Here is a 57,471-nt window from a genome sequence, read left to right as displayed (position 1 = left end):
TCGAGTCTACACCGTGTTGCAGTGCTGCCAGGATCAGCTCACCGGTACCAAAGCTGGTGGTCACTAACGGATCGCGTTCGTCACCCGCCACCAGATGCAGCCCGGACGCGGCCGCCATTTCGATAACTGCGGTTTTCCCTTCCCCGAGCAGACCATAAAATGCTGCGGTAGGTTTGCCCTGCGGCCCGCTCACCTGCACATTGACGATTTCCCCACCGGTGGCGGCCACCATCGCATCGACGGTGCCCTCGCCTCCGTCCGCCATGGGCAGCAACACATAGTGCGCCTGCGGATAGATTTGCCGGAAACCACGCTCGATAGCCTCTGCGACACCCTGAGCACTCAGGCTCTCTTTAAAGGAGTCGGGGGCAATTACCACTTTCTGTAGGGTGTTCATCGACAGTGCCTTAATCTTCAGAGGATGCCACTGCATCGGTTAGTGAATACCATACCTTGCCGACAACGGAAATTCTTTAGCGATAGACACAAACAAAATGGTAAAAAAGAACGTTATTTTGTGCATTCACACAATTCAATCCTGCATCAACATACCGATATACAGTTGCAAGACGTCCGCCAATTGATTGATCTTCAGGCCAGTCGTTTTTTCTACGCGCTGTAGGCGGTAACGCAGGGTGTTAACGTGAATATGCAGCTGTGCCGCAGTCTTGGTTTGGTCACAATTCTGATTGAAATAGTGGCGCAGCGTGTTTCTCAGCATCCCTTTTTCATCCTGGGCGCTCAATTGCCGCCAGGGCCGTGAAAGCTCCTGGGCTCGCCAATCCTCCCCTAAATCGCACAGCAGCGAGGGTAGAGGATAGTCATCATAAAACAGCGTATGCTGGACCAGTTTGAGACGGTGCGCCATGGTTTGCACTGCTCTTGCGGTCTGGATAGAGCGGTAGACGCCTTCCTCACCACTGTAAAAGCCCCCGACGATCAACCGCAGGCCAAAGCGTTGCTGGATCTCATGCTGGAGCTGCTGGGCCAGCTTGCGCTCCTGCTGCACGTCCCACACGCCCTGTTTCATACAGGCCGGACGCAAGAGCACCAGTTCATTAAAGCTGGTCATGGTGATAAGCGCCTCACGCTGAGTGATCTCCAGCTCTGCCAGCAAGCCTCTCAGTACCTGCGGCTGCGGTTCATACAGCTCAAGCAGCCAAACAATGCGTGGCTGTTGCAGATCCAGCTCTAAATAGGCCGCCATCGCCTCGCGCGAACCGGGTTCACTGTGCCCTTGCAGCAGTTGGTTGGCCAGCTCTTCCCGGTAACGCTTTTCCCACTGATGTTGATCGAGCATCGCAGCCTGTTCCACCATCAGCTCCGCCGCCATTTTTACCAGTTCGCCATAGGCTCGCACCTGGGCCGGATCGCCGGAAACCCCAATCGCGCCCACCAGTTGATTACGAAAGCTGAACGGCAGATTGATGCCGGGCTGCACGCCCTTCAGATGTTGTGCCGTGGCCTCATCTATCTCCACCACCCGGTTTTCGGTCAGGGCCAATACCGCCCCTTCGTGGCGCTGATACAGGCGCGAGGCGTTGCCGGAAGCAATGATGACACCGTTGCTGTCCATCACGTTGACCGAATGGTGAATGATGCTCATCGCACGTTGCACGATCTGGCGCGCGGTCGCTTCTTGCAAAAAATTTGTCTGCCTGGGCATGCGGCTCTTCCTGTCGAACGAAACGGTGGCACCTGTAAGCTATCATGAAGCGGCAAAAAAAAACGCCGGGCAGCAACAGCAAGCCCAGCGTTTTCTACAGCCTTGACACCGATTAGCCCAGAATGGCCGCCAGCTCAGCGCTCACTTCCGTCACCTTACGGGTGCCATCGATCTTGTGGTAAGACGTATTACCCGCCTCAGCTTCTTTATGATAGTAAGACACCAGCGGCGCGGTCATCTGATGGTATTCCACCAGGCGCTTACGCACGGTCTCTTCCTGATCGTCTTTACGGGTGGTCAGCTCTTCGCCGGTGGCGTCGTCTTTCCCTTCCACCTTCGGCGGATTGAATTTGATGTGGTACACGCGGCCAGATGGCGCATGCACGCGGCGGCCAACGATACGATCGACGATCAGTTCGTCCGGCACGTCGAACTCCAGCACGTAATCCACTTTAATGCCGGCTTCTTTCATCGCATCGGCCTGTGGAATGGTGCGTGGGAAACCGTCCAGCAGGAAACCGTTACGGCAGTCTTCCTGGGTAATACGCTCTTTGACCAGCGCAATAACCAGCTCATCGGTCACCAGCTTGCCGGCGTCCATGATTTCTTTCGCCTTTTTGCCCAGCTCAGAACCGGCCTTAACGGCTGCGCGCAACATATCGCCCGTGGAGATTTGCGGAATGCCGTATTTCTCCATGATGAATTGAGCCTGAGTGCCTTTACCAGCGCCTGGAGCGCCCAGCAGAATGATACGCATTGCGTAAATCCCCTTGCTATGTATTTCCCTTCATTCTTCGGGCCGCGGCCGGAAGTCTATCGGGTTTGAGTTTTTATTAAATTTCGAAAACACTCAACCTTACCATTTCTGAGGGGGGTGGCTCAAGGTAGCGAGAGGAAATCGGTTGCGGAAAGATCGGGCTGAAACGAGGCAAGCAGGAGAAAAATTTGACGGGAATAGAAGAGATTACGCCCCAAACCCTAGGGTCTGGGGCGTATTTTGCTGATTAAGCGGACAACAGTTTATTCATGCGGCGGATAAACTGGTTTGGATCTTCCAGCGTCCCACGCTCTGCCAGCAGGGCCTGATCCAACAGCAGATCGATCCATTCGGCAAATTGTTCGTTATCGCCCACATCGGATGCGCGTTTGACCAACGCATGCTCTGGGTTCAGCTCGAAGATATACTTCACTTCCGGCGCAGCCTGCCCCGCAGCGGCAAACAGTTTGGCCATCTGGGTGCTCATCTCGTCGGCATCGGTGGTGACGATGGCCGGGGTATCCGTCAGGCGGTGCGTCAGACGCACGTCCTTCACGCGCTCACCCAACAGCGTCTTGACCCGCTCGATAAACGGCTCCAACTGCTTCTCGGCTTCTTTCTGCTCTTCGGTTTCATCCGCCAGTTTATCCAGCGCTTCATCCGCTTTGCTGACCGACTGGAACACCTTACCGTCAAACTCAGTCAGGTAGCTCATCATCCACTCGTCGATACGGTCAGACAGCAGCAGGACTTCGATGCCTTTCTTGCGGAACAGCTCCAGGTGCGGGCTGCTCTTGGCGGCGGCATAACTGTCGGCGGTGATGTAGTAAATCTTGTCCTGGCCTTCGGTCATGCGGCCAACGTACTCTTCCAGCGAGACGGTTTGCGCCGAGCTGTCATTGTGCGTAGAAGCAAAGCGCAGCAGTTTGGCGATGGCCTCTTTGTTGCCGCCGTCCTCCGCTGGGCCTTCTTTCAGTACCATACCGAATTGCTGCCAGAACTTCTGGTAGGCTTCCGCATCGTCTTTGGCCAGCTTGTCCAGCATCTGCAACACACGTTTGGTCAGCGCGCCACGCAGGTTCTGGGTAACACGGCTGTCCTGCAGAATTTCGCGCGAAACGTTCAGTGGCAGATCGTTGGAATCGATCAGGCCGCGAACAAAGCGCAGGTAGTTCGGCATGAACTGCTCGGCGTCATCCATGATAAACACGCGCTGAACGTATAGCTTCAGGCCATGTTTGTGATCGCGATTCCACATATCCCACGGCGCCTGCGCCGGGATGTACAGCAGGCTGGTGTACTCCTGCTTACCTTCCACGCGGTTGTGGCTCCAGCTCAGCGGATCGGTAAAGTCATGGGCAATGTGCTTGTAGAACTCTTTGTACTCTTCTTCGGTCACGTCAGCTTTGCTGCGAGTCCACAACGCTTGCGCCTTGTTGATTTTCTCCCAGGTGACGGTGCCGTCTTCTTCATTCTTGGTTTCGATCTCTACCGGCAGCGCAATGTGATCGGAATATTTGCCAATCACCGAGCGCAGACGCCAGCCGTCGAGGTATTCGTCTTCGCCTTCACGCAGGTGCAGGGTAATTTCGCTGCCGCGATCGGCCTTGCTGATATCGGCGATGGTGTAATCACCTTCACCGGCAGACTCCCAGTACACCCCTTGATCTTCCGCAGCACCTGCCGCGCGGGTACGTACGGTGACTTTGTCCGCCACGATGAACGCCGAGTAGAAGCCCACGCCGAACTGACCGATCAGTTGGCTGTCTTTCGCCTGATCGGAGCCGATAGACTCCAGGAAGGCCTTGGTACCAGACTTGGCAATCGTCCCCAGGTTTTCGATCACTTCTTCGCGGCTCATACCGATGCCGTTATCGGCAATCGTCAGAGTACGCTTCTCTTTGTCGAAAGACAGACGCACGCGCAGCTCACCATCACCTTCATACAGTTCCGGCTTGGAAAGCGCGCGGAAACGCAGCTTGTCCGCCGCATCGGAGGCGTTGGAGATCAGCTCACGCAGGAAGATTTCTTTATTGGAGTACAGCGAATGGATCATCAAATGAAGCAGTTGTTTGACTTCAGACTGGAACCCACGGGTTTCTTGACCTTTCATACTCATTGATTACCTCAAAGACAGTAATGACCAAATCATGCAATGAGGATCAGATGGGGTTAACTCTGTGGTTTTTCAAGCGGCTGGCGGAGAATTTTTTGTCAACTGAATGACGGGGCAGAGGGCTGCCCCGTACAGAATCATCAGAATTTGATCGCGTGGCGTCCGGCCAGGGAGTGTGACAGCGTGGTGCCGTCGACCATTTCCAGTTCACCACCTACCGGAACTCCGTGGGCAATGCGGCTGGCAAGCACGCCATACTGGCCACACATCTCGGCGATGTAGTTGGCCGTGGCGTCTCCTTCCACCGTCGGGTTGGTGGCCAGGATCACTTCGGTGATGGTTTCCTTCTCCAGCCGTTGCTCCAGCCGATCCAGGCCGATATCGCCAGGGCCGATGCCGTCTAACGGTGACAGATGGCCCATCAGCACAAAGTAGCGCCCGGCAAACTGGCCGGTCTGCTCGATGGCGTGAATATCCGCCGGGCTCTCCACTACGCAAATCTGGCCGTTTTGCTGACGGCGCACATTATTGCAGATGGTGCAGGTATCCTGCTCGGTGAAGGTACGGCAATCGGCACAATGGCCGATCTCCGACATGGCACGGGTCAGCGCCTGTGCCAGCCGCATCCCACCGCTGCGATCGCGCTGCAGCAGTTGGAACGCCATACGCTGCGCCGACTTCGGGCCAACGCCCGGCAGGCAGCGCAGTGCCTCCATCAATGATTCAAGGAGCGGGCTGGTTTGCATCAGAACGGCATCTTAAAGCCTGGCGGCAACTGCATCCCGCTGGAAACCGACGCCATCTTCTCTTTCTGGGTTTCTTCGATGCGACGTGCTGCGTCATTGAAAGCGGCAGCGATCAGATCTTCCAGCATCTCTTTGTCGTCTTCCATCAGGCTTGGATCGATTTCGACCCGGCGGCAGTTATGCGCACCGTTGATGGTCACTTTCACCAGGCCTGCGCCGGATTCACCAGTCACTTCCAATTTGGCAATTTCTTCCTGCATCTGCTGCATCTTTTCTTGCATTTGCTGGGCTTGCTTCATCAGGTTACCCATACCGCCTTTACCAAACATAGTCGTCTCTCATAGCATTGGCCGCGCACTGTGCGCCGCGTTAAATAGGGCGAATACTCTCTTCATCCAGATCTGCATCGAAGAACCGACGCAGGGTCTGGATATTGGTATCCGCAACGATGGACTGGCGAGCCTGTGCCAGTTTTTCTTCATAAATGGCTTGCCGCCACTCCAGCGGAGTCCGCTCCGCCGGATTATCGTCTTCCACCACGCTGAGTTCAACCGTGCGGCCATGTAACTCACTGAGTGCCTGCGCCAGCGTCTTCTGCGCCGAAGGCGAATTCAGATGACGCTGCGAAGACCGCAGGTGGAGACAAATGCTGTCCGGTGCCAGCTGCTGCTTAAAGGCGTTTAACGCCAGTTGCTGCACCAGTTTCGGTATTTTTAGCTGGTCGATCTCTGCCGCCCAAGGATCGCGCTCGATGGACTCAACCACCAGTTTAGCCGACAGCTCAGGCGTTTTTTCATGTTCGAGCGCCGTACGCAACGCTTTTGGCGTAGCCAGCGGTTCCGGCGCGGCTTCAGGTTCGGTAAGCGCGCGCCAGCGATAGGCCTCCGGCTTGGCCGGTTTCTCCGTCACGATCTTTTCGGCCTGACGCTTCTGGCTGCGTTCGGTTACCGAGGCTAAACGCTCTAGTGCCGAGTTAGCCGGCCGCGCTATTCCTGGCGCCGCCGGCTCATTCTTTTTTGCGGTGGATGCCCCCTGTTGCCGCAGCAACTGGGTTCGCGCTTTAAGTAATTGCGCGGTAGCATCCGGTAAATTGGTTGGTTGAGTATTCTGCGGCGGCGCAGCCTGCCCTAAGGGAGGCGGGGCATCCGGATAGGGTGAAGGTGGCGCAACGGCCATATTCCCCTGTGGCTGTGCGGGCGCGATCTGCACCATGGCCACCGGCTCCGGGATCACCGCTTTTGGGTGAAACGCCAGCGCGCGCAGCAGGGTCATCTCAACGCCCATACGGCGATCCGGCGCATAGGCCAGCTCTTTGCGGCCAACCAGCAAGGTTTGGTAGTAAAGCTGTACGTCCGTTGGCGGCAGGGTGCGCGCCAGCCCACGTAAGCGTTGCTCAATGGCAGCGTAATGGTTATCCAGCACCGCGGGTAGCAGTTGTACCATCGCAATGCGGTGCAGCAACGCCAGCGTTTCCACCAGCAGGTTTTCCCAATCCACGCCGCGTGACGCCGCCTGGGCGACCTGCGCCATCACTTTTTCGCCGTCGGCACTCACCAGGGCTTCCAGGATGGCCAGCGGCTGCTCATCATCCAACGTCCCCAGCATCTGGCTGACGGTGTCGGTCGTCACCTGCCCTTGCCCCATGGCAATCGCCTGGTCGGTCAGGCTGAGGGCATCACGCATACTGCCATCTGCGGCGCGCGCCAGCAGTTGCAACGCGCGGGCATCGCTGGTGATGTGCTCTGCCAACAAGACGGTTTCCAACTGGGTGCGGATTTGTTCCACGTCCATTGCTTTAAGATGGAATTGCAGGCAGCGGGAAAGAATAGTGACCGGCAGCTTCTGCGGATCGGTGGTCGCCAGCAGGAACTTGACGTGTGCAGGCGGCTCTTCCAGCGTTTTCAGCAACGCATTGAAGCTGTGGCGCGAGAGCATGTGGACTTCATCGATCAGGTAAACCTTGAAACGGCCACGCGCCGGGGCGTATTGCACGTTATCGAGCAGATCGCGAGTATCTTCCACTTTGGTTCTGGAGGCGGCATCGATCTCGATCAGATCGACAAAGCGCCCCTGCTCAATCTCACGGCAGTTATCACATTGGCCACAGGGCGTCGCGGTGATGCCTGTTTCGCAGTTCAAACCTTTGGCCAGCAGCCGCGCAATGGTGGTTTTACCCACGCCGCGTGTGCCGGAGAACAGATAGGCGTGATGGATCCGCCCCAGAGAGAGGCCATTAGCCAGCGCCGTCAGGACATGCTCTTGTCCGACAACCTCTGCAAACGTTTGGGGGCGCCACTTACGGGCAAGAACCTGATAGCTCATTAAGACTTCATCACTGATTTATGGAGTAATTTCAACCCAAGTAGTACATCACAACGTCAAGGACATCGCCATGTGAGCAGCCTGCTGGGTACCGAGGTTGAACCGATACCCTTTATCGTCCGATGGCCACTCACACTTTAGTGTAACAGTACGCCCGCCGTCATTCCTATAACTTTGCATCATGCCTGCCAGGTGCAAACCTGTTAGCCCGTCAACATAGGGAGCGCTTTGGCGTTTTTAGCAAGGACTGATGGGGGCGAAACAGAAAATGTCAGAAAACAGCGGAGAATACGAAGAAGTCGTGGTTATACGTCAACCCCGCAGCGAACCGCGGGGTTGTCTATCGAAGGTATCAATGCCCGGCGAAGTCGAGCAGGCAGTAGCAATTAATACCCAGATTATTCAGGCGCGTTTCGCCCCCGAGGTCCGGCAGATTGATAATAAATGCCGCGTCTGTCACTTCACCACCCAAACGGCGGATCAGCGTGGCGGTGGCTTCGATCGTGCCACCGGTGGCCAGCAGATCGTCAACGACCAGGACTTTGTCGCCAGCAACAATAGCGTCGGTGTGAATTTCCAGCTTGTCGGTGCCGTATTCCAGCTCATAGCTTTCGCTCAGCGTCGCACGCGGCAATTTGCCCGGTTTGCGTACCGGCACAAAGCCAACGCCCAGCGCCAACGCCACCGGTGCGCCGAACAGGAAACCACGCGCTTCAGTACCCACCACCTTGGTGACGCCCGTATCGCGGTAACGTTCGACCAGCAGTTCAATACTGGAAGCATACGCCAGCGGGTTTTCCAACAGGCTGGTCACATCACGGAACAGAATACCCGGCTTCGGATAGTCGGGAATGGTTTTGATACTGTCTCTAATATACTGAAGCTGTTGCGCAGTCGCGGTCATAGTTATTGCCTGATAAAACTACCTGATAACTTCCACACAGGCCTTCAACCACCACGCTTTGAACAAAAAAACGGCGGGAGGAAACCTGCGCACGAAAACGCCCAAATCTATGCAAAAAGGCGGATAAATGCAACTGACGCCGCACGATCAGCGCTGTTTTTGTTGCGGCAGGTCAATAACTGGCAGCCGGAGCATAAAGGTCAGCAAAATAACCAGGATCGCCAGCAGTACACCTCGCACCCACCAAAGGTTCACCAACCAGAGGGAAGCGGCAAACGTCACCACAATAACCAGCACCGCTTTCCACTTGGCTCCGGGCGGTAACGCCTTATGCTGTTGCCAATGGCGCAAATAAGAACCGAACCAGGAGCGATACAGCAACCAATGATGAAAACGCGGTGAAGAACGTGCAAAGCACCAGGCAGCCAGCAACAGAAATGGGGTCGTTGGCAGCAGTGGCAGCACCACGCCCAACGTTGCCAGCACCACGGCTAACCAACCCAGTATAATCAACAACCAACGAGTCATGCTGTCTCTTCTTCACCGCTATTTGGTGGCACCCTAGCGCTTGGCGGCCAACTGCAAAAATCACCAAGAGCGCATTACTGATAATGAATTTCACCGAAGTAGTCTGATAAGACACTATAACGGCAATATTCAAAAGGTTCATTCTCATCGCGGAGGAACGTCTGACGTGCGACCGATAACAGCGGCATATCAGCACTAATCTGCAAACGTTCACATAATTCAGGCGAAGGCATAACGGCGTCAATCTTCTCCACCGCAGAACCGATGGTGATCTGATAGCGGTTTTCCAGCAACTGATATAACGATTGCTGTGCCAAATCCTCTGGCACCAGCTGCAAACCGGGGAAAAACGACAGGTTAATGTAAATCTTTTCGTGGTTGAACGGCTTGCCTTTGGCATAGCGAACGCGGGAGATAAACAGATACTTGTTCTTGGCTGGCAGATTCAGACCATCCAGCAATGCCTCTTTGGCACTGCGTGGTGCCACCATCAGGATCTGGTTTTCTATGCGTATCTGGGAAAAGCTCAGGTCAGAGGTGATACCGCGAAACGTGTGGCCATAGCTTACCCCTTCCGGTAATGCGTTCACCACCGAACCCGTGCCGCGCTGCGAGACAATGATCCCGCTGTCTACCAAATCATTCCAGGCCTGTTTGACAACAATGAGCGAAACATCAAACTGACGCGCAATTTCCTTTTGCGTTGGTAAGCGATCGCCGAGGCTATAAGTGCCATCAAGGATCTGATGGCAGATGATCGAATACAACTGCTTATACAGCGGCGTATAGCTCGCCTTGTCTACCACCACCTGATGACCTCATCTTGTTTACTGGGGAAAGAGCCTGCCCCTTCCCCTATCTGGCTTTTATTGCGTGATTGAACCCGCTAACGCCTCCAGAGAAAAGTGGTTCATACGATCCAGGATACTCAGGTAGTCTGCGGGCAATGCTGCTGCACCGTGGAATGCGCCTGAGATGGCACCCACCATGGTAGCAACCGTATCCGTATCATTGCCGATATTAACTGCGGAAACAATAGCATCAACCGGATTGGCGGCGCTGCAGGCGAACAGGCCAAAGGCAGCCGGTACCGCTTCACTGACATGCAACCCGGTGCCGATGATATCGTTAAGTTCGACAATTGCCGTTTCCCAATGCAAGTGGCGTTTGCCAATGGCGACGGCCAACTCGATTCGCCGCCCCACGGATGGCCCGGCTATCGCTGCTGCTCCCTGCTCGGCAGCCAGTACCAGCCCCTTATCGGCACCGTAAATGCCGGCAGCAATAATCGAATCGCGGCTGGCCGAAGTGGATAAGGCCTCGCTGATCGCCGCTGCCATGGCTGCAGCCCCCGACATCGCCAGCACGTTGTTATGGGTAAAGCGGGCAATATCCAGAGCGCATTCGATCGCCCGATCAATCTCTGCCGGGTGTAATACCGCCGCTGGCCAGATTTTCATCGCCGAACCGTTGGTTGCGGCAGCATTGCCTCCGTTGATAATCTGCACCGACTGCTTCTCACCTTCCAGTTCCCCCTGCAAAGAAGTGCGATTATCGTCAAAAATCGCCTTCATCGCCGCACGTGTTGTGGGACCAGTAAAGTTGGCATAAAAAGGATAATCCAGCCAACGTTGGAAGGCTTCCCTCATTGCCTTATCTGAAACCTGACGCCCATGCGCCAGCAGGGCGTCCATAATATATTTCGCCTGAAGGAAGTCATCGGTGCACATCCCAGCCTCGTTACAACGACCAAAGGTATCCGCCGGAGGCTTGAGGAAAGTCGTCACCCAGCCACCAAAAGTGTCCTTGATTTGTTGTTGCGTGCGTACTTCCGTCGCCGCTCCCATCGCATCGGCCGCAGCTGCGCCAATCAGGCAACCCAGTACTTTGTCATAATTTGCGTTCATTCAAGTCTCCTTGGTGTGTCATTTGCAACAGCAGCCTGGCTGGAAGAGGCCGCATGAAACTCCGCCAGTTGTCCAGCAGTAGGTAAAGCAGTCATGGCACCTTTCTGTGTCACCGCCGCAGCGCCGCAATAGTTGGCGGTCAACAGGGCATCGGCCAGTGATTGATGACGCCAGTTCGTTTGTTGTGCCAAGTGGCTCAGCAAACCTCCGACAAAGGCATCCCCGGCTCCCGTGGTATCAATAGCCTGTACCGCAATAGCTGGAGAATAGTGTTCCTGTCCCTGATGGATGACGTAGGCCCCCTCGGCACCGAGAGAGATCACCGTCGTCTTACAGCCCAAATCACGGACATAGTAACGAGCACTTCGCCAGTCCGACTGAGCTGACAGGCGGCACAGCTCGTCGGCAGAAATCTTGCAGATATCGGCCTGCCCGATGGCGCTAGTCACCTGCGGTAGAATCTCCTCAGGCCGATCCCACATCGCCTCTCGCAGATTGACGTCAAACAGCACCGAGCCTCCTGCCCGTTGCATTTGGCGCGTTCCAGCCAGACAGGCGTTACGCGAAGGCTCCCGGATAAGCCCGATGGAGTTGAAATAGAACCACTCATTTGCAGCGAAAACCGGCAGGTCCTGTTCGCAGACAAAGCTATCGGCACTGGGAGTCACCAGATAGCTGAAGGAACGCTCACCGTCATCCTCCAGCGATACGATCAGCACGGCAGTTTTTAATGCGGGATCGAGACGTAGGCTGCTGATATCCACCCCTTCGCGCCGCAGAGTTTGTGCCAGAAAATGGCCGACCGGATCTAGCCCCAAGCGGCCAATAAACCCACACTGCCCTGCCAACCTGGCCACACACACCGCCACATTGGCAGATGCGCCGCCAGGGCATTTCAGATAACGCTGTTGATCATCAGGCACCAGATCAACCGATGCGTCGCCAATCACCCATATCTTGTTGTTACTGCTCATCTCACCCTCGCTTGGCTAAGGCCAGTTTCAACTCAGCATAATAGTGATTATTGATGACATAACGTTTCATCAATAGGCCGATGATTAAATGGAACAACGCCGGAATTATCGTCATCATCATCGCAATACCGGTTAATGCATTGCTGGTCTGCTGAACATCGGGTTGATAGCCGAAATGACTCAGCAGGAATCCTAATAATCCACCAGCGATCCCCATGCCAAATTTTTGGAAGAACAAAATGCCACCAAATGCCAGACCGGAAACTCGTTTGCCGGTTTTATTTTCACCATAATCGACGGCCTCAGCAATGGAGGACCAGAATATCGGCATCTGCATGTCGCAAAAATAGTTAATCAGTAAATAGAATACGAAGGCCAGCCACAGGTTATTTTGTCCCACCAGGAAGAACATGCCCAGGCTTAAAACAAAGGTCATCAGTTGGGTATAACGGAACAGCTTTATTTTATCGTATGCCCGGGTGATATAGGTGGTGGAGATCATGGCCAGTATCGAGGCCACAACCCCTACGGTCAGGAAAGGCGAAATCAGGGCATCGCCACCGTTAAGGTAATACTTGGCATAGTAGGCGGCTACGGAACCGCGGATAACATAGCCGCACATCAGTAACATGATCACTATGCCCAGCAGTAACCACTGATCGTTGCGCAGCAACAGCCTGAACTGCTCGGGCAATCGCATGGTGGGAATTTCTGGGCGGCTGCGTTCACGGGTGGTCATAAAGCAGAAGATGAACAGCACCGCTCCCATCACACCCATCAAGCCCATCGATAGTTGATAACCATGTGCCTTGCTGCCCTGACCAAGCCATACCGCCATTAGCGGCACGACAATGGTCACCAGGAACGCCGCAATTTTGGTCATCACAAACCGGTAACCATTGGCACTCAGCCTCTCCAGCGGGTCGTCGGTAATGACCCCAATCATGGAAATATAGGGAATGGTGATCGCCGTATAGATCACGGTCATTAAAATATAGGTAAAGTAGGCCCACGCCAATTTTGCGGTATAGCCCACATCCGGCGTGATAAACATCAGATAAACGGCAAAACCAAACGGAATGGCGAACCACAATAAGTAGGGACGATAGCGCCCCCAGCGGGTATTGACTTTATCGGTTAATACTCCCATCAGCGGATCGATAATCGCGTCAATCAAGCGCACAACCACAAATAAGACGCCAACGTCAGCGGCATGTAAACCATAAATATCGGTGTAGAAATACGCAAGCAATAACTGCATGGCGATAATAATGATATTAATCGCCATATCACCGGCGCCAAATCCTATCTTTTCGAGGACTGATAATTTCATGTGAGCACCTTTTATTGAGATCTGTTAACGATATCGACTGTTAACAACAGGTCACTTTTTATTGGTCAATGCCAATCGCGAATGCCACATAACGCTTATCCGAACGGCAGTTATCTTCCGCCTTGTTCAACGGTGGATAATTTTCCCTGAAATGTTGGCACAGACTCAGTGTACCCTTAAGGATAAAAACATAAAGGTATACCGTTATGCTTTTTTGATCGACATCACAAAGATTTTCATCCAGAGTATCCGGCTAATGACTTCTGCCCGCTCCCGGTGCGGGTTTGGTAGAAAGACATTTGCCGCTTGTCTGATCGCCCTTTCACGGGCAAGCTTAGGCACTTACTGCCTTATCGAAGGATCTCACGTGACTACGCACCGCTTATTACAGGCGCTTGAACAACAGATCGCCGCCCTGGCCAGCGAAATCCAACCGCGAGGTGATACCCCGATCTCGCAGGCGCGGTTTGACGTTGCCCTGTTCTCCAACCACGGCACGCGGTTACGAGATTATCTGGCCGAGATACAAAAGAACTTTGCCCAGCTACAAACGGCGGTCAAAGACAACCGTACCGCTCACGTCGCCTTTCTGGCAGAAAAGCTGGTGGCACAGCTCACCGCGTTACAGCGCGAAATGGCGACCCAGACAATACGGCGTAAAAATCAGCCAAAGGAAGTGGCGGTGGTCGATTTGTACCATAAGCTCGCCGAACATCAGGATTATGAACGCCGCCTGATCGCCATGATCCAGGACCGTGAAAGTCTGTTAGGGCAACAGACCACCTTCGCCGCGCAGAAGAAATTACAACAGGAACTGGCCGCATTCGAGGGCAGATTAGTGCGTTGTCGGCAAGCGTTGGCGCGCATAGAGCGCAGTATCGAGAGAAAAGAAAACGGTTTTTGAATATTTGTCACATTATTTTAATGATTATTCCCCTCCCCGCGCCAGGTTCACTATACTCAGCCAAAGCACAATCCCGTCTCTCCCGCGTTTAAAACACGGGAAGAACCCTTTACTAACACAAACGTTGGACTTATGTCGCTAGAGAATGCCTCCCCAGAATTACAACTGGCGGTAGACTTGATTTACCTGCTGGAATGCAACGAGATCGATCCGGCAACGGCGCTGGCCGCGCTGGATATCGTCAGAAAAGACTATCAGGAAAAGATGCAGCGTGCGGGCATCACCTCACCATATTTGCCCGCGGGCCAATGATCATGGCCCGCTAGCGTTCTTGTCAGGTTCCTACACCGCGGGTTGATCACCGATGCCTGGAACCTGCGTCCGCTTGACCTCCTGCACTTCGTTGCCCTGCTGATTATGCAGATACACTTCCAACTGGTTGAAGGCGATATTAATGTCGTTCTCACGGCATAGGCGGTCAATCGCCCGGTTCAGTTCATCCACGGTATAGCTACGATCGCGCAGCTCACGCACGTATAACCGCAGCTCATGATCCAGCGTGCTGGCGCCAAAGTTGAGGAAAAAGACCATCGGCTCAGGATCCGTCATCACGCGCGGGTTTTCATGCGCCGCTTGCAACAGCACCGCCTTGACCTTGTCCAGATCGGAGCCATAGGCCACCCCCACTTTAATCAGCACGCGGGTAATGGTGTCTGACAGTGACCAGTTAATCAGCCGCTCGGTGACAAACGCTTTGTTAGGAATGATCACTTCTTTGCGATCAAAGTCCGTAATGGTGGTGGCGCGAATACGGATCTTGCTGACCGTCCCGGAGTACGTGCCGATGGTGATGGTATCGCCGATCCGCACCGGGCGTTCAAACAGAATGATCAGGCCGGAAACAAAGTTGGCAAAAATCTCCTGTAAACCGAAGCCCAAACCTACCGACAGCGCCGCCACCAGCCACTGGAGTTTGTCCCAAGAGACGCCCAGCGATCCTAACGCAGTGATGGTCCCCACCGCCGTAATCAGATAGGTCAGAATGGTGGTGATGGCGTAAGACGCCCCCTGTCGCAGCTGCAGGCGGGATAACACCAGCACTTCCAGCAAACCCGGTAGGTTACGCGTCATGACGTAAGCGACGATCACCGCCAGGACGGCCACCATCATATTGCCCAGCGTTACCGCCTGCGGTATCACACTGCCCGCCACGCTGCTGGAGTAATGCCATAGGGTAACGCTGTCGAGGTAAGAGATCACCGTTACCAGATCCGACCATATCGCATAAAACGCACTGGCGAAGATCAGAAACAACACCATGGTGGTCAAACGCAGCGACTGCTGGTTGATTTGATCCAGCGCCAGAGGGGGTTCCTCTACCGGTTCGTTGCCTTCGGCTCCCTCTTTCTCTTTGGCCTGGTTTTGGCGGCGCGCCAGGGCACGGCGATAGGCCAACCGACGAGCTGCGACGCTCAGGCCACGGATCGCTGCCAGATAAACGATATTCCACAGGAAGTACAGATACAGGCTATCGATCCAACGGCCAGCCAAACGTAACGTGGTATAGAAGTAACCGGCAAACATCAGCCCTAGCAGGATCACCGGTGTGGCAGCCAGCGCGGTGACCATCAGCAACCGCACCTTATGGGAGTCTTTTTCACGCCAATGGTCGCGGCAGATGGGGAACACCAGCACCGCTAGTAGCGCCAATGTCAGGATCACCACCACCTGACCAATGACATCTTCGACCAATCTCAGCGGTGCTTTTTCTCCCAGCACTGACCAGAAGATCAGCGGTAACAGGGCAAGCCCCAACCTTAGGGTCTGGCGGCGATAGTGCGCACAGCGATCGGCCGGGATATTAAAATGCCGCTGCGAAATACCACCCGGAGCCAGCATGCGGAAAGTGAAGCCAAACACCAGCCAGAACAGCGCCAGCTGTTGTGACAAGGCCCAGATAAAGTCGCTGATGCTGAAATCGGCCCGATAGAACCAGAATCCGGCACCGAGCAGCAGTAAAGAACCCGGTAACACCTTTAATAAGGTGAGCAGAATGGCTTTCGGCGTATGCAGTTGGCTATCGCGCTTTAGCTGGCCGACGTCATTGGCCAGCTTTTGCAGATGCCTGTCAATCAGGCGGTAGCGCCAGCGCAGTAGGCCAATCACTACCAGCAATGGGATCAGGAACACCAGGGCATGCAGCCCGCCTAACAGCAACTGCCCGGGTTCGAATTTAAATTCCAGCCCGGCCAGCTGTTCTTTCACCGCGCCAGGCAGCCCCTTGAGCCAAGCGAAATCGATAGGTTTGTTGCTGTTAACCCAGAAAATCTGCTGGGTCAGCGTGTCCTGTACCGAACTATAGACGCTGGTCAGTTGCTGTTGATTAATCTGCAGGTTGATAGCCAACGACAGTTGGTTATTGAGCTGCTTATTCAGTTGATCGAGCAGCTCACGGCGCATATCGACAATTTCATTCAAGGCGTCAAGCACGTCACCGTTGGCCTTTTCCTTACTGTCCGCCACCAGTTTGTTGATGAAGTCATCGCCCTTAAACAACTCATCGCGCTGCTGGTTGATCTCAAACTGCTCCAACCGTAAGTCCGCAATATGGGTACTCATATCCGCTACCAGTGTACCCGGCGGCAGGTTTTGCTGCTGCTGATAAAGAATGCGCGACAGCACCAGACTCCCCTTCAATACCTGGATCTGCTCTTTCAGGTTTTGTTCCGATTGCAGGCCGCGATCGAGCCAGTTTTTCACCTGAATATTTTGCTGGAACAGGGTATTACTCTCTTGCGTGGCGGTGATCAGCCGCTGGCTGATTTGACGGTTGATGTTCAGCTCTTTGCTCACCAGCTTGTCGCTCTGGATATCGCTGGCATCCTCAGGATTCTGCGCCTCTTTCGCCGTTTTTTCCGACAGCGTCAGCCGTTTGCTGTTTACCACATCCTGTAATACCTGCACCCGACGATCCAGGGCGTCGATGTTCATAGTGGTGTAATCGCGCTGCTTCTGGAGCAGATCCTGTAGCGTGGTATTAGCCTCCAACCTTCTTCGTTGCAGGTCTATCTCGTCATTCAGCAACACCTGCTCCGTATTAAGCATGACCTGTTGAGTGTTGCGTAACACCTCTTGCCCCGGCGCGCGATCGCTAAGGAGGTTACGGATTTCCTGCAGGCGCTGGGAGGCGGTGTACATACTACTTTGCACACGTTCGGGCTGGGTCTGTAATGAGATGAGTTGGCTGTTGTAGGTCGAGAGGCTTTCTTGCGTGTCCTGCAGTTCGTCCAACGTTTGGTACAGGCGGCTTTCCAACTGGCGCAGGGACAGCGGCAGCAGTTCGGCTCGCGTTACCGCTTCATCAGCCGGATTCTTCAGCGATTCCAGATCGCGCGTGACCTGCTGTAATTTGGCCGGTGCCTGCTGAACCTGCTGTTTAAGTTGATTGAGTTCTTGCTTGGTGCGTTCGAGGCCGTCCAGCAACTCCATCGTGCGGGTTAAATCCTGCAGGGATAGTTTTTCAACCGGCGTCAGGTTTTTTTGCTTGTTCAGCGCCTCAATCTGGCTCTGAATGTCGCTGCGCGCAGGGAGATCGCCGCTCTGTGCCGCGAACGCGCCCAAAGGCAGAACCAGCGCCGCCAACAACAAAAACCATAGTGTGATATTGCGGAATTGGCCCGCAGCGTAAGACAAGGAAACAGTTTGGACTACGGGGAGAATACGCCTGCGACTCATGATTTAACGTCGGTTTAACAATGAAGCGTCAAGGTTATCACGATCGCAGGTTGGCAATGAATAAGAAAAGCATTGCAGTTAATGAACCACAGGGGATCAGAAAGTCAGCACTTTCTCTGCCGCCAACGTCCACTGGGCCAATTCCACCAGCGTGCCAATTTCTACGCCATCGGCCAGCTTCAGTTGGCTGACGCCACGGGCATCGGCACAGGTTTTACACAGTTTGACCGGCACCTGCTGCGCCGTCAGAATCTCCAGCATCTGCTGCAAATGATAGCCTTCACGCGGCTGCTGCCCGGCAATGCCCGCCACAACCGCATCGGACATCAAAAACAGTTTCAACTGCAGCTCGGGCTGCTGTTCTTTCAGGGTGATCGCCAGACGTAGCGCATTGAATAACGATTCCTGGCCATAAGCCGCACCGTTGGCAATCAGTAACAGAGATGACATTGGGATTCTCCTTATCGAGGTCTACAGGACTGGCGCGTTCACACGTAAAGAAGGGCTAAGCTGCGCCATTTCGAGGAAGCTGTCGACCAAGATACTCGCCTCGGCTTTGAGATCAAAGCTTTCCGGCATAAACAGCCAGTTCTCCATCAGGCCGGTGATGTAAGCACGCAGGATGATTGCGGCCCGGCGGGTATGCAGATCGGCAGGGAGTTGCCCCTGATCCATGCTATTGCGTAAAACGCGTTCGATACGATCATAACCTTCAAGGTAAAGCACCTTGCGAGCGTCATGTAAGGGCATCATTTCACCGATAAATTCGCACTTATGGAACACGATCTCCATCAATGCCCGGCGCCGACAGTCATCTACCGTAGCGGTCAGAATATAAATCAGAATTTCTCTTAAAATACGCAGTGGATTATCGGGATACTTTGCCTGATACTCTAACTCCAGATCGCCTATTTTCGATTCTGAGAGCTCCCAAACTTCATTAAACAGGTCTACCTTGTTCTTGAAGTGCCAGTAAATTGCACCACGCGTAACCCCGGCAGCGGTGGCGATATCAGTCAAAGAGGTTGCCGAAACGCCACGCTCGGAGAATTCCCTCACTGCGGCGTCGAGGATCTGTTGTCGTGTTTCTTGCGCCTGCTGTTTGGTTTTTCGTGCCATGATGTTGTTTTTTAGGGGCGGTGTGATTTACATACATTCGCGAATGTATGTACCATAGCACGCAGATAAAATTAACGCAGCAATGGGTTTTAAAGCTTGTGATCCATTGATCAATTTGAAATCGGACACTTGAGGTTTTTCTATGAACAAAAACAGAGGGTTAACGCCTCTGGCGGCAGTTCTGATGCTTTCAGGCAGCTTAGTGCTTACAGGATGTAATGATAAAGAAACCCAGCAACAGGCCCAACACCAGGCTCCTGCCGTAGGTGTGGTGACGCTGAAAGCTGAACCTCTCAATATTACTACCGATCTTCCTGGTCGTACCGCAGCATACCGCATCGCCGAAGTTCGCCCTCAGGTTAGTGGCATCATCCTGAAACGCAACTTTACTGAAGGCAGCGATATCAAGGCGGGTGTTTCACTGTATCAAATCGATCCAGCGACCTATCAAGCCGCTTATGACAGTGCCAAAGGCGACCTGGCCAAAGCCCAGGCCGCAGCAGAAATCGCGCGTCTGACGGTCAACCGTTACAAGCCTTTACTGGGTACTAGCTACATCAGTAAGCAAGACTTCGATAATGCCAACTCTACCCTGATGCAGGCTAACGCTTCCGTGGTCGCTGCCAAGGCCGCCGTGGAAACCGCCCGTATCAACCTGGCTTACACCAAAGTGACTTCACCAATCTCTGGTCGTATCGGCCTTTCATCGGTAACCGAAGGGGCGCTGGTGACTTCCGGTCAGGCCAATGCGCTGTCTACCGTGCAACAACTGGATCCGATGTATGTCGATGTGACCCAGTCAAGCAACGACTATCTGCGCCTGAAACAGGAATTGGCTAACGGCACCCTGAAACAGGAAAACGGCAAGGCCAAAGTGAAGCTGCTGTTGGAAAACGGCCAGGAATATGCACAAGAAGGTTCGTTGGAATTCTCTGACGTGACCGTGGATGAAACCACCGGTTCCATCACTATTCGTGCCATTTTCCCTAACCCTAACGATGCCTTGCTGCCAGGTATGTTCGTGCGCGCCCGTCTGGACGAAGGCGTACGTAGCGATGCCTTGCTGGTTCCGCAAGAGGGCGTCACCCGTAACCCACGTGGTGAAGCTACCGCAATGGTTGTCGGTGCGGACGATAAAGTGGAAGTACGTACGCTGACCGCCGCGCAGGCGATTGGCAACAAGTGGTTGGTGACGGCTGGTTTGAAACCGGGCGATCGCGTGATTGTCACCGGCCTGCAAAAAATCAGGCCTGGCGTTCAGGTGAAAGCGCAAGAAGCTGATAGCAAGCCACAGACTGCGTCTGAACCCGAGAAGAAGTCATAAAAAGGAGCCGGTAATACATGGCTAAGTTCTTTATAGATCGCCCCATATTTGCATGGGTAATCGCCATCATCATCATGTTGGCGGGCATCTTGTCGATCATGAAGCTGCCTATTGCGCAATATCCGACCATTGCGCCACCAGCAGTCACGATCGCCGCCAACTACCCGGGCGCTGACGCCAAAACGGTGCAGGATACCGTGACTCAGGTTATCGAACAGAATATGAACGGTATCGATAACCTGCTGTACATGTCCTCCAACAGTGATTCGTCCGGTAACGTTCAGATTACGTTGACCTTCAACTCTGGTACCGACCCTGATATCGCTCAGGTGCAGGTGCAGAACAAGCTGCAGTTGGCAATGCCACTGCTGCCGCAAGAAGTGCAACAACAGGGCGTTAGCGTTGAGAAATCAAGCAGCAGCTTCCTGATGGTGGCGGGCTTTATTTCCGAAGACGGTAGCATGACGCAAGAGGATATCGCGGACTATGTAGGTTCCAACATCAAGGATCCTATCAGCCGTACCTCTGGTGTGGGTGACGTTCAACTGTTCGGTTCCCAGTACGCGATGCGTATCTGGCTGGACCCCAACAAACTGAACAACTACCAACTGACACCGGGCGATGTTATCGCTGCGATTAAGGTCCAGAACAACCAGGTTGCTGCAGGCCAGCTCGGTGGGACTCCACCGGTAAAAGGCCAACAGCTGAACGCCTCGATCATCGCGCAAACCCGCCTGACCTCGCCGGAAGAATTCAGCAAGATCCAGCTGAAAGTCAACCCGGACGGCTCGCAGGTGCGTCTGAGAGATGTGGCCAGAGTTGAACTGGGCGGTGAAAGCTACAACGTTATTGCTCGTTTTAACGGTAAGCCTGCTGCTGGTATCGGTATCAAGCTGGCAACCGGTGCCAACGCCCTGAACACGGCGTCAGAAGTCAAGGCAGAACTGGCCAAACTGGAACCGTTCTTCCCTGCAAGTCTGAAAGTTGTTTACCCTTATGACACCACGCCGTTCGTTAAGATTTCCATTAACGAAGTGGTAAAAACCCTGATTGAAGCGATCATCCTGGTGTTCCTGGTGATGTATCTGTTCCTGCAGAACTTCCGCGCTACGCTGATCCCAACGATCGCCGTGCCGGTAGTATTGCTGGGGACGTTCGCCATCCTGGCTGCGTTTGGCTTCTCGATAAACACCCTGACGATGTTCGGCATGGTGTTGGCGATAGGCCTGCTGGTGGATGACGCCATCGTGGTGGTAGAAAACGTTGAGCGTGTCATGGCCGAAGAAGGCCTGCCGCCAAAAGAAGCCACCAAGAAATCGATGGAACAGATCCAGGGTGCATTGGTGGGTATCGCCATGGTGCTGTCAGCGGTATTTATCCCGATGGCCTTCTTCGGTGGGTCAACCGGGGCAATCTATCGCCAGTTCTCGATTACCATCGTTTCCGCCATGGTGCTGTCGGTATTGGTCGCGTTGATCCTGACGCCTGCTCTGTGTGCCACCATGCTCAAACCGATCCCGAAAGGCGATCACGGCATCAAGACCGGCTTCTTTGGCTGGTTCAACCGCCTGTTTGAGAAGAGCACCCATCACTATACCGATAGCGTAGCGAACATTCTGCGTAGCACCGGGCGTTATCTGGTGATCTACCTGCTGATCGTGGTTGGTATGGCAGTACTGTTCATGCGCTTGCCTTCCTCGTTCCTGCCGGACGAAGACCAGGGCATCCTGCTGACCATGGTGCAAATGCCAGCGGGTGCTACTCAGGAACGTACCCAGAAAGTCCTGGACGAAGTTAACCGCTACTACCACGAGAAAGAAGGCGACAACATTAACTCGGTGTTCACCGTTAATGGTTTCGGCTTCAGCGGCCAGGGTCAGAACACCGGTTTGGCGTTTGTCAGCCTGAAAGACTGGTCTGAGCGTAAAGGTGAAGAGAACAAGGTGCCGGCAATTGCTGCCCGTGCAATGGGAGCTTTCTCGCAGATTAAAGACGGCTTGGTATTTGCCTTTAACCTGCCAGCGATTGTGGAACTGGGGACGGCGACCGGCTTCGACTTCCAGCTGATCGATCAGGCTAACCTGGGTCATGAAAAACTGACAGCAGCACGTAACCAGCTGTTGGGCATGGCGGCAGAGCATTCTGATTTGCTGGTCGGCATGCGCCCGAACGGCTTGGAAGACACGCCTCAGTTCAAACTGATCATCGATCAGGAGAAAGCACAGACGCTGGGCGTTTCCCTGAGCGATATTAATACCACCATCGGCACCGCGCTGGGCGGCTCGTATGTGAACGACTTTATCGACCGCGGTCGTGTGAAAAAGGTTTACGTACAGGCTGAAGCCCCGTTCCGTATGCTACCGGAAGATATTAATAACTGGTTTGTTCGTGGTAGCACCGGGCAGATGGTACCGTTCTCCTCCTTCGCCACGGCGAAATGGGAATATGGTTCACCGCGTCTGGAACGTTACAACGGCCTGCCATCGATGGAAATCCTCGGCCAGGCAGCACCGGGTAAGAGTACCGGTGAAGCGATGGATATGATGGAACAGCTGGCGGCGAAACTGCCAAACGGCGTCGGCTATGACTGGACCGGTATGTCCTATCAGGAACGTCTGTCCGGTAACCAGGCTCCGTCACTGTACGCCATTTCTCTGATCGTGGTGTTCTTGTGCCTGGCGGCTCTGTATGAGAGCTGGTCGATTCCGTTCTCCGTTATGTTGGTTGTGCCACTGGGCGTCATCGGTGCCCTGTTGGCCGCGACCATGCGCGGGATGGAGAATGACGTTTACTTCCAGGTAGGCCTGTTGACAACCATTGGGTTGTCGGCGAAGAACGCGATATTAATCGTGGAATTCGCCAAGGACCTGATGGATAAAGAAGGTAAAGGGCTGATCGAATCAACGTTGGAAGCGGTGCGTATGCGTCTGCGTCCAATCCTGATGACATCACTGGCCTTTATCCTCGGGGTTATGCCGCTGGTTATCAGCAGCGGCGCAGGCTCTGGCGCTCAGAACGCGGTAGGTACCGGCGTAATGGGCGGGATGGTGACAGCTACCGTCTTGGCAATCTTCTTTGTACCGGTGTTCTTCGTGGTGGTTCGCCGCCGCTTCAGCAAAAAGACTGAAGATCTGGAACACGCCCATCCGGTTAAGCATCACTGATGCTTTCCTGCTGACAACCAAGGCCGCGCAAGCGGCCTTTTTTATGCCTGCTATTTAGCCAACAGGCTCAACGCTGATTAACGTTATTTGGGGGTTGATCCCGATCCCAGAGAGGTGCATAATAATTGTTATAGTATAACATAACAGTTGAGAGCATCATGAAAACAGGCATCCATCCAGACTACCGTACCGTGGTATTTCACGATCTCAGCGCCGATACCTACTTCAAGGTGGGGTCGACCATCAAAACCGATCGCACTATCGAGCTTGAGGGTAAAAGCTGGCCCTACGTCACCATAGACGTCTCCTCCGCTTCGCATCCTTACTACACCGGCAAGCAGAAAGAGTTCTCAAAAGAAGGCAGTACCGCGCGCTTCCAGCAGCGGTTTGGCCATTTGGTTAACAGCAGAAAATAATCGGGGTTGATGATGCAAGTATTGAGTTCACTGCGTTCGGCGAAGAAACGCCATCCGGATTGCAAGGTTGTGCGCCGCCATGGCCGCATCTTTGTCATTTGTAAGTCCAACCCGCGTTTTAAAGCGGTACAGGGACGTAAGAAGAAACGTTAAGCCAAAGTATCATTAGTAGCCAAAGCCCCGTTGCTGCTCAACGGGGCTTTTTTATTGCCAAATGCCACGGCAAAGAGAAAAACCCACCGCACGCGGTGGGCATAAAATCTACTTCATGCTGCCAACAATGGCCTCGACGTTGTGTTTGAATGCCTGCACATAGCTGGCCGCCGGGCCTTGCGGTTTGGATAGTGCTTCAGGATACAGCTCACCTCCTGCTTTCGCCCCCGTTGCCGCCGCGATCTGCTGCACCAAGCGCGGATCCGTTTGATTCTCAATAAAGTAGGCATGGACTTTTTCCTGCCTGATCTGCTTGATCAACCCGGCGACATCGCTGGCACTGGCTTCAGCCTCGGTAGAAAAACCGACCGGGGCAAGGAAGGTGACGCCGTACTCTTGGCCAAAATAGCCGAAAGCATCATGGCTGGTCAGCACCTTGCGTTTTTGCTGTGGCACCGCCGCGAACTGGGCTTTGGCCCAACTATCAAGCTGCTGAAGCTGTTGAATATATTCACCGCCACGTTGGCGGAAATAGGCGGCGTCTTCAGGATCTGCAGCAATCAGCGCATTCATCACGTTGGTCGCATACTGCACGCCATTGTTCATGCTGTTCCAGGCGTGTGGATCGGTGACCTGTTTGCCCTCTTCTTCCATACTGCGCGAGTCGATCCCTTTGGATGCGGTGATCACCGGCCCCTGATAACCGGAAGCCTTCACCAACCGATCGATCCAACCTTCAAGCCCCAATCCGCTGACAAATACCACATCGGCCTGCGTCAGTTGCTTGCTGTCTTGCGGCGATGGCTCAAAGCTGTGCGGATCGCCATCCGGGCCAACCAGCGTACTGACCTTCACATGTTCGCCCCCCACCTGCTTGACGATATCGCCAAGAATAGAAAAGCTGGCCACGGCCTCAACGGTTTTCGCCTGCGCTAACGGGCTGGCGAGCAGAGCAGCTGCCACCAGCGTTATGGGTAAAGATTTCATGTTTTCTCCTTGCAGATAGCACTTCTCAATGACGCGCACGGCGCAACATCCCGCCACGCGTCCCAAACAAAATCGAAATTAAAAACATCACGCTGGCGCTGAGGACAATCGCCGGGCCTGCGGGCAATGAAGCGTAGTAGGACCACTCCAGACCAACCAGGCTGGCGAGCAACCCAATCCCCATCGCCACGGCCAATGTTTGTGGCAAATCTCGCGCCCAGAACCGGGCGCAGGTCGCCGGTAACATCATCAGCCCCACCGACATCAGGGTGCCAAGGATTTGAAAACCGGCCACCAGGTTGATCACCACCAAGGCGAGAAAAAGCCCGTGGATCCACGCCAGTGAGCCTGGTGCACTGACACGTAAAAAAGTGTTGTCAAAGGATTCAATCACCAGAGCCCGATACAGCACTGCCAGCATCATCAGCGAAATACTGGCGATAATGCCGACCATAACAAGCGCCTGCCCATCCACCGCCAGGATCGAGCCAAACAATACGTGCAGCAGATCAACGCTCGATCCGCGTAAAGAGACCAGTGTGACGCCCAACGCCAGCGACCCCAGATAGAAACCCGCAAAGCTGGCGTCCTCTTTTAACGGGGTTTTGCGGCTCACCAGCCCGGACAGCATGGCTACCGCCAGCCCGGCAATAAATCCCCCTACGCCCATGGCTACCAGCGACATGCCTGAAATCAGATAGCCGATTGCTGCACCGGGTAATACCGCATGAGAAAGCGCATCACCCACCAGGCTCATCCGGCGCAGCAATAAAAACACGCCTAGTGGTGCAGCGCTCAGCGATATTGCCAGGCAGGCAACCAATGCACGGCGCATAAATCCGAAAGAGACAAAAGGATCGAGCAGCAGATGGAATAGCGTCATTACGCGGCCCCCCTCTGATTAGCCGCCGTCGAATAATGCGCTAACACGCGCTCAGCGTTATCCCAATGGCAGCGTTCGGGGGTGAGCAACAGCGCTTCGGGGAAATGGTTGGCTACGGTAGACATATCGTGCAATACGGCAATCACCGTTCTTCCCTGCCGGTGTAACTGCGCAATCACCCGCAACAGCAGCTGAGTGGTTGCCGCATCGATGCCGGTGAAGGGCTCATCCAGTAAAATTAGTGGCGCTTGCTGGACCAACAAACGGGCAAATAGTACGCGTTGCAACTGCCCACCGGATAACTCCCCTACCGCCTCACGCGCCATGGAACTCATGCCCACGGTGTCCAACGCACCGGCAATTTGCTGCATGGAGCGTTTATTCACACCGCCAAACAGGCCGCTTTGCGGCCAGCAACCCATAGCGACCAAATCCTGAACCAGAATAGGAAATTGACGATCCAACTCCACCAGCTGTGGCAAATAGGCCATCGCCGGAGCCTTCCCGCCCGCAAAATGTAGTTTGCCGCCCAGCAGTGGATGCAACCCGGCCAACGACTTCAATAACGTAGATTTGCCGGCGCCGTTAACACCAATCACCGCCGTTAATGAACCGGCGGCAAAACAACCGCATAACGGTGGTAACAAAGGGGTTCGGCCATAACCCACGATGGCATTTTGCAGCGTTATCATGGCAGCACAACCGCCCACGCAATGGCTAGCCATAGTAAGGCCAGCAATACGCTAACGGCTGCGCAGCGCAAAATCGCGGCTGAGGTAAACAGGGTAACGGGAAGGAAAGGCAGCATGGTTATCGCCATAAAGATTACGTAAATGTAATAATATAACATCACATAAACTAGAGATCCTCAAGTCGTTCATGTGCCAATAATGCAACGGAACGTAACATTTTCAGGCTATCGAGCCGGTGCTGCTGGGTGAGTGGCAGAACTATCGAACGGTAAAAATCTCAAAGCTGGGTAAAAAAGCGTTATTCAGTGAAAAGTTTGCCCATCAAGGCTGGAAAAGGAGTAAGATAGAGGCATAGAATGTGATACAACCAGATATCCAAATGCTAGTGACGCTAAGCCGTTGTTCCGAAGTAGACACACTTTCTGTGAAACAATTAAGGAAAGTGGTCGGTAATCAATTATCTGACTTGGTACCGGCGCTCACCAGTGGGCTAAGCTTTTACTCCGAGAATGCACGCTATGTGGAAGGCTCATTAGAAATCATTGAGATTAACTGCATCGGTAATAGCGAGTATTCAATGAGTTACCGCTATCAGTGGTCGATTTTTAACGCATGCCTGGATATCAGTGGTGACGAATACATAAATGATTCTGTCACTTTTACCCTGACGGAAAAGGGTTTGGTGTTTGAGGTTATCGACAACTCACGGCCATCAACCGCTGACGAATTGTAAGTTTCGGTAATAGTAACAAGCTAGATGGCAAAAAATGATTTATATTTAATATGCTGAAAGTTTATTAAGCCTGAGCTAAGCTTTACAGCATATGATGTTAAGTCAATGTACTCACAGAGTGTTATCAACACCGAAATTAAGACTGACGGGGGATGATATGGATGAGTATTCGCCTAAAAGGCACGATATTGCTCAACTCAAATTCTTATGTGAAAATTTGTACGACGAAGGCATCGCTACCTTGGGTGACAGCCACCATGGCTGGGTTAACGATCCAACGTCCGCCGTCAATCTGCAGCTTAATGAGCTGATCGAACATATTGCTTCGTTTGTAATGAGTTTTAAAATTAAATACATGGACGAAGGTGATTTATCGGAACTGGTCGAAGAGTACCTCGACGATACCTATACCCTGTTTAGCAGCTACGGTATTAATGACTCCGATTTGCGTCGCTGGCAAAAAACCAAGGCACGCACATTCAGATTGTTCTCAGGAGAGGGCGTCTGTACCACGATGAAAACTTAGGGGATAATTATCCTCAAATAATTTTATGGTTAATAAGACTAAAGGTTATCATGACAAAAATTGACTATCTGATGCGTTTGCGTAAATGCACCACGATTGAAACCCTTGAGCGAGTGATCGAGAAAAATAAGTACGAACTCTCTGACGATGAGCTAGAGCTGTTCTACTCTGCCGCCGATCATCGCCTGGCCGAACTGACCATGAACAAGCTGTACGATAAAATTCCGGTCGCCGTTTGGAAATTTGTAAGATAATCAAAGTAGCCTTGCGTTGAGCCGATAATATTATCGGCCTCAATGGTCGCGCAGATTAAGCATTATCTTAAAAATTCAAGTTTACTTGCCTCTGAGCTGAAAATCGTGCAGTAGCAACTGGAAACAGTTTTCAATTAAAGGCGAGTGATTTTGTTTTGCGCTGCGCATAAGTGCCACAGTGCGGCTAAGTAATGGCTGTTGCAATTGAATAACGGTTAATTCTTCATCGTTTAAATGCGTCGTATAAAGCTGCGGCAAAATAGCCACCGCTAATTGTGACCGCACCAAACCATACAGCGTTTCCAGAAAATCCACCTGATAACGCGCCGTTAAGTTCAGACGATGGCTTTCCGCCAGTGCCGACACTAATCGACTGCTATTCCCTTTCGAAAATACCGCAATATCTCTGTTAGCCAATTGCCGCCAGGGCAGATGATGTGGATCCGCCAAGGGATCGTCCCGGCGCATCACCGCCACAAACGGATCTTCCTGCAACGGATAAATCTCAAGCCGATCTGGCACCGAGCTGTCCAAAGCCCCTATGCCAAAATCTATCTGCCCATTTTCCAACTGTAGTAGCAGGGAATCATTGGTTTGGTCGTGGAATTCTACGCGTAAACGCGGGAAATGTTGCGCCAGCAATCGCGGTACCGCAGGAAACAGCAGGTTGCTCACCGAAGGCACCAGACCGATACGTAACGTGCCATCCCCTCCGGCCAACATGACACGCTGCATATCATCAAAGGTAGCGTGAGCCACATTCAGCAGCCGTTGCGCATGCGGCAAGATCGCCGTGCCTAGTTCCGTCAGGGTCACCGCAGAGGCCGTTCGATTGACTAACTTCCCGCCAAGCACCGTTTCGACTTGCCGCAGCGCACTGCTTAACGCGGGCTGGCTGATCGCCAGACGGCTGGCGGTATCGGTGAAATGTCGTAACTGCGCCAGGGTCACAAAGTACTGAATTTGCTTGAGGGAAAGCGCGGGTAACCGTCGCCATGGCTCGGACATAGCCTAACCTGCCAGGAAAAGAGGTAAACGTTTGCCACAGCATAAACGTTTCTTATCACGCAATAAATTAAATCATCTGTGCAAAGCTTACGCCCCCGCCTACAGTAACTCCCTTACTCTTATTCCGGGGATTATCATGACCACCTTTTCTGTCAGTAACGGTGAGCGCCAACGTGCCGTACAGGCTGCGCTGGGTAATACGCCGTTTGATCTCTTGCTGACCAATGCCAACCTGATCGACATGGTCACCGGGGAAATCCGCCTGGTTGATATTGGCATTGTCGGCCCGCTGATTTCCAGCGTTCATCCTTGTGGCTCCTTGCCAACGGCACATCGTACACAAGACCTGGAGGGAGCCTACCTCAGCCCAGGTCTGATCGATACCCATGTGCACGTTGAGAGCTCCCACCTGCTGCCAGAACGCTATGCCGAGATCGTCGTCGCGCAAGGTACCACCACTATCTTCTGGGATCCGCATGAATTGGCGAACGTGCTTGGCGTAGCGGGAGTGCGCTACGCGGTGGATGCCAGCCGCAACCTGCCTCTGCGGGTGATCTGTGCGGCCCCCTCCAGCGTGCCTTCGACGCCTGGGCTGGAAATGTCCGGTGCCGACTTTGGCGGCAATGAGATGGATACCATGTTAGCCTGGCCCGAAGTGGGCGGCGTGGCGGAAGTGATGGATATGCACGGCGTGCTGCACGGCAGCGAACGGATGCAGGAGATCCTTAACGCCGGGCTTAACAGCGGTAAATTGATCGAAGGCCATGCGCGTGGTTTGAGCGGCCCGCAGCTGCAAGCCTATCTGGCTGCAGGCGTGACCTCCGATCATGAACTGACCTCTGCTGCCGATGCTCTGGAGAAACTACGCTCCGGGTTGACGCTGGAGATCCGGGGCTCTCATCCTTATCTGCTGCCTGAAATTGTTGCGGCATTAAAATCGCTACCGCATTTCTCCTCCCAAATCACCATCTGCACCGATGATGTGCCACCCGATATGCTGCTGGAGAAAGGCGGCATTATCGCCCTGCTCAATCTGCTGATTGAGCACGGATTACCGGCCACCGATGCGCTACGGATGGCTACGCTCAACGCCGCCATTCGCTTGCAACGTAACGATCTGGGCCTGATTGCCGCAGGAAGGATCGCCGATCTCGTCGTCTTTGACTCCATGGAACACCTCCAGGCCCAGCGGGTTTACGTTGCTGGCCAGTGTCTGGCAGAGCAGGGAAAAATGCTGGCTCCAGTGCAGGCCGCACCTGGCGTATCCGCACCACGTGACACACTCCATCTGCCACCATTGGCCGCAGATGACTTCATCATGCGCGTTGCGGCCATTCGTCACGGTCAGGCCACGTTGCGCCATATCAAAGGGGCACGTTTCACCCAATGGAATGAAACCACGGTAGAAGTGCGCGACGGCAAGGTACAGCTCCCGCCGGGGTTCAGTCTGATTTGGGTACAGCATCGCCACGCCCGGCACCCAGCCAAGCCTCAGTTGGCATTGCTGGAAGGTTGGGGCGAATTACGGGGGGCGATTGCCACCAGCTACTCTCATGATTCGCATAATCTGGTGGTGCTGGGCCGCGATCCTCATGACATGGCGCTGGCCGCCAACTCGCTGATCGCTACCGGCGGCGGCATGGCTCTCAGCCAGAACGGTGAAATATTGGCGCAGGTGGCCATGCCGATCGCCGGTATGCTTTCCGATCTCCCCGCCGCACAGCTGGCGCAGCAGTTTAAAAACCTGCGCGATCTGAGTGCCAAGGTTGCAGACTGGGAACCGCCCTACCGGGTGTTCAAGGCGATTGAGGGCACCTGCCTGGCATGCAATGCCGGACCGCACCTGACGGATTTGGGCCTGACCGACGGCACAACACGCCAGATCGTCGATCCGCTGGTTGCCTGCTGGGAAACCCAGGCATAAACATCAAATAGGTAAGGCATCGGCAGATTGTCGGTGCTTTTTTTTGGGGGGGGGAGGCTAGAAATTGGTGGAGGCCCTGCCAGCTACATCCCGGCACACACGTCACTCGCTACGGCTGCTTCCTTCCGGATCTGACCGAGTTCACCAGTTAGTGTTGCGGGAGAACCAACAGGGCCCCCATTGACGGCTTCTTGAATTGCGAAGCGGTGGGCATTATCGGTGATGGCCAAGCAAATAGCAAGCCAACCGGGAGCAACCGCTGTTTTCTTACCCATCTCGCCTGTGGCACACTAATTAATATTGATGACCCAGTGGAGATATTGCTCAATGGGTAGGGGGCGCCGCATGCCGCGCCCGTTTTACTGTATGCCGCGTTTCCACACATCACAAAGGATAAACAGCCATGCAACCAGAAGATGCTACCTTCAGCCAACGCGTATTCCATATCGTGGCCGCCATTCCTCCTGGCAAGGTAACCACCTACGGCGAAGTTGCGCGGCTGGCAGGCTCACCCCGTGCAGCACGTCAGGTTGGTGGTGTATTACGGCGTTTACCAGAGGGCAGCACCCTGCCCTGGCACCGGGTCATTAACCGCCACGGGCAAATCTCACAGCAGGGTGAAGATTTTCAGCGCCAACGGCAGGCGTTACTGGCTGAGGGAATTATTTTCGGCCCGCAGAGCACGATTGATTTTGAACTGTATGGCTGGCACTGGTAAAAAAACAGCCTTTGGCCAAAGGCGCAAAGGCTGTCAGATGCAGGCATTGCTGCTTACGGAGCTGGAGTTGGTGCGACCTGAACCGGAACGTTTTGTACCGGTACCAATAGCAGATCGGCCTGAGTCCCGTTACGGTTGATCACTTCCTGAATGGTGTCGGTGATAAACATCAACTGGCCATTCACCGTAATCGCCGCGCTCAGGATGATACGCGCATTAGGCTGAATGTCCGCAGGGTTATACGGTAGCGTAAAGCGGAACGGACTCTGCAGACCTTCGGTACGCATCGCCTGCTGTGAAATCACTCGTGAAGGGGCATCAGCAAGTGATGCATCGGACAGGGTCACGGTCAGTACCGCATCCGGTGGCAGCGCGATACGCTGGCGAATATTAACTGAGCCCTGCACCACCGGGCCTTGGATCTGCGTTTGCGAGGCCGCAGCGTTAGCCGTCTGCGTTGGCACATCCGCATTCTTGTGGGCACAGCCTGCCAGTGTGATCGTCAATGCGGCTGCTCCCCCTACCATTTGCCAGAGTTTCATGGGTCGGTCTCCTTTATTATTAGTCACATGTTGGTGGCTTAAACCACTACACTGATTAAACCTAGCACAAAATACTAACAACTGCCTATCGGACTAGGCCTAAATAGCCCTAAGGCCTCATGACAAAGGCCCTGGCTGCGACAGCTGCCGCCGCAGAAATAACGCAATATATTGACGTCCTGCCATCATATTCAGCACACTGCGCAACATGATGACTAAAAGGATCGCCACTTTATGAGCCAGGCACTGCACAACCTCCTCGAACTGCTGGATTTGGAAAAAATTGAAGAAGGTTTATTTCGTGGCCAAAGCGAAGATCTGGGGTTACGCCAGGTCTTTGGCGGTCAGGTGGTCGGCCAGGCGCTGTATGCTGCCAAGCAAACCGTTCCTGCGGAGCGTATCGTTCACTCCTTCCACAGCTATTTCCTGCGTCCTGGGGATAGCAGTAAACCGATTGTTTATGACGTAGAAACCCTGCGCGACGGCAATAGCTTCAGCGCGCGCCGCGTTAGCGCCATTCAAAATGGCAAACCCATTTTCTACATGACGGCCTCTTTCCAAAGCCCAGAGCAGGGTTTTGAACATCAAAACACCATGCCGGATGTCCCGCCGCCGGAAGGATTGATGTCGGAGTCAGAAATTGCACAAAAGCTGTCGCATATGCTGCCGGAAAAAGTGCGCGACAAGTTCATTGGCCCGAAGCCGATCGAAATGCGCCCGGTGAAATTCCACAACCCGCTGAAAGGCAGCGTGGAAGAACCTTATCGCCATGTGTGGTTCCGCGCCAATGGCACCATGCCAGATGACCTGCGGATCCATCAGTATCTGCTTGGCTACGCCTCTGACTTCCACTTCCTGCTGACGGCACTACAGCCACATGGCGTCGGTTTCCTCGAGCCGGGCATGCAGGTTGCGACCATTGACCACTCCATGTGGTTCCACCGCCCGTTCCGCATGGACGACTGGCTGCTGTATGCGGTAGAAAGCACCTCAGCCTCCGGTGCCCGTGGCTTTGTGCGCGGCCAGTTCTACACCCGCGACGGTGTGCTGGTAGCGACGACGGTGCAAGAAGGCGTGATCCGCAAGCGCGATGTTTAATTGAAAAAGGGGCGATGTTTCCATCGCCCCCTCAGAGTTTAATTCAACGTATTTTACTGGTTATAAGCATTCTCGCCGTGGCTATTCACATCCAGGCCTTCGCGTTCCTGCTCTTCCGGTACGCGCAGCCCCACCACGGCCCCGGCGACCTTAAAGGCGATAAACGCGGCCACGCTTGACCACACCAGCGTTACAACAACGCTCAGCAACTGGATCCACACCTGATGCCCCATGGTGACGCCAGCGGCGTAACCCGTTCCACCCAGTGATGAAGCGGTAAAGACGCCGGTCAACAGACAGCCAACGATACCGCACACCCCGTGCACACCAAACACATCGCAGGTGTCGTCCACTTTCAGCCATTTCTTCAGCGTAACCACGCCCCACAGCCCCGCGACACCGCCTACCAGGCCAATAATCAGCGCACCACCTACACCCACGGTACCCGCCGCTGGCGTAATCGCAACCAGACCCGCGATACAGCCCGAGCAAGCTCCCAGCAGAGAAGGTTTACCGCGCACGACCCACTCGGCAAAGGTCCAGGAGAGGATTGCACCGGCAGTGGCTATTACCGTGTTGAGGAACGCCAGCGCCGCAATACCGTTGGCCGCACTGGCCGAACCGGCGTTGAAGCCAAACCAGCCGATATACAGGATAGAAGCTCCGGTAAATACCATCGGCAGGTTGTGTGGCTTGAAGGCCTCTTTGCCATAGCCGGCACGTTTACCCAACAGATAAGCCCCTACCAGACCAGCGCTCGCGGCGTTGATATGCACCACGGTACCGCCCGCAAAGTCCAACGCGCCGTCGGCTGCCAGGAAACCACCGCCCCAAACCATATGCGCAATCGGCAGGTAGGAAATCGTGAACCAGATGGCGGCAAAAATAACCACCGCAGAGAAGCGGATGCGTTCGGCAAAGCCGCCCACCACCAACGCCACGGTAATACAGGCGAAGGAGCACTGGAACGCCACGTGGATCATCTGGCTAAAGGTGCCGGTCAGGCTGTCTATCCCGATCCCTTTGAGCATCACCGTCTGGAAGCCACCGAAGAAGGCGTTACCTTCGCTGAACGCCAGGCTGTAGCCGTAAATGACCCACAGCACGCACACCAGGGCAAAGGTGACGGTCACCTGAGTCAACATTGAGAGGACGTTCTTCGAGCGCAGCAGGCCGCCGTAAAACAGCGCCACGCCCGGTAAGGTCATAAACAGCACCAGCGCGGTGCAAATCATCATAAAGGCGTTGTCCGCCTTGTCTGCCACCGCCGGAGCGGCCAGTGCCAAAGAAGGAACCAGGGTTACCAAACTCAGGCCCAACGTGGATAACAGTCTTTTCATTATCAATCCATCCCCATTCAGTTGACTGAGCCTGCGTCACAGAGCCGCTTCGTCGGTTTCGCCGGTACGAATTCGAATCACACGTTGCAATTCGGCAACGAAAATTTTGCCGTCACCAATTTTGCCGGTGTAGGCCGCCTTGCTAATCACATCAACCACTTCATCCAGTTGGTCATCGGCAATAGCGATATCAATTTTGACCTTAGGTAAGAAATTGACGCTGTACTCTGCTCCGCGATAGAGCTCGGCATGACCCTTCTGACGGCCAAAGCCTTTGACTTCGGTTACGGTCAGCCCCTGAATACCTACAGAGGATAAGGCTTCACGCACGTCCTCTAACTTGAATGGTTTGATCACCACGGTAACCAGCTTCATATTGCCTCTCCACGATTAAGCCCAAAAACTTACCCCCGGTACGAGTCATATAAAGCAAAGGCTGTGCCACAAATTATTTTTCATTTAAATTCAATTAATTATATAGAAATACCCACAATCAGAGGCCAGCGCTGGACGAAAGCAGAGATCGCCACCTGGAGATTGCGCACCTTTTTGGTGCATTACGCGTTGGGAAAGTGCAGTAGGAGGGAGTTGAAAAGCGCTATTGCCTGTTGGTGGTGCGGGCTCCTGGAGCGGAGCCCTTGCTTAAGATTATGCGGGCTGAGTTTCGTCGCGCGTCGTAGCTGCCAACTCTTCACCCACCAGCTGTAGCTGATACATCTGGTAGTAGCGGCCCTGCTGTGCCAACAACTGCTGATGGTTCCCCTGCTCCACGGCATGACCGCGATGCAGTACCAGAATAGAGTCGGCATCCACAATGGTTGAAAGGCGGTGGGCGATCACCACCAGCGTCGTCTGCTCGCGGATCAGCCGTAAGGCACGCTGGATCGCCTGCTCGGTGCCAGAGTCGATGTTTGCGGTCGCTTCATCCAGGATCAGGATCTGCGGTGCCTGGACCAGCACGCGCGCCAAAGCCAACAACTGCTTCTGTCCTACGGACAGATTATTCCCCTGCTCCCCCAGGCGCGTATGGATGCCCTGTGGGAAGCTACGTACCAGTTCCCCCAGTTGCACTGTTTCCAGCGCCTGCCAGACCGCCTCTTCACCGATGGAGCGACCAAGCGTGACGTTTGCCAGCACCGATTCCGCCATCACCACCGGATCTTGCTGCACCATAGCAATGCCTTGGCGCAGGGTGTGATGTGAAAGGCTGGACAACGGGCGACCATCCAGACGAATTTCCCCTTCGCTCAGCGGGTAATAGCCCATCAACAGGTTAGCCAGGGTACTCTTTCCGCTGCCGGTATGCCCCACCAGGGCAACAAAACCCCGTGACGGTACCTGCAAAGAGATGTGCTGCAGCACTTTCTTGTCGCTGCGGTAGGCAAAGCTCAGGTCGCTGATATCGATGCGGCCGCTCGCCAGCGGACGATCGTCACTGCCATAGCTCTGCTGGCTGCGATCCATCAGTTCGAAAATACGCTCACCGGCCACCACGGCCTGCTGCAAAATCGATTGCTGGGCGGTCAGCTCAATCAACGGTTCGTTCAAACGGCCAAGATAGTTGATGAAGGCATACAGCACCCCCACGCCAATCGCGCCCTCACCGCTGAAGCCAAACAGCATCAACAGGCCACATAGTACCAGGGCAGAGAACAGGCTAAGCAGCGGCCGCAACAGGAAACCATCCAGCCGCAGCGTCTGCATCCGGGCGGTATAATGCGAGCGGCTGGCTGCACTCATACGCTCACCAAACCGCATCTGCTGGCGGAACTGCTGGATCACCCCCATGCCGCTAATCACTTCGTTGAAGCCGTCGTTGATATCCGCCAGGTAGCTACGCATCCGCCGCACGATCGGCGTGCTGTAATATTGATAGATCCCCATCACCACCAGCACCGCCGGGAAGATGCAGATCGCCACCAGCGCCATGCGCCAGTCCAGGCTGAACATCGCCACCAGCATCGCCCCGATCAGCGCCGCACTTTTCAGTACCGTGGACACCACCATCACATACAGATCTTTGATCACTTCGGTATCGTTGGTTACCCGCGAGATCAATTGCCCGACAGGCTGGGTATCAAACGCGCTCAGCGGTTGGCGCAGGGCCGCGTCCATCACGTCGGTGCGCAACCGTTGTACCACCCCAACCGCCACCCGATTAAACAGGATGGCCTGGAAATAGTGCAACGCCGCAGCGAGCAGTTCCAGCAGGATATAAGCCACCGCCAGGGAGCTGACAATCATCAGCGGCAGCTGCCCTTTGGCAACGTAGTTATCAATAAAGTAGCCGATCAGAATTGGCCCGGCGACTTCCGCCGCCGCCGCTACCCACAGCATCAATACCGCCAACCCCAAGGGTTTACGATAAGGCGAGCCATAGGCCAGCAAACGTTTCAGCGTTGGCCACATATTTTGTATCTTACTCATCGGCCAAAACCTCCTCGGTGCTATCAGGAGCCTCATCCAACGCGGCTTCCAGCTGCTGATAGCGATACATGTCGCGATACCAGCCAGGCTCGCTAGCCAATTGCCCATGCTGCCCACGCTGTACCACCGAGCCGTGTTGCATCACCAGGATTTCGCTGGCTTCCGTCAGGGCCGAAAGGCGGTGCGCACTGATGATCACCGTGCGATTTTGCCCCCAACTGCGCAGGTTATGCAGGATCTGGTGTTCAGTGCGCCCATCCACCGCCGAAAGAGCATCGTCGAGGATCAGAATTTCCGCTTCCAACAGTAACGCCCGCGCGATGGAAATACGCTGTTTCTGGCCACCAGAAAGCATCACGCCTCGCTCACCCACCTCGGTCTCGTAACCCTGAGGCAAACGCAGAATATCTTCATGCACGCTGGCCAGGCGCGCTGCCTGTTCAATCTGTTCCTGAGTGGCCGCCGGGTTGCCCAAGGCGATATTATTGGCCACGCTATCGGAGAACAGGAAAGGCGTCTGGCTAACGACCGACAGGCGTGAACGCCACTCGTCGAGCTTGATCTGGGTAAGTGGCAAGCCGTGATAACTGATATGGCCGTCATCAATATCGAACTGGCGCTGGATTAACGAAAGCAACGTCGATTTGCCCGAGCCGGTAGGCCCACACAATCCCAACATTTGCCCAGGCTGCAGCTGTAACGCCACGTCATGCAGCGCGGGTTTATTGGTTTGCGGATAATGGAAGGCGTTGATTTCTACACTCAGGTTGCCGCGCCCGGCGGGCAGATCGAGTTCACCATCCTTCACGGCCGGTGCCTCTTCCAGCAGGCTGCGGATACGGCTATAGGCGGCACTGCCGCGCTCGACGATGTTGAACATCCAGGCCAGTGCCAGCATCGGCCAAATCATCAGGCCGAGGTACATGACAAAGCTGGTCAGTTGGCCCAGCGTGAGGGAACCGTTAACCACCATCCAGCTACCACCGCCGATCGCCAGCAAGTTGGCCGCACCGATAGCGATGTAAATCGTCGGGTCAAAGCGCGCGTCAATTCGCGCCACGTGCATATTCTTCGCGCCGGTTTGCGCGGCCACTTCGGCAAACTGGTTGGACTGATGATCCTCCAGGCCAAAAGCCTTGATCATACGGATACTGGTCATGCTCTCCTGTGCCTGATCGTTAAGGCTGGAGAACGCGGCCTGCGCCGACTTGAAACGCTGGTGCAGCTGATCGCCATAATATTTGATGACGATCGCCATGATCGGCATCGGGATCAGGGAAAGCAGGGTCAATTGCCAACTGATCTGGGTGCTCATGACAATCAGCACCGCCAGCCCCATGACCAGAGAGTCCACCAGCGTCAGCACGCCTTCACCGGCGGCAAACACCACACGGTCGACGTCATTGGTCGCTCTGGCCATCAGATCGCCAGTTCGGTGACGCAGATAGAAGGCCGGGTTCTGACGGCTGAGTTGGCGATAGAAGTTTTCCCGCAGTTCAACGGCCAACTGGTAGGAAGCCCCAAACAGCAGCACTCGCCACACATAACGCAGCAGATAAACCACAATGGCGGTACCAATCATCAACCCCAGCCAGGCCATCAGTACCTTGCTGGACATCTGATCCTTGGTGACACCATCAACAATGATGCCAACCAGCTTAGGCGGCAGCAATTGCAGTATGGCAATGGCAATCAGTAGCACCACGGCCCCGAGGTAGCGGCGCCACTCGCGGCGGAAATACCAGCCGATTTGAGCAAAGAGTCTCACGCAGTTTTATTCCAGACAGTATCCGACAAATTACCGGCTGCAGCCCTGCAACCTTAACATTCAACAGTTGAGTGACGATTTCACTCTGGCACGGGTAGCGCCGTGGTGTATTTGATTTTTTCCATCGCGAAGCTGGAAGTGACATCAATCAGCCCCGGCACGCCGGTCACCAGGCGTTTATAGAAATTGTCATAGCTTTTCATGTCCGCCACCTCGACCTGCATCAGGTAATCATACTCCCCCGCCATACGGTAAAACGCCAACACTTCCGGCATCTGCGCGGTGAGATCGACAAATTTCTGATACCACTCGCTGCTGTGCTGCTGGGTTTTTATCAGCACAAACGCCGTCAGGCCAAGCCCGAGCTTTTCATTATCCAGCAGCGCGACACGCGCACGAATGTAACCTTCATCTTCCAGCCTTTTTAGCCGTTTCCAGCAAGGCGTTGAGGTCAGATTCACCGCTTCGGCCAGCACTTGCAGTGATTGCGTACAGTCCTGTTGCAGCATGCACAACAGTTTACGGTCTGTTTTATCCAACATAGGGTGATTTCATAGAAAATATTTCTCCCATTAGGCGATTAAACAGGAAAAATGGCAATCCTTTTTTCTCGCTGAACCGCTATGCTACACCTCAAACATCCCTGCTGGATTTCAAGCTACAGCTTGCAAAGCGGCGGGTTTAAGCCCCCTATTTTGAGGCCAGATTATGACAAACGCTTGGGTAAAATATGCTATTGGTGAAATAGAAGCGGATTTCCAACGCTCCGCCGATACGCACTTGATCCGCCTGAACCTGCCGGAATTTCCAGGCATCTATCTCTACCTGAAAGATGAAAGCACCCATCCCACCGGCAGTCTGAAACACCGCCTGGCGCGTTCGCTGTTCCTTTATGGGCTGTGTAACGGTTGGATCAACCAGAACACGCCGATTATTGAAGCCTCTTCGGGCAGCACGGCGGTATCTGAAGCCTATTTTGCCCGCCTGCTCGGCCTGCCGTTTATCGCGGTGATGCCTTCCTGCACCGCCAAACGTAAAGTCGAGCAAATTGCCTTTTACGGTGGCCGCAGCCATTTTGTCGATCATGCGGCCCAGATTTATGCGGTGTCAGAAGAGTTGGCCAAAGAGCTGAACGGCCATTATATGGATCAGTTCACTTTTGCCGAACGTGCTACCGACTGGCGTGGCAACAACAACATCGCCGACAGTATTTTCCGCCAGATGGAGCGCGAACCGCACCCGGTTCCGAAACACATCGTGATGAGTGCCGGTACTGGTGGCACCTCAGCAACGCTGGGGCGCTACATTCGCTATCAAGGGCATGATACGCAGCTCACGGTGGTCGATCCGGAAAACTCGGTGTTTTACGACTGCTTCCATCATGGCGATCGCACCATTATCGGCAGCTGTGGCAGCCGCATCGAAGGGATTGGCCGCCCACGCGCCGAACCGTCGTTTATCCCTTCGGTGATCGACAACATGCTGCGCGTGCCAGATGCCGCCAGTATCGCCACCATTTATTGGTTGGAAAACATTTTGGGTCGCAAGGTAGGTGCTTCAACCGGGACCAACGTCTGGGGAGCGCTGCAACTGGCCAAGCAGATGCGGGACAAAGGCGAGCAAGGTGCCATCGTTACCCTGCTATGCGACAGCGGCGAGCGCTATCTGGATACCTATTACAATAGCGACTGGGTCAACAACAATATCGGTGACTTGACACCTTATGCCGTTCAGTTAACCAAGCTTTGAGTGAATAACCCTCCCCAATGGATTTCAAGTTGTAGCTAGGCGGCAAGGACACTCATCCCCAGGAGCTTACTTTTGTAAGTGACTGGGGTGCGGGTACGCTGCCAACAACGCTACAGCTTGAAAGACGAAGGGGAAAAAAAAGCCGGGTAGTCATACCCGGCCGGCTGTAATAGTAATACCTCAGAATTCGGGGGAATAGGTGAGGTGTGGTGAACGCAGCCAATGTTGTAAATAGTGAGCCACCGCCTGCTGTTCGCAGTGGCCGATAACCTGTAGTTGGGGCAGTAACGATTTCAACTGTGGCAGAGCATTGCCCATCACCACGCCGTGCCCTACTCCCGCCAGCATTTCCTTATCATTCATCGCATCGCCGAAGGCCATACAATCAGCCAACGTCAGCCCCAGATGGTGGCTCAGCCTATCCAATGCCGTTCCCTTGTTGCAGCCCTTTGGCAGCACTTCGAGGCAATCATAGGCCGAGAAGCAAAGGTCAGCACGGGTGCCGAAATGCTCACTCAACTGTGCCTGCAGTTTGACCAGTTCTTCATGGGGGGCACAGAAACAGACCTTACTGTTGCCAAACGCGGGCAGACGGCGCAAGTCGGTGAGTTGGAAATGAAAGCCACTGAGATGATGTGCAGCCAGCATTTCCGGCACCGCAGTTTCGGTCAACCACCCCTCATCACGAAACACATGCATGCTGGCAGAGGTGCGCCAGTGGGTATGCAGCACCTCTTCGGCAATCTCCGCCGGTAAGTCGGTAGCATGCAGTTGCAGCCCTTGCTGGTCATAGACGCGAGTACCGTTACCGGTGATCAGGTAACCTTGCAGCCCCAGTTGCGCCATGATCGGCTGGGCATCGAGGTAATGCCGCCCGGTGGCAAAGGTCACCACCATCTCCCTGTCGATAAGCTGCTTCAACGCGCTCAGCGTTTCCGGCCCGACACGGTGATCGGGAGTCAGCAGGGTGCCGTCCATATCGAAAGCAGCCAGGCGATACATAGGAACCTCGTAAATGTGAGCACAATGGCAATCACCGCAGTATGGGGTGGTATTTGCGGAAGTAATAGTGAACAATTTGCCTAAACGCTTCCTGATTTATCTTTCATCGCTTGCAACACCTAGGATACCGCTATGCGCCTGGTTCATCGCCTCGGTCAGTATCAACGTTTGTACCACCAGCTAGGCAGCTCGCCGGTGGCGATCACGATCGGTGAATTAGCTGCGATCTTCTATTGCAGCGAGCGGCATGCTCGCACCCTGGTGCAGCAGTTGCAGCAACAAGGCTGGCTAAGTTGGCAATCACAGGCCGGAAGGGGGAAACGCGCGCAGTTGCAGTGCCTGAAAACCCCCGATGAACTGCGGACTGCGCATCTCCAACGTTTACTGCAACTGGGCGATCATCAGGGAGCCTTGGAAATGGCGCAGCTGGCGCCAGAGCATCTGCAAGAGTTGCTGAGCCCCCACCTCGGCGGCCAATGGCAGGAAGGCAGCCCTACGCTGCGTATCCCTTATTACCGTACGTTGGAAAAGCTCGATCCGTTGACGCTAAGCGGCCGTGCGGAACAGCATCTGGTCGCGACCGTCTATGCCGGTTTGACACGCTTCAATACCGGTTGCCCAGAACCGCAGCCCGATCTTGCCCATCACTGGCAGATTAGCGAAGACGGCCTGCGTTGGCAGTTCTTTCTGCGTAGTCAGCTGCGATGGCATAACGGTGAGGCCTTAACGGGCCAACAGCTATTGCAAACCCTCAACGCCCTGCAACACCATCCGCGCAGCCAGCCATTATTGAGCAGCGTGGCGGCAATCAGCCTGCCGCATGCGCTATGCATCCAGTTCGATCTGCAAATGCCCGATTATTGGCTGGCGCACCGGCTGGCAGAACTGCCCTGCCTGATAACGCACCCAGAGTTACCGAACCTCGGTGCAGGTCCCTTTAAGTTGGCACTAAACGAGCCGCATATGGTGCGGTTGGAACAACATCCTTACTACCATCTGCAACATCCTTATCTGGAAAGCATCGAATATTGGATCACGCCAGAGTTACCAACCCGCAGTACCGACACCAGTTGCCAGCACCCGGTACGTATCACCATCGGCCAGCAGGGAGAACTGGCACAGGCACGGCCGGTACAACGCAGTATGAGCCAAGGGTGGTGCTATCTGGCGATTAACCAGCGCCGTGGTGTACTGAGTGAGGCCCAAGGGCAAAAGCTGCTGATGCTGATCCAGCGCTCCGGCCTGCTGGCCAGCTTGCCCATCCAGCAGGGCGTGATCATGCCAAGCCATGAAATGCTGCCCGGCTGGGCGATCCCTGAACATGATGTCAGACAGGATGTTGAGCTCCCCCCTCGGTTGACGCTGCTGTACCATCCACCGATCGAATTAGAGAGCGTGACTCAGGCTTTGCAACAATTGCTGGCGGAGCATGGCTGCCAATTAGAGATCCGCTATTATTCCGGCAAACGTTGGCAAAGTACCGAGCAGATAGCCCAAGCAGATCTGTTGCTGGCCGATAACCTGATTGGTGAAGCTCCGGAAGCGACGTTAGAAAGTTGGCTACGTCGCGATTTGCTGTGGCAAGGGATTTTGCAAGAAGAGGATTGGCAACACCAACAGCGGACCCTGCAACAAATCCAGCAATGCCCAGCACCGCAGCAGCGCTTCAGCCAGCTAAAAGCGTATTATCAACAGTTGATGGGGGCCGCGATCCTCACTCCCCTATTCAACTATCAGTATCAGGTCAGTGCCCCTCCCCGCATACATGGTGTGATGCTCACCGCCTACGGCTGGTTTGATTTTTGCCAGGCTTGGCTGCCACCGCCGCTGGATGATTAGGTTGCCCTACGCTGTGGCGAGCATTTCTGATAGCATCCCCACATGTGTCATGAAGCCCAATAGCGTCAGGCTCAGACCGGCAACACTGTAGCCTGACAACAAAGGGCATAAACCGGCCGCCCGAATGTGCATCGGGAATGGCCCTAGCCAGAAGGTAGATTTATGAAACGCGCAGTCGTCGTTTTTAGCGGTGGACAAGACTCCACGACCTGCTTGATCCAGGCATTGCAACAGTATGATGAAGTTCACTGCATCACGTTCGATTACGGCCAGCGTCATCGCGCCGAAATCGAGGTGGCCCAGGCCTTATGCCAAACTCTGGGAGCCAAGGCGCACAAGGTTCTGGACGTTGGGTTGCTCAATGAGTTGGCCATCAGCAGCCTGACTCGCGATAACATTCCAGTACCCGCCTACGACAGTTCCCAGACCGATGCCTTGCCAAGCACCTTTGTGCCGGGGCGCAACATCCTGTTCCTCACCCTGGCGGCGATTTATGCCTACCAGGTGGAAGCCGAAGCCGTGATCACCGGCGTGTGCGAGACTGATTTCTCGGGCTATCCGGATTGCCGCGACGAGTTTGTTAAGGCCTTGAATCAGGCCATCGTGCTGGGGATCGCACGTGATATTCGCTTTGAAACCCCGCTGATGTGGCTCAACAAGGCTGAGACTTGGGCGCTGGCGGACTATTACCAGCAGTTGGAACGTATCCGCCATGAGACGCTCACCTGTTATAACGGCGTTCAAGGCGACGGCTGTGGTGAATGTGCGGCCTGTCACCTGCGCGCCAACGGGTTGCAGCAGTATCAGCAGGACAAGGTCGGCGTGATGGCCAGCCTGAAGCGGAAAACCGGCTTGGTTTAAGCCAGTTCATGGGCGGCTGTAATGCCGCTCAATAAGTCAGATTAAGCCATCGTTGGGTCCCCTCACCCCAACCCTCTCCCACAGGGAGAGGGAGCTAGTGCAGAGCCGGAATTGGGAACGGAGTTTATCTGTAGTAATTGCAAGATCCCCTCACCCCAGCCCTCTCCCGATGTAAAGACAGGGGTCTACATGGACACCTGTAAAGGGAGAGGGTACAGAGTTGCCATCAAGGCAAGAGCTATCCCTTACATGTGCCATGTACGATGTTGTCATCGGGTACTGAGTTATCCCTGTAGCACCGACCCTTTCATTTACCGATGGTCAGGCCGTGAGAGAAATACCCGCTGGCACGTTCGGTCCCCTCTCCCTGTGGGAGTGTACAGACCGGGGCCATGACCAGCACGATGCTTAATCAGGCCTCAGCATCTTTCTGCTGTAGTGCCACCAGGTGTTCACGCAGTGCGCCTTCAATCGGCAGTGCCCGCTGGGTTTTCAAATCGATACAGACAAAGGTCAGCGTCGCGTCGGCAACCACTGTCCCCTCCGGCTCCAGCAATACCTGCTGGCTCAGTACACCGCTCTTGCCATTGAGTTGCAGCATCTGGCTATCGATACGCAACTTATCCCCCAATACGGCAGGCTTACGATAATTGATATTGATGTTCACCACGATAAACGCGATGTTGTTTTGCGTCATCCAGTGGAAAGCATCCAGATCCTCCAGCCACTCCCAGCGCGCTTCCTCCAGGAACTCCAGATACCGGGCATTATTAACGTGTTGATAGACATCAAGATGATAGCCACGAACTTTGATATAAGTCTGCATAGTGAAACAACCGCTCCTGCTCTGGTGATAGCGAATTAATACCGGCATACCCGTTCAGTGTTATCCCTCCTTGCTGGCAGCATGCTTATACAGCAGGGTTTGGCAAAGAGTTTGCGATGGATGACTGGTATGACCTGTAAAATGTAGCAGAGCAGCGCGGCTGCGAGGCCACTTTGCCACGCAGCCGCGAGCGGGATCACATTTTCAGCCGATCACGATTCCTTTCCACCAGGGAGGGACCGATCCCCGGCACCTCCTGTAGCTGGTCTATTTCGCTAAACGGCCCGTTCTGTTCGCGGTAGCGCACTATGGCCTCTGCCTTTTTCAGCCCTACGCCGTTCAACACGGTGGCTAGCGCCTCGGCATCTGCCTGGTTAATGCTGACCTGGGCTTCACCCTCGCTTTGCGCTTCAGGGATGACCTTAGGCGATACCGCAGCAGCCTGTGGTTGTCCCTGAGAGGGTTTCTCTGCGGCAATGGCCGAGCTCCCTATCAGGCCAAACAGCGCCGCCGCCAAGAGTAGCTGGCAGATAACGGTAAAACGGATAATGGCTTTATTTTCGCTAAGTTGCATGCTGTATCCTCCTTGTGTTTGACAGCAAGGTTACCTTGCCGCAGCGGCGGAAGATCGGCAAATGGCAGAGTTTAAATGTGGAAAAGGCCGCGAAAGCGGCCTTTGAGTCTTTCAAGCTGTTGCAAAAAAATGCGGTGCGAGTCCCCGTCGTCTTTCAAGCTGCAGCGTTGTTACCTGCACTTGCTCACCCCAGTCACTTACGAAAAGTAAGCTCCTGGGGATGAACAAGCTTGTCGCCTAGCTGCAACTTGAAATCCATAGGGGACAAGTTACGGCTGTTGCTGCTCAGCGGCACCCATTTTGATCTTGGCTTCTTTGCGCAGGTTAGTCAGCAAGGCATCGAAGGTCACGCTAGCGCTTCCTTTCTCCATGTTGCTGACGAAGGTTTTCATTTCGTCTGCTGGCAAGGTGCCTGGCTTAACGCTATCCAGGGCGATCAACACCACGTTCCCTTGAGCATCCTGTGACATGCCGTAAACCACTTTACCGGCTTCCGGGTGCGGCAGAGCGAATACGGCTTCCACCAGTTGGCTGTCTTCCGGGGCGCGCGCCATTTTCTGTACGCTGCCGAAGCTCAGACCAGCGGCTTTCATCGCCTCATCGCCTTTGCCCTGCTTCAACTCAACCAGCAGTTTTTCACCCTGCAGCTTGGCTTCTTGCAGTGCCTTGTTGTGTTTGACCATCGCGGTTACGCGATCTTTCACCTTGTCGAAAGGTTCAATCCCTTCCGGCTCATGGGCCACAACGCGAACCACGAACGCACGATCACCGTCAACGGTGATGACGTCAGAGTTGCTGCCTGGTGCGCCGTTCTCGCCAATCAGCGAACCATCGAAGATGGCCTGCACAACCGGCTTGAAGTTCAACGCAGCAGGAACCGAGTCACGGGTAAACCATTCGGTGCTAGCCGCCTTAATACCTGCAGCTTCTTCCGCTGAGGCCAGGGACTCGTTATCGCTGGTCGCCGCCTCGCTGACTTTCTGCTGCAGCGCATAGTAGGCATCTACCGCTTTTTCCTGCTTGAGCTGCTTGGCGATAGCATCATGTACTTCGCTCAATGGCTTCACCAGCGCTGGCTTGATATCGTCCAGGCGCACGATCAGGTAACCCACTGAAGACTTCACTACGCCAGAAAGTTGGCCTTTCTCGGTCAGGTTAGCCTGTTTCAGTTCGTCAGCCGTGGTGTCTGGCTCCATCCAGTCCATTTCACCACCGGTACGGCGCGAGATGATGTCGGTGGATTTCTCTTTCGCCAACGCAGCGAAATCACCACCGTTTTTCAGCTCTTCCAATACCGCTTTGGCATCCGCTTCGGTTTTCAGCTGGATCACGCTGAATTTTTTGCGTTCCGGCTGGCCAAAGCTGCTTTGATGCTCGTCGTAATAGGCGCTGATATCCGCTTCGGTAACGGTCACTTTATCCTGCAATGCTGCGGCATCCAGCGGGATAAAGCTCACTTTCACCTTCTCTGGTGCGATGAAGCTGTTCTTGTTCTGCTCGAAGAAGGCCTTCAGCTCTTCGTCGGTGACGGTTTGCTTGGCCATCATGGCATTGAGATCGATCGTCGCCAGACGCACCTCGCGCTCTTGCAGAACCAGAGCAACCATAGACTGTGCTTCGCTTGGTGGGACGATATCGGAACCGCCGAAGCCCTGGATCATCTGCTGATTGATTAACCGCTGGCGCGTGTATTGCGCATATTGATCTGCGCTAAAGCCCGAACGGTTAATCAGGTCGAGATATTTGGCGTTGTCGAACTTGCCGTCAGTCTGGAAATAGGCTTCTTGACGGATGGCATCTTTCACCTGATCGTCACTGGCACTCAGGCCCAGCGTCTTCGCGTACTGGTCCAGCAGCGACTTGTCGATCAGTTGAGACAGCACCTGCTGGCGCATCTGCTGCATATAACCTTCGTTGCCAGCCATGGCAGAGAAACGGTCGCCCAGTTCCTGCTGCATACGGCTACGTTCACTCTGGAAAGCCTGTTCCAGCTGGGCACGTTCGATCACCTGGCCATTTACTTTCGCAGCGTAATCGCCGGCACTTCCCTGATAGCTGACCACCCCAGTCAAAAGAAATGACAAGATAATCAGCCCCAGGATGATTTTTAGCACGACGTGGTTAGCAGCCGCGCGTAAATTGTCCATCATAGTGTGACAACACTCCGCTGTGATGTGGATTAACAACCCTTGTGCAGGCGCGTTCCCTGCGACAAAAATAAAAAAAGCGCATCAACCTGATGCGCCTTATATCTTACCTTACCAATACCGCTGCGTCAGGTGATTGTTTACCGGCGACGCGATGCGATTAAACGCGGTAATCAGTTTACTGCGTCTTTCAGGGCTTTCCCTGCACGGAAAGCCGGAACTTTGGCTGCCGCGATTTTGATCTCTTTACCCGTTTGCGGGTTACGGCCGGTACGAGCTGAACGCTCACGCACGGTGAAAGAACCGAAACCAACCAGAGCCACGTCATCCCCTTCTTTCAAGGAATCGGTAACGGAAGCAATAATTGCGTCCAAAGCACGCCCTGCTGCCGCTTTAGAAATATCAGCACCCGCGGCAATTTTGTCGATCAGTTGTGACTTATTCACTCTATCATCCCCTCTAGAATTCAAAACGTCGCACCGAAAAAATCCCTACGGTTACGACAGCGCTGCTGTTATATCAATCCCGTCGTGCCTTGGCAAGCCACCAAACGGCGACGAAACGCGAGCCGACAGGGATCTAACTTAGCGGCACAAAAAAATACTGGCAAGTCCGAATTGGCTTGCCAGCATGAGTTTTATCAATGGTTTTTGCTATACGTCACTATTTTACCGCTACCGGCTGTGCGCCGAAGGCCGGATTGACCAGTGCAATGTTCAAAACTTCATCGATTCGCTGTACCGGGTGGATCTCCAGATCGGCAATGACGTTGTCCGGGATCTCCTCCAAATCGCGCTTGTTCTCGTAAGGGATCAGCACGGTTTTGATACCGCCACGGTGTGCCGCCAGCAGCTTCTCTTTCAGGCCGCCAATCGGCAACACATGACCACGCAAGGTGATCTCACCGGTCATCGCCACATCGGCGCGCACCGGGTTGCCTGTCAGGCAGGAAACCAGCGCGGTACACATGGCAATACCGGCGCTTGGGCCGTCTTTCGGCGTCGCCCCTTCCGGCACGTGGACGTGGATATCACGTTTTTCATAGAAATCGGCGTTGATGCCCAACTTCTCTGCACGTGCACGTACCACGGTCAACGCAGCCTGGATCGACTCCTGCATCACTTCACCCAAAGAACCGGTGTAGGTCAGCTTGCCTTTGCCCGGTACGCAGGCGGTTTCAATAGTCAGCAGATCGCCGCCCACTTCCGTCCACGCCAGCCCGGTTACCTGGCCTACGCGGTTTTCGGTGTCTGCACGGCCGTAATCAACACGCTGAACGCCCAGATAGTCCTTGAGGTTCTCGCCGTTGATCTCGATGTGCTTGAGCTTCTTGTCCATCAGCAGCGACTTGACCGCTTTACGGCACAGCTTGGAAATTTCACGCTCCAGGCTACGCACCCCGGCTTCACGGGTGTAATAGCGGATGATGCCGATAATGGCACTGTCATCTACCGTCAATTCGCCTTTCTTCAACGCGTTGCGTTCAAGCTGCTTTGGCAACAGGTGCTGTTTGGCGATGTTCAGCTTTTCGTCTTCGGTGTAGCCGGAAAGACGGATCACTTCCATACGGTCCAGCAGCGGTGCCGGGATGTTCATCGAGTTCGAGGTCGCCACGAACATCACGTCGGACAGATCGTAATCCACTTCCAGATAGTGATCGTTAAACGCCACGTTCTGTTCCGGATCCAGCACTTCCAGCAGGGCTGAAGCCGGATCGCCACGCATGTCGGATGACATCTTGTCGATCTCATCGAGCAGGAACAGCGGGTTTTTCACCCCAACCTTGGCCATTTTCTGGATCAGTTTACCCGGCATGGAGCCGATGTAAGTCCGGCGGTGACCGCGGATCTCCGCTTCGTCACGTACGCCGCCCAGCGCCATACGGACATATTGGCGGCCGGTCGCACGAGCGATCGACTGCCCCAGCGAGGTTTTACCCACGCCAGGAGGCCCTACCAGACACAGGATTGGCCCCTTGATTTTGCTGACGCGGCTCTGCACTGCAAGATACTCAAGGATGCGGTCTTTGACGCGTTCCAGGCCGTAGTGATCGGTATCGAGCACTTCCTGCGCCTTGAGCAGGTCTTTTTTCACCTTGCTGCGCGCATTCCACGGCACCTGGATCATCCAGTCGATATAGCCACGCACGACGGTCGCCTCCGCAGACATCGGCGACATCATTTTCAGCTTTTGCAGTTCCGCTTCGGTTTTCTCACGCGCTTCTTTCGGCATTTTGGCCGCTTCGATCTTGCGCTTCAACGCCTCGTGTTCATCCGGCGTGTCGTCCATCTCGCCCAGTTCTTTCTGAATCGCCTTCATCTGCTCATTCAGATAGTACTCGCGCTGGCTCTTTTCCATCTGTTTCTTGACGCGGTTACGGATACGCTTCTCAACCTGCAACAGGTCGATCTCCGACTCCATCATCGCCATCAGGTACTCAAGACGCTCGGTGATATCGAACATCTCCAGCACCGACTGCTTGTCGCTGAGCTTCAGCGGCATATGCGCGGCGATGGTATCCGCCAGGCGCGCAGCGTCGTCGATGCTGTTCAATGAAGTCAGCACCTCCGGTGGAATTTTTTTGTTCAGTTTGATGTAGCCTTCAAACTGATTGATCGCCGTGCGCACCAGGACTTCCTGCTCACGCTCGTCGATAGCCGGTGATTCAAGATATTCAGCCTGGGCAGCGAAGTGCTCGCCGCTGTCGGAGAGCGTGGTAATACGCGCACGCTGTAAACCTTCGACCAGCACCTTGACCGTGCCGTCCGGCAGTTTCAGCATCTGTAAAATCGATGCAACGGTACCGACCGAGAACAGATCGTTAATGCCCGGTTCATCCGTCGAGGCCTCTTTCTGCGCCACCAGCATGATCTTTTTATCGTGATCCATTGCGGCTTCGAGGCACCGAATCGATTTTTCCCGGCCAACAAACAACGGGATCACCATGTGCGGATAAACCACCACGTCGCGCAATGGCAACACGGGGATTTCAATGCGTTCGGAACGCTCAGGGTTCATAGAGCTCTCTCTTAGTTTAATTTCCGCCAGGATTAGGGGGATCTCATGAGACGCAAGCATCAAACGTTTCACAAAATCTGGATTATGAGTATATGGGGATGAATCTCTGACATTCAACGGTAACAATGTAGAGAAAAAGAAAAGGGGGATAAAATCCCCCTTTTACGATTAACTTTCTGGTTTGACTGGCTAATTATTCGCCAGAAGCCTGCGCTTCCGGCTTGCCGTAAATCAATAACGGCTTGGATTGGCCAGCGATCACAGATTCGTCGATCACCACTTTATCTACGCTTTCAAGCGACGGCAGATCGTACATGGTGTCCAGCAACGCGCCTTCGACAATCGAACGCAGACCACGGGCACCCGTTTTACGCGTCATAGCCTTCTTGGCGATGGCATTCAGCGCTTCCTCACGGAATTCCAGATCTACCCCTTCCAGATTGAACAACGCCTGATACTGCTTGGTCAGGGCGTTTTTCGGCTCTTTCAGGATCTGGATCAGTGCCTCTTCGCTCAGTTCGCTGAGGGTGGCAACCACCGGCAGACGACCGATGAATTCCGGGATCAGGCCAAACTTGATCAAGTCTTCCGGCTCTGCCTGCAACAGCAGTTCGCCTTCGGTGGCTTTTTCAGATTCACCCTTCACCGTGGCACCAAAACCGATACCGGAGCCGGTGTTAACACGCTGGCCAATCACCTTATCCAGGCCGGCAAACGCACCGCCACAGATAAACAGGATCTTGGAGGTGTCTACCTGCAGGAATTCCTGCTGCGGATGTTTACGCCCACCCTGTGGTGGAACCGCCGCAATCGTGCCTTCGATCAGCTTCAGCAACGCCTGCTGCACGCCTTCGCCCGAAACGTCACGGGTGATGGACGGGTTGTCTGACTTACGTGAAATCTTGTCAATTTCATCGATATAGACGATGCCGCGCTGGGCTTTTTGCACGTCGTAGTCGCATTTCTGCAACAGTTTCTGGATGATGTTTTCCACATCCTCACCCACGTAACCAGCTTCGGTCAACGTCGTGGCATCGGCCATGGTGAAAGGCACATCCAGGAAACGTGCCAGCGTCTCTGCCAGCAAGGTTTTGCCGCTACCGGTTGGGCCGATCAGCAAGATATTGCTTTTGCCCAGTTCGATGCCATTGCTGGTATCGCCGTTACGCAGGCGTTTGTAGTGGTTATAGACCGCCACAGCCAGAACTTTTTTCGCCTGTTCCTGGCCGATAACATAATCGTCCAGGTGGTGACGAATTTCGTGCGGTGTCGGCAATGAATTACGCTCGCGATGCGGCGCAACCTCTTTAATCTCTTCGCGAATAATGTCGTTACACAGATCAACACATTCATCGCAGATATACACTGACGGACCGGCAATCAGCTTACGCACTTCATGCTGGCTTTTGCCGCAGAAAGAGCAGTACAGCAGCTTTCCTGAACCGTCTTTGCGCTTATCTGTCATGAGTCAAACCTCTTCTTTTGTCTTTGTCCCGCACCATTACGCGGCGACAATGCGCCCAAACTTTATACCGGGAACGCCGATAACGCTGTTTAAAGCGAGCCAGGCCCGCTCTGAATACTATAGCCTATCGGCCCGCAAGCCGCGCGCTACCCATAACCCTTCAGGCGGCAGGTACGCACTACAGCTTGCGACCCTTTGGGTATAGTTTTAGCTGCGGTGCGTCAGAATGCTGTCGACCAGACCGTATTCTACCGATTCTTCCGCCGTCATGAAGCGGTCACGTTCGGTATCACGTTCGATCTGTTCCAGCGATTGGCCGGTATGCTGTGCCATCAACTCATTCATGCGAGCCTTCACCTTCAGGATCTCACGCGCATGGATTTCAATATCCGTTGCCTGACCCTGGTAGCCGCCCAGCGGCTGGTGGATCATCACTCTGGAGTTTGGCAGGCAGAAACGCTTGCCCTTGGTGCCTGCCGTCAGCAGGAACGACCCCATGGAACACGCCTGCCCCATACAGATGGTGCTGACGTCCGGTTTGATAAACTGCATGGTGTCATAGATTGACATGCCAGCCGTGATCACGCCGCCCGGTGAGTTGATATACAGGAAAATATCTTTTTCTGGGCTTTCTGCCTCGAGGAACAACATCTGCGCCACGATCAGATTAGCCATATGATCTTCAACCTGGCCGGTCAGGAAGATAATGCGCTCTTTCAGCAGGCGGGAATAAATATCGTAAGAACGCTCCCCGCGCGAAGTCTGCTCTACCACCATCGGCACCAGTGCCATGTTAGGTGCAAATTGGTCTCGTTCGCCACTGTATGACATTACCGTCTCCTAATAGAAATTGCCTTGGCGCCATTGTCTGTCGATTCTACTTGAGAACGGCCATCATGACTACGTTCAAGCCATCGACAGGCTCCACACTGATTTGACGGCGCTATCATTCCGCCAGGCGGATAAAGCGGCCCATACTGTTGTAGGAATTGGGGGGTCACAGAGCGAATTTCAAGCCCGGTGAACAATTTCACCAACATCCCTGTGTGGCAGGCAAGGTCACAACCACTGTCCTTCCACCGCCGCCATTCATCCTCGACCCAATAAATATAGTGCATATTGCCACAGTTAAGCCGAGATTAATCAGTCACGTGGCAAAAGAAAAGCCCGTAACCAAAGTTACGGGCCTTATAAGGAACTCCCAGCTACGGCAATGGACCTGCCATCAGGTCGCTCCTGGCATCAACCAGCATTACGCTTGTTGAGTCTGGTTCATCAGCTCGCTGAAGGTAGTGGCTTTTTCAGTCACTTTCGCTTTAGCCAGCAGGGCTTCTACCGCTTGTTCTTCCAGAGCAACGTTACGCATGTTGTTCATCAGCTCTTTGTTTTTGCTGTAGAACTCAACAACTTCGCTCGGATCTTCGTAGGCGGAAGCCATTTCTTCGATCAGGGTCTTAACGCGATCTTCATCGGCTTTCAGATCGTTGGTGCTGATCACTTCGCCCAACAGCAGACCGACCACAACGCGACGTTTGGCTTGCTCTTCGAACAGTTCGCGTGGCAGTTCCAACGCTTGTTGCTCGTTGCCACCAAAACGCTGTGCAGCTTGACGACGCAGAACGTCGACTTCGCCGTCGATCAGTGCCGCTGGCACGTCGATTTCGTTAGCGTTGACCAGACCGTCGATAGCCTGAGTCTTGATGCGGTTACGCACGGCGCCTTTCAGTTCGCGCTCCATGTTTTTACGCACTTCAGTACGCAGACCCGCGAGAGAACCATCAGCCACGCCGAAACGCTTGATGAATTCTTCGGTCAGTTCTGGCAGCTCGCGCTGTTCAACTTTCTTCAACACGATAGCGAACTTGGCCGCTTTCCCTTTCAGGTTTTCTGCGTGGTAATCTTCTGGGAAGTTGACGTCGATGGTGAACTCTTCACCGGCTTTATGACCCACCAGACCTTCTTCGAAGCCTGGGATCATGCGGCCCTGGCCCATAGCCAGAACGAAATCGGCAGCTTTACCGCCTTCAAACTCTTCACCGTCGATAGAGCCGGTGAAGTCAACGGTCACGCGGTCTTCAGCAGTGGCTGCGCCGTCGGTGTCTTTCCAGGTCGCTTGCTGCTTACGCAGAGTTTCCAGCATGGTATCCACATCGGCGTCGTTAACTTCAACCACAGGTTTTTCAACCTCGATGCTTTCCAGGCCTTTCAGCTCAACTTCTGGATAGACTTCGAATTCCACGGTGAAAGCGAAATCTTCGCCTTCTTTATACTCGCCCGGTACGTAGTTTGGTGCGCCGGCCGGGTTGATTTTCTCTTTGATGATCGCGTCAACAAAGTTGCGCTGCATCAGATCGCCCAGCACGTCCTGACGGACGGAGGCGCCATAACGCTGTTCGACGATGTTCATCGGCACTTTGCCTTTACGGAAACCGTCGATACGTACGCTTTTAGCTGCGTTGATCAGCTCTTTCTTTACTGCCTGATTGATAACATCAGCGGGTACAGTAATAGAGAGACGGCGCCCAAGGCCTTGAGTGGTTTCTACTGAAACTTGCATCTTGTTACCTCAAAAAAATCACAGTGCTCGGTCAACTCCGTTCCAAGAACCAGGACGGCTACATTAAAAACCGAGTTCCCTGATGTCGAGAGCGTTCCGAAACCATTCCGGAAAAAATAGACGCGACATTATAGCGGCGCAAGCGTAGCTAGTCGAGGATGGCAAGGCAGCACTGGCGCGTTAAAAATCACACTTTTGCCGATTTTTCGCCCAAATACCTTGATGCCATGGCCATCAGAGCTGCAAACGCCTTCGGCTTTGTCGTCGTCAAAAACAGCAACGGCCCGCAGGCCGTTGCAAAATTCGTCAGTAGTAATACCTTAAATACGGGTAAAAGTTCCACTGATACCGTAAATTTTAGGTATTAAGCCAATGTGCCCGCCCCACGACAAGGTGGTGAGGCCGGAACCGTATCCTGCAACCCTTCCCACTCTTTCAGGGTATAGGTATGCAATGCCAGCGCGTGTACGCCGTTTTCCAGTTCCTCCGCCAACACGCCATAAATGGAGCGATGCCGGGTCAGGAACCGTTCGCCGACAAAGCGGTCGCTCACCAACACCACTTTGAAATGACTTTCGGATCCAGCAGGAACGTTATGCCGATAGCTCTCATCAGTCACTTCCAGATACGCGGGTTCAAACGCCGCCCTTAACTTTGCTTCTATTTGCTCGCGGATCATAGGATCTCCTTACAACACCGGCAGGCTACCAGGTTCTACTTTAATATTAGTCGGTTTTGCCCTCGCCAGAACATGGCTATCGTAAATCGCACCGCTCTTCGCTGTAAAAAGCATCAATAAAGCGGCTCAGTTGAGGTTTATCCGATTGAGCCTCACGAAAAAGCCTGTTTTTATCCTGGTTGAGGAAAAATTTACGTCACGGCCACCTTCAACACTTCCCCCCGTTGTTGGCAATGCTATGATGGCGGCAATTTATCGTTGACTCTAGCGCTTTGATTATCAAGCACCCACAACCCTGCCCGCGGGCTTGAACAGCACCGGGTATAAAACCACGATTGATGAGACAGTAATAATGTTAAAAAAACTTTGTCTTCCGCTGCTGGCTGTACTTCTGTTGGCTGGCTGTGCTACCAGCACCAATACGCTGAACGTAACCCCGAAGATCGTGTTGCCACAGCAGGATCCCACCCTGCAAGGGATCACCATCAGCATTAACGGTGCAGACCAACGCCCCGATCAGGCACTGGCAAAAGTGAACCGTGACGGCCAACTGATCACCCTGACCCCATCACGCGATCTGCGCTTCCTGCTACAAGAAGTGCTGGAAAAGCAAATGGGCGCGCGTGGCTATATGATTGGGCCATCCGGTGCGGTTGATTTGCAGATCGTGGTCAATACGCTGTTTGCCGACGTTTCCCAAGGCAACCTGCGCTACAACATCACCACCAAAGCGGATATTTCAATCATCGCGCAGGCCAAAAACGGCAACAAGCAGGTGAAGAACTACCGTTCTACCTATAACGTGCAGGGTGCCTTCACCGCCAGCAATGAAAAAATCACCGATGCGGTCAACACCGTGCTGGGTGACGTCATCGCCGATATGGCTCAAGACACCAGCGTCAACGACTTTATCAAGCAAAACGCACGTTAATCAGGCAATGCCTCGCGCTGCTCGGTTTACAGGGCAGCGCAGATCGGGATCTCATGTCGAAACAGTATCTGAATATTTTTACCCAGCGTAATTCCGTCATCCTGTTGGTGTTGGGCTTTGCCTCGGGGCTGCCGTTGGCATTAACCTCCGGCACGCTGCAAGCCTGGATGACCGTCGAAGGCCTCGATCTGAAAACCATTGGTATCTTTTCGCTGGTAGGTCAGGCCTACGTGTTCAAGTTCCTCTGGTCACCGTTTATGGATCGCTACACTCCCCCGTTCCTTGGGCGGCGGCGTGGCTGGCTGTTGATCAGCCAGTTGCTGCTGGTAGTGGCCATCGTGGCGATGGGGTTTATGAATCCGTCACAGCATCTATGGTGGCTGGCCACGCTGGCGGTGGTGGTGGCATTCTGTTCTGCCTCACAGGATATTGTTTTTGACGCCTACAAAACCGATCTGCTGGCGGCCGAAGAACGCGGGGCCGGGGCTGCAGTGTCGGTACTGGGTTATCGCCTGGCAATGCTGGTCTCCGGCGGGCTGGCCCTGTGGCTGGCCGATCGCTATTTCGGCTGGCAGGCAACTTACTGGTTAATGGCCGGGCTGATGCTAATCGGCGTAGCCGCTACGCTGATGGCACCGGAACCGGACGACAGCATTCCTGCGCCGCGTACCCTTGAGATGGCTGTAGTCGCTCCGCTGCGTGACTTCTTCGCCCGAAACAATGCCTGGCTGATCCTGTTGCTGATCGTGATGTATAAGATGGGTGACGCTTTTGCCGGAAGTTTGAGCACCACCTTTCTGATCCGCGGCGTCGGCTTCGATGCCGGCGAGGTCGGTCTGGTAAATAAAACGCTCG

Annotated in this window: 53 protein-coding genes, 1 other RNA gene and 1 other annotated feature (2 of these 55 running past the window's edge); of the genes, 17 read left to right on the top strand and 37 right to left on the bottom strand. The window is 54.3% G+C overall.

Translation table 11 applies throughout. From position 1 onward, the window contains the following. The 13 genes from WN53_RS14540 to WN53_RS14480 all read right to left on the bottom strand — a co-directional run. Nucleotides 1–397, bottom strand: the beginning of a protein-coding gene (locus WN53_RS14540) for a glycerate kinase (protein ID WP_024484412.1). The gene continues 752 nt to the left of window position 1, outside the view; 397 of the gene's 1,149 nt are visible here — the first part of the coding sequence; the start codon lies at nt 395–397; its stop codon lies off the left edge, out of view. Nucleotides 398–532: 135 nt separating this feature from the next. After that, nucleotides 533–1,666 carry a sugar diacid recognition domain-containing protein gene (locus WN53_RS14535; protein WP_024484411.1) on the bottom strand — a complete coding sequence of 378 codons (1,134 nt, stop codon included), beginning with the start codon at nt 1,664–1,666 and terminating at the stop codon, nt 533–535. A gap of 112 nt (nt 1,667–1,778) precedes the next feature. Then, the gene (gene adk / locus WN53_RS14530; RefSeq protein WP_021805452.1) at nt 1,779–2,423 is read right to left on the bottom strand and encodes an adenylate kinase; all 645 of its coding nucleotides are present in this window, start codon (nt 2,421–2,423) and stop codon (nt 1,779–1,781) included. A 247-nt stretch (nt 2,424–2,670) separates the two neighbouring features. Then, the gene (gene htpG, locus WN53_RS14525) at nt 2,671–4,536 is read right to left on the bottom strand and encodes a molecular chaperone HtpG (RefSeq protein ID WP_037375256.1); all 1,866 of its coding nucleotides are present in this window, start codon (nt 4,534–4,536) and stop codon (nt 2,671–2,673) included. Nucleotides 4,537–4,679: 143 nt separating this feature from the next. Then, entirely contained in the window at nt 4,680–5,285 is a 606-nt protein-coding gene (gene recR / locus WN53_RS14520; RefSeq protein ID WP_024484410.1) for a recombination mediator RecR, read from the bottom strand. Next, nucleotides 5,285–5,614 carry a YbaB/EbfC family nucleoid-associated protein gene (locus tag WN53_RS14515; protein WP_021180123.1) on the bottom strand — a complete coding sequence of 110 codons (330 nt, stop codon included), beginning with the start codon at nt 5,612–5,614 and terminating at the stop codon, nt 5,285–5,287. Before WN53_RS14515 ends, recR begins: the two co-directional genes overlap by 1 nt. 40 nt (nt 5,615–5,654) lie before the next feature. After that, complete coding sequence (gene dnaX / locus WN53_RS14510) at nt 5,655–7,607, bottom strand: DNA polymerase III subunit gamma/tau (RefSeq protein WP_024484409.1); 1,953 nt, start codon at nt 7,605–7,607, stop codon at nt 5,655–5,657. Then, nucleotides 6,258–6,322, bottom strand: a sequence feature (DnaX frameshifting element). It overlaps the preceding gene by 65 nt. Nucleotides 7,608–7,959: 352 nt before the next feature. Continuing rightward, nucleotides 7,960–8,511 (bottom strand): adenine phosphoribosyltransferase, encoded by a 552-nt coding sequence (gene apt, locus WN53_RS14505; RefSeq protein ID WP_021180126.1) that lies wholly within the window; start codon nt 8,509–8,511, stop codon nt 7,960–7,962. Nucleotides 8,512–8,658: 147 nt separating this feature from the next. Next, nucleotides 8,659–9,039, bottom strand: a complete 381-nt coding sequence (locus WN53_RS14500) for a DUF454 family protein (protein ID WP_021805456.1) — start codon at nt 9,037–9,039, stop codon at nt 8,659–8,661. Nucleotides 9,040–9,113: 74 nt separating this feature from the next. Continuing rightward, nucleotides 9,114–9,848, bottom strand: coding sequence for a GntR family transcriptional regulator (locus WN53_RS14495; RefSeq protein ID WP_024484408.1), 735 nt, complete (start codon nt 9,846–9,848; stop codon nt 9,114–9,116). 57 nt (nt 9,849–9,905) lie between these two features. Next, complete coding sequence (locus WN53_RS14490; protein ID WP_024484407.1) at nt 9,906–10,946, bottom strand: ADP-ribosylglycohydrolase family protein; 1,041 nt, start codon at nt 10,944–10,946, stop codon at nt 9,906–9,908. Next, complete coding sequence (locus WN53_RS14485; protein ID WP_024484406.1) at nt 10,943–11,920, bottom strand: aminoimidazole riboside kinase; 978 nt, start codon at nt 11,918–11,920, stop codon at nt 10,943–10,945. The genes WN53_RS14490 and WN53_RS14485 overlap by 4 nt, the downstream gene beginning before the upstream one ends. A 1-nt stretch (nt 11,921) precedes the next feature. Beyond that, nucleotides 11,922–13,253 carry an MFS transporter gene (locus WN53_RS14480; protein WP_024484405.1) on the bottom strand — a complete coding sequence of 444 codons (1,332 nt, stop codon included), beginning with the start codon at nt 13,251–13,253 and terminating at the stop codon, nt 11,922–11,924. Nucleotides 13,254–13,620: 367 nt separating this feature from the next. Between WN53_RS14480 and priC the strand changes: the two genes are divergently transcribed. Continuing rightward, the gene (gene priC / locus WN53_RS14475; protein WP_024484404.1) at nt 13,621–14,157 is read left to right on the top strand and encodes a primosomal replication protein PriC; all 537 of its coding nucleotides are present in this window, start codon (nt 13,621–13,623) and stop codon (nt 14,155–14,157) included. Nucleotides 14,158–14,289: 132 nt separating this feature from the next. Beyond that, nucleotides 14,290–14,469, top strand: a complete 180-nt coding sequence (gene rsmS, locus WN53_RS14470; RefSeq protein WP_021180129.1) for a pleiotropic regulatory protein RsmS — start codon at nt 14,290–14,292, stop codon at nt 14,467–14,469. Nucleotides 14,470–14,499: 30 nt separating this feature from the next. Here the strand turns inward: rsmS and mscK are convergent, their stop codons facing one another. From mscK to acrR, 3 genes are all read right to left on the bottom strand, one after another. Continuing rightward, the gene (mscK, locus tag WN53_RS14465; RefSeq protein WP_037412007.1) at nt 14,500–17,892 is read right to left on the bottom strand and encodes a mechanosensitive channel MscK; all 3,393 of its coding nucleotides are present in this window, start codon (nt 17,890–17,892) and stop codon (nt 14,500–14,502) included. Nucleotides 17,893–17,988: 96 nt separating this feature from the next. Next, complete coding sequence (locus WN53_RS14460; RefSeq protein ID WP_024484402.1) at nt 17,989–18,342, bottom strand: DsrE/DsrF/TusD sulfur relay family protein; 354 nt, start codon at nt 18,340–18,342, stop codon at nt 17,989–17,991. A 21-nt stretch (nt 18,343–18,363) separates the two neighbouring features. Continuing rightward, nucleotides 18,364–19,011, bottom strand: coding sequence for a multidrug efflux transporter transcriptional repressor AcrR (gene acrR / locus WN53_RS14455; RefSeq protein ID WP_024484401.1), 648 nt, complete (start codon nt 19,009–19,011; stop codon nt 18,364–18,366). Between the two features lie 142 nt (nt 19,012–19,153). On the opposite strand from acrR, the gene sdeX reads away from it, so the two are divergent. The 4 genes from sdeX (at nt 19,154) to ykgO (ending at nt 24,068) form a co-directional block, all read left to right on the top strand. Then, nucleotides 19,154–20,335, top strand: a complete 1,182-nt coding sequence (gene sdeX / locus WN53_RS14450; RefSeq protein WP_024484400.1) for a multidrug efflux RND transporter periplasmic adaptor subunit SdeX — start codon at nt 19,154–19,156, stop codon at nt 20,333–20,335. Nucleotides 20,336–20,352: 17 nt separating this feature from the next. Next, the gene (acrB, locus tag WN53_RS14445) at nt 20,353–23,499 is read left to right on the top strand and encodes a multidrug efflux RND transporter permease subunit AcrB (protein WP_024484399.1); all 3,147 of its coding nucleotides are present in this window, start codon (nt 20,353–20,355) and stop codon (nt 23,497–23,499) included. 158 nt (nt 23,500–23,657) lie between these two features. Beyond that, nucleotides 23,658–23,915: a type B 50S ribosomal protein L31 gene (locus WN53_RS14440; protein ID WP_024484398.1), complete on the top strand. Its 258-nt coding sequence runs from the start codon at nt 23,658–23,660 to the stop codon at nt 23,913–23,915. 12 nt (nt 23,916–23,927) lie between these two features. Beyond that, a complete protein-coding gene (ykgO, locus tag WN53_RS27330; RefSeq protein ID WP_071784952.1) occupies nt 23,928–24,068 on the top strand; it encodes a type B 50S ribosomal protein L36 in 141 nt (46 codons plus the stop codon). A gap of 108 nt (nt 24,069–24,176) precedes the next feature. Here ykgO and WN53_RS14435 read toward each other — a convergent pair whose 3' ends face one another. From WN53_RS14435 to WN53_RS14425, 3 genes are read right to left on the bottom strand one after another with little or no spacing between them, the layout of a single operon-like run. Next, complete coding sequence (locus WN53_RS14435) at nt 24,177–25,055, bottom strand: metal ABC transporter solute-binding protein, Zn/Mn family (protein WP_024484397.1); 879 nt, start codon at nt 25,053–25,055, stop codon at nt 24,177–24,179. A gap of 25 nt (nt 25,056–25,080) precedes the next feature. Then, complete coding sequence (locus WN53_RS14430; protein WP_024484396.1) at nt 25,081–25,938, bottom strand: metal ABC transporter permease; 858 nt, start codon at nt 25,936–25,938, stop codon at nt 25,081–25,083. Next, nucleotides 25,938–26,630 (bottom strand): metal ABC transporter ATP-binding protein, encoded by a 693-nt coding sequence (locus WN53_RS14425; protein WP_024484395.1) that lies wholly within the window; start codon nt 26,628–26,630, stop codon nt 25,938–25,940. The genes WN53_RS14430 and WN53_RS14425 overlap by 1 nt, the downstream gene beginning before the upstream one ends. A gap of 379 nt (nt 26,631–27,009) precedes the next feature. Here WN53_RS14425 and WN53_RS14420 point away from each other — a divergent pair, with 379 nt between their 5' ends. From WN53_RS14420 to WN53_RS14410, 3 genes are all read left to right on the top strand, one after another. After that, nucleotides 27,010–27,363 (top strand): hypothetical protein, encoded by a 354-nt coding sequence (locus tag WN53_RS14420; protein WP_024484394.1) that lies wholly within the window; start codon nt 27,010–27,012, stop codon nt 27,361–27,363. Between the two features lie 157 nt (nt 27,364–27,520). Then, nucleotides 27,521–27,889, top strand: coding sequence for an Hha toxicity modulator TomB (gene tomB, locus WN53_RS14415; protein ID WP_021180141.1), 369 nt, complete (start codon nt 27,521–27,523; stop codon nt 27,887–27,889). 50 nt (nt 27,890–27,939) lie between these two features. After that, entirely contained in the window at nt 27,940–28,143 is a 204-nt protein-coding gene (locus tag WN53_RS14410; RefSeq protein WP_021180142.1) for an HHA domain-containing protein, read from the top strand. Between the two features lie 81 nt (nt 28,144–28,224). Here the strand turns inward: WN53_RS14410 and WN53_RS14405 are convergent, their stop codons facing one another. Continuing rightward, entirely contained in the window at nt 28,225–29,151 is a 927-nt protein-coding gene (locus tag WN53_RS14405; protein ID WP_024484393.1) for a LysR family transcriptional regulator, read from the bottom strand. A gap of 136 nt (nt 29,152–29,287) precedes the next feature. On the opposite strand from WN53_RS14405, the gene WN53_RS14400 reads away from it, so the two are divergent. After that, complete coding sequence (locus WN53_RS14400) at nt 29,288–31,075, top strand: adenine deaminase (protein WP_024484392.1); 1,788 nt, start codon at nt 29,288–29,290, stop codon at nt 31,073–31,075. Nucleotides 31,076–31,149: 74 nt separating this feature from the next. Here the strand turns inward: WN53_RS14400 and ffs are convergent. Further along, an RNA gene (ffs, locus tag WN53_RS27325) (signal recognition particle sRNA small type) lies at nt 31,150–31,246 on the bottom strand. A 232-nt stretch (nt 31,247–31,478) separates the two neighbouring features. Here ffs and WN53_RS14390 point away from each other — a divergent pair. Next, nucleotides 31,479–31,793 (top strand): MGMT family protein, encoded by a 315-nt coding sequence (locus WN53_RS14390; RefSeq protein ID WP_024484391.1) that lies wholly within the window; start codon nt 31,479–31,481, stop codon nt 31,791–31,793. Between the two features lie 53 nt (nt 31,794–31,846). On the opposite strand, the gene WN53_RS14385 is transcribed toward WN53_RS14390, so the two are convergent. After that, entirely contained in the window at nt 31,847–32,335 is a 489-nt protein-coding gene (locus WN53_RS14385) for a YbaY family lipoprotein (protein WP_024484390.1), read from the bottom strand. A gap of 234 nt (nt 32,336–32,569) precedes the next feature. Here WN53_RS14385 and tesB point away from each other — a divergent pair, with 234 nt between their 5' ends. After that, on the top strand, nt 32,570–33,433 hold the full coding sequence (gene tesB / locus WN53_RS14380; RefSeq protein ID WP_024484389.1) for an acyl-CoA thioesterase II: 864 nt from the start codon (nt 32,570–32,572) through the stop codon (nt 33,431–33,433). Between the two features lie 53 nt (nt 33,434–33,486). On the opposite strand, the gene amtB is transcribed toward tesB, so the two are convergent. The 5 genes from amtB to WN53_RS14355 form a co-directional block, all read right to left on the bottom strand. Then, entirely contained in the window at nt 33,487–34,773 is a 1,287-nt protein-coding gene (gene amtB / locus WN53_RS14375) for an ammonium transporter AmtB (protein WP_037412000.1), read from the bottom strand. Between the two features lie 36 nt (nt 34,774–34,809). Next, on the bottom strand, nt 34,810–35,148 hold the full coding sequence (gene glnK / locus WN53_RS14370; protein WP_004949337.1) for a P-II family nitrogen regulator: 339 nt from the start codon (nt 35,146–35,148) through the stop codon (nt 34,810–34,812). Nucleotides 35,149–35,421: 273 nt separating this feature from the next. Further along, entirely contained in the window at nt 35,422–37,200 is a 1,779-nt protein-coding gene (locus tag WN53_RS14365) for a SmdB family multidrug efflux ABC transporter permease/ATP-binding protein (RefSeq protein WP_024484387.1), read from the bottom strand. Beyond that, nucleotides 37,193–38,968, bottom strand: coding sequence for a SmdA family multidrug ABC transporter permease/ATP-binding protein (locus WN53_RS14360; RefSeq protein ID WP_024484386.1), 1,776 nt, complete (start codon nt 38,966–38,968; stop codon nt 37,193–37,195). The genes WN53_RS14365 and WN53_RS14360 overlap by 8 nt, the downstream gene beginning before the upstream one ends. 80 nt (nt 38,969–39,048) lie before the next feature. Continuing rightward, entirely contained in the window at nt 39,049–39,510 is a 462-nt protein-coding gene (locus tag WN53_RS14355) for an Lrp/AsnC family transcriptional regulator (protein WP_021180156.1), read from the bottom strand. Nucleotides 39,511–39,676: 166 nt separating this feature from the next. On the opposite strand from WN53_RS14355, the gene WN53_RS14350 reads away from it, so the two are divergent. Further along, nucleotides 39,677–40,717, top strand: a complete 1,041-nt coding sequence (locus WN53_RS14350) for a PLP-dependent cysteine synthase family protein (protein WP_024484385.1) — start codon at nt 39,677–39,679, stop codon at nt 40,715–40,717. Between the two features lie 180 nt (nt 40,718–40,897). On the opposite strand, the gene cof is transcribed toward WN53_RS14350, so the two are convergent. Continuing rightward, a complete protein-coding gene (cof, locus tag WN53_RS14345) occupies nt 40,898–41,719 on the bottom strand; it encodes an HMP-PP phosphatase (protein ID WP_046808086.1) in 822 nt (273 codons plus the stop codon). Nucleotides 41,720–41,851: 132 nt separating this feature from the next. Between cof and WN53_RS14340 the strand changes: the two genes are divergently transcribed. Both WN53_RS14340 and queC read left to right on the top strand, forming a co-directional pair. Beyond that, a complete protein-coding gene (locus WN53_RS14340) occupies nt 41,852–43,558 on the top strand; it encodes an SgrR family transcriptional regulator (protein ID WP_024483949.1) in 1,707 nt (568 codons plus the stop codon). A gap of 162 nt (nt 43,559–43,720) precedes the next feature. After that, the gene (gene queC, locus WN53_RS14335; protein ID WP_024483948.1) at nt 43,721–44,419 is read left to right on the top strand and encodes a 7-cyano-7-deazaguanine synthase QueC; all 699 of its coding nucleotides are present in this window, start codon (nt 43,721–43,723) and stop codon (nt 44,417–44,419) included. Nucleotides 44,420–44,831: 412 nt separating this feature from the next. Here the strand turns inward: queC and WN53_RS14330 are convergent, their stop codons facing one another. The 9 genes from WN53_RS14330 to bolA all read right to left on the bottom strand — a co-directional run bounded on the left by WN53_RS14330 (nt 44,832) and on the right by bolA (nt 55,685). Beyond that, a complete protein-coding gene (locus WN53_RS14330; RefSeq protein ID WP_024483947.1) occupies nt 44,832–45,245 on the bottom strand; it encodes an acyl-CoA thioesterase in 414 nt (137 codons plus the stop codon). Nucleotides 45,246–45,441: 196 nt separating this feature from the next. Beyond that, nucleotides 45,442–45,819, bottom strand: coding sequence for a ComEA family DNA-binding protein (locus tag WN53_RS14325; protein WP_024483946.1), 378 nt, complete (start codon nt 45,817–45,819; stop codon nt 45,442–45,444). Nucleotides 45,820–46,088: 269 nt separating this feature from the next. Further along, the gene (ppiD, locus tag WN53_RS14320; protein WP_024483945.1) at nt 46,089–47,969 is read right to left on the bottom strand and encodes a peptidylprolyl isomerase; all 1,881 of its coding nucleotides are present in this window, start codon (nt 47,967–47,969) and stop codon (nt 46,089–46,091) included. Between the two features lie 170 nt (nt 47,970–48,139). After that, nucleotides 48,140–48,412, bottom strand: coding sequence for a nucleoid-associated protein HU-beta (gene hupB / locus WN53_RS14315; RefSeq protein ID WP_004954599.1), 273 nt, complete (start codon nt 48,410–48,412; stop codon nt 48,140–48,142). 217 nt (nt 48,413–48,629) lie between these two features. Then, nucleotides 48,630–50,984 carry an endopeptidase La gene (gene lon / locus WN53_RS14310; RefSeq protein ID WP_021805482.1) on the bottom strand — a complete coding sequence of 785 codons (2,355 nt, stop codon included), beginning with the start codon at nt 50,982–50,984 and terminating at the stop codon, nt 48,630–48,632. Between the two features lie 193 nt (nt 50,985–51,177). Continuing rightward, entirely contained in the window at nt 51,178–52,449 is a 1,272-nt protein-coding gene (clpX, locus tag WN53_RS14305; protein ID WP_021180166.1) for an ATP-dependent protease ATP-binding subunit ClpX, read from the bottom strand. A gap of 207 nt (nt 52,450–52,656) precedes the next feature. After that, complete coding sequence (gene clpP / locus WN53_RS14300) at nt 52,657–53,280, bottom strand: ATP-dependent Clp endopeptidase proteolytic subunit ClpP (protein WP_021180167.1); 624 nt, start codon at nt 53,278–53,280, stop codon at nt 52,657–52,659. A 421-nt stretch (nt 53,281–53,701) separates the two neighbouring features. Beyond that, on the bottom strand, nt 53,702–55,006 hold the full coding sequence (tig, locus tag WN53_RS14295; RefSeq protein ID WP_024483944.1) for a trigger factor: 1,305 nt from the start codon (nt 55,004–55,006) through the stop codon (nt 53,702–53,704). 364 nt (nt 55,007–55,370) lie between these two features. Then, complete coding sequence (bolA, locus tag WN53_RS14290; protein ID WP_021805484.1) at nt 55,371–55,685, bottom strand: transcriptional regulator BolA; 315 nt, start codon at nt 55,683–55,685, stop codon at nt 55,371–55,373. 352 nt (nt 55,686–56,037) lie between these two features. Between bolA and WN53_RS14285 the strand changes: the two genes are divergently transcribed. Both WN53_RS14285 and ampG read left to right on the top strand, forming a co-directional pair. Next, the gene (locus WN53_RS14285) at nt 56,038–56,616 is read left to right on the top strand and encodes a lipoprotein (RefSeq protein WP_024483943.1); all 579 of its coding nucleotides are present in this window, start codon (nt 56,038–56,040) and stop codon (nt 56,614–56,616) included. Nucleotides 56,617–56,669: 53 nt separating this feature from the next. Further along, nucleotides 56,670–57,471, top strand: the 5' portion of a protein-coding gene (gene ampG / locus WN53_RS14280; protein ID WP_024483942.1) for a muropeptide MFS transporter AmpG. Its footprint extends 677 nt past the window's final position; the window shows 802 of its 1,479 coding nt (coding positions 1–802); its start codon is at nt 56,670–56,672; its stop codon lies off the right edge, out of view.

It is taken from the genome of Serratia fonticola, assembly GCF_001006005.1.
Classification (GTDB): domain Bacteria; phylum Pseudomonadota; class Gammaproteobacteria; order Enterobacterales; family Enterobacteriaceae; genus Chania; species Chania fonticola.
Note: the sequence above shows the minus strand (reverse complement) of the source record. Positions and strands in the feature narration are given on the sequence as shown.

What these genes read in the sequence shown, in the direction of transcription:
- ykgO (WP_071784952.1), top strand. Translation starts at nt 23,928, where the DNA reads ATGCAAGTATTGAGTTCACTGCGTTCGGCGAAGAAACGCCATCCGGAT.
- htpG (WP_037375256.1), bottom strand. Translation starts at nt 4,536, where the DNA reads ATGAAAGGTCAAGAAACCCGTGGGTTCCAGTCTGAAGTCAAACAACTG.
- WN53_RS14440 (WP_024484398.1), top strand. Translation starts at nt 23,658, where the DNA reads ATGAAAACAGGCATCCATCCAGACTACCGTACCGTGGTATTTCACGAT.
- adk (WP_021805452.1), bottom strand. Translation starts at nt 2,423, where the DNA reads ATGCGTATCATTCTGCTGGGCGCTCCAGGCGCTGGTAAAGGCACTCAG.
- WN53_RS14425 (WP_024484395.1), bottom strand. Translation starts at nt 26,630, where the DNA reads ATGATAACGCTGCAAAATGCCATCGTGGGTTATGGCCGAACCCCTTTG.
- WN53_RS14430 (WP_024484396.1), bottom strand. Translation starts at nt 25,938, where the DNA reads ATGACGCTATTCCATCTGCTGCTCGATCCTTTTGTCTCTTTCGGATTT.
- clpP (WP_021180167.1), bottom strand. Translation starts at nt 53,280, where the DNA reads ATGTCATACAGTGGCGAACGAGACCAATTTGCACCTAACATGGCACTG.
- rsmS (WP_021180129.1), top strand. Translation starts at nt 14,290, where the DNA reads ATGTCGCTAGAGAATGCCTCCCCAGAATTACAACTGGCGGTAGACTTG.
- tesB (WP_024484389.1), top strand. Translation starts at nt 32,570, where the DNA reads ATGAGCCAGGCACTGCACAACCTCCTCGAACTGCTGGATTTGGAAAAA.
- acrR (WP_024484401.1), bottom strand. Translation starts at nt 19,011, where the DNA reads ATGGCACGAAAAACCAAACAGCAGGCGCAAGAAACACGACAACAGATC.
- dnaX (WP_024484409.1), bottom strand. Translation starts at nt 7,607, where the DNA reads ATGAGCTATCAGGTTCTTGCCCGTAAGTGGCGCCCCCAAACGTTTGCA.
- WN53_RS14490 (WP_024484407.1), bottom strand. Translation starts at nt 10,946, where the DNA reads ATGAACGCAAATTATGACAAAGTACTGGGTTGCCTGATTGGCGCAGCT.
- apt (WP_021180126.1), bottom strand. Translation starts at nt 8,511, where the DNA reads ATGACCGCGACTGCGCAACAGCTTCAGTATATTAGAGACAGTATCAAA.
- WN53_RS14480 (WP_024484405.1), bottom strand. Translation starts at nt 13,253, where the DNA reads ATGAAATTATCAGTCCTCGAAAAGATAGGATTTGGCGCCGGTGATATG.
- WN53_RS14405 (WP_024484393.1), bottom strand. Translation starts at nt 29,151, where the DNA reads ATGTCCGAGCCATGGCGACGGTTACCCGCGCTTTCCCTCAAGCAAATT.
- lon (WP_021805482.1), bottom strand. Translation starts at nt 50,984, where the DNA reads ATGAACCCTGAGCGTTCCGAACGCATTGAAATCCCCGTGTTGCCATTG.
- tomB (WP_021180141.1), top strand. Translation starts at nt 27,521, where the DNA reads ATGGATGAGTATTCGCCTAAAAGGCACGATATTGCTCAACTCAAATTC.
- WN53_RS14385 (WP_024484390.1), bottom strand. Translation starts at nt 32,335, where the DNA reads ATGAAACTCTGGCAAATGGTAGGGGGAGCAGCCGCATTGACGATCACA.
- recR (WP_024484410.1), bottom strand. Translation starts at nt 5,285, where the DNA reads ATGCAAACCAGCCCGCTCCTTGAATCATTGATGGAGGCACTGCGCTGC.
- ppiD (WP_024483945.1), bottom strand. Translation starts at nt 47,969, where the DNA reads ATGATGGACAATTTACGCGCGGCTGCTAACCACGTCGTGCTAAAAATC.
- WN53_RS14340 (WP_024483949.1), top strand. Translation starts at nt 41,852, where the DNA reads ATGCGCCTGGTTCATCGCCTCGGTCAGTATCAACGTTTGTACCACCAG.
- cof (WP_046808086.1), bottom strand. Translation starts at nt 41,719, where the DNA reads ATGTATCGCCTGGCTGCTTTCGATATGGACGGCACCCTGCTGACTCCC.
- WN53_RS14365 (WP_024484387.1), bottom strand. Translation starts at nt 37,200, where the DNA reads ATGAGTAAGATACAAAATATGTGGCCAACGCTGAAACGTTTGCTGGCC.
- WN53_RS14325 (WP_024483946.1), bottom strand. Translation starts at nt 45,819, where the DNA reads ATGCAACTTAGCGAAAATAAAGCCATTATCCGTTTTACCGTTATCTGC.
- WN53_RS14500 (WP_021805456.1), bottom strand. Translation starts at nt 9,039, where the DNA reads ATGACTCGTTGGTTGTTGATTATACTGGGTTGGTTAGCCGTGGTGCTG.
- clpX (WP_021180166.1), bottom strand. Translation starts at nt 52,449, where the DNA reads ATGACAGATAAGCGCAAAGACGGTTCAGGAAAGCTGCTGTACTGCTCT.
- tig (WP_024483944.1), bottom strand. Translation starts at nt 55,006, where the DNA reads ATGCAAGTTTCAGTAGAAACCACTCAAGGCCTTGGGCGCCGTCTCTCT.
- WN53_RS14460 (WP_024484402.1), bottom strand. Translation starts at nt 18,342, where the DNA reads ATGTCATCTCTGTTACTGATTGCCAACGGTGCGGCTTATGGCCAGGAA.
- WN53_RS14535 (WP_024484411.1), bottom strand. Translation starts at nt 1,666, where the DNA reads ATGCCCAGGCAGACAAATTTTTTGCAAGAAGCGACCGCGCGCCAGATC.
- glnK (WP_004949337.1), bottom strand. Translation starts at nt 35,148, where the DNA reads ATGAAGCTGGTTACCGTGGTGATCAAACCATTCAAGTTAGAGGACGTG.
- WN53_RS14485 (WP_024484406.1), bottom strand. Translation starts at nt 11,920, where the DNA reads ATGAGCAGTAACAACAAGATATGGGTGATTGGCGACGCATCGGTTGAT.
- queC (WP_024483948.1), top strand. Translation starts at nt 43,721, where the DNA reads ATGAAACGCGCAGTCGTCGTTTTTAGCGGTGGACAAGACTCCACGACC.
- WN53_RS14410 (WP_021180142.1), top strand. Translation starts at nt 27,940, where the DNA reads ATGACAAAAATTGACTATCTGATGCGTTTGCGTAAATGCACCACGATT.
- WN53_RS14435 (WP_024484397.1), bottom strand. Translation starts at nt 25,055, where the DNA reads ATGAAATCTTTACCCATAACGCTGGTGGCAGCTGCTCTGCTCGCCAGC.
- WN53_RS14285 (WP_024483943.1), top strand. Translation starts at nt 56,038, where the DNA reads ATGTTAAAAAAACTTTGTCTTCCGCTGCTGGCTGTACTTCTGTTGGCT.
- sdeX (WP_024484400.1), top strand. Translation starts at nt 19,154, where the DNA reads ATGAACAAAAACAGAGGGTTAACGCCTCTGGCGGCAGTTCTGATGCTT.
- WN53_RS14355 (WP_021180156.1), bottom strand. Translation starts at nt 39,510, where the DNA reads ATGTTGGATAAAACAGACCGTAAACTGTTGTGCATGCTGCAACAGGAC.
- WN53_RS14390 (WP_024484391.1), top strand. Translation starts at nt 31,479, where the DNA reads ATGCAACCAGAAGATGCTACCTTCAGCCAACGCGTATTCCATATCGTG.
- acrB (WP_024484399.1), top strand. Translation starts at nt 20,353, where the DNA reads ATGGCTAAGTTCTTTATAGATCGCCCCATATTTGCATGGGTAATCGCC.
- WN53_RS14515 (WP_021180123.1), bottom strand. Translation starts at nt 5,614, where the DNA reads ATGTTTGGTAAAGGCGGTATGGGTAACCTGATGAAGCAAGCCCAGCAA.
- WN53_RS14420 (WP_024484394.1), top strand. Translation starts at nt 27,010, where the DNA reads ATGCTAGTGACGCTAAGCCGTTGTTCCGAAGTAGACACACTTTCTGTG.
- mscK (WP_037412007.1), bottom strand. Translation starts at nt 17,892, where the DNA reads ATGAGTCGCAGGCGTATTCTCCCCGTAGTCCAAACTGTTTCCTTGTCT.
- WN53_RS14330 (WP_024483947.1), bottom strand. Translation starts at nt 45,245, where the DNA reads ATGCAGACTTATATCAAAGTTCGTGGCTATCATCTTGATGTCTATCAA.
- amtB (WP_037412000.1), bottom strand. Translation starts at nt 34,773, where the DNA reads ATGAAAAGACTGTTATCCACGTTGGGCCTGAGTTTGGTAACCCTGGTT.
- bolA (WP_021805484.1), bottom strand. Translation starts at nt 55,685, where the DNA reads ATGATCCGCGAGCAAATAGAAGCAAAGTTAAGGGCGGCGTTTGAACCC.
- WN53_RS14350 (WP_024484385.1), top strand. Translation starts at nt 39,677, where the DNA reads ATGACAAACGCTTGGGTAAAATATGCTATTGGTGAAATAGAAGCGGAT.
- WN53_RS14400 (WP_024484392.1), top strand. Translation starts at nt 29,288, where the DNA reads ATGACCACCTTTTCTGTCAGTAACGGTGAGCGCCAACGTGCCGTACAG.